Consider the following 45,263-nt stretch of genomic DNA (forward strand, 5'->3'; position numbering starts at 1 on the left):
GACGACGGCGCTCCCTCGACTCGGTCGCGCAGTCGTTGCTTGATCTCTTCGGGGGTGTAGGCGCGGCGGCGTCGTTCGGCCCGCGCGATCGCCACCCCGGTGGCCGCGACTCCCGCGACCCCGGCCAATCCGAGTACCTTCCACCAGCGCATGTGCCTAGGCTAGCGGTGTGCTGACTCTCGACGAGGCCGTGAGCCTGACCAGGACCGGTGATCTGTGGGTCTTCCGCGGACGCTCGGTGCCGGACCGCGCCATCCAGACGATGACCAACAGCCCGATCAACCACGTCGGCATGGCGATCGTCGTCGAGGACCTGCCGCCCATGATGTGGCACGCCGAGCTCGGCAGGTCGCTGCCCGACCTCTGGTCGGGCAGCCACCAGCGTGGGGTGCAGCTGCACGACCTGCGCGACGCGGTCACCGTCTGGGCCAACAGGTACGGCCAGCGCGCCTGGCTCCGCCAGCTCGAACCCGAGGCGACCCCGGAGATGGAGGACGCGGCCCTGCGCGCGGTGGCCCGGCTCGACGGCACCCCGTTTCCCTCCACCGCGAGATTGGCGGCCCGCTGGGCCAGGGGGCGGGTCCCGCAGCTGCGGCGCCGGCTGGGGGAGAGCACGCTGGAGAGCGCCTACTGCGCCGAGATCGTCGCGATCACATACGAGGAGATGGGGCTGCTGCCCGGCGGGCGCCGGCCCAACTGGTACGACCCGGGCAGGTTCTGGAGCGGCGACTCGCTCGACCTCGTGGGCGAGCACAAACTGGGCAACGAGATCACGGTGGGCGTCGAGCGGACCGGCTGACCCGCGTTTAGTGGTGAGTCCTGGCGCGGGTTTGGCGCAGCGCAGCGTTCAGCCCCGCGCCGCGGTGCAGTGTCCAGTCAGTAGGCGGGCGTTGTGGCGCGGGTGCGCCGCAGGGCCAGTGGCAGGGTGGCGGCGACCAGGGCCGCGGTCACGGCGAAGCCCACGGGGTAGCCCGTGTGACCGATGAACAGGCCGAACCCCATCGCGCCCACACCCATCCCCGCGTCATAGGCGAGGTTCCACAGGGCGCTGACCGGACCGGCGGGGCCGCGTTCGAGCATCAGGGCCAGCGTGGCGTTCTGCAGCACCCCGAACCCGATGCCGAACAGCGCCATCCCGGCCACCACCGCGACCGGCTCGGCGGACCAGACCTGGAGGGCGACGCCGACGGCGGTGACGAGGACACCGGGCACCAGCAGCCGCTCCGAGCCGTGCCCGTCCCCGACCTTGCCCGCCCACCAGCGGGCCAGCGGCGTGCCGAGCGACTGGGCGAGCAGCGCGCCCGAGGCCAGCTCCGGCGACCCGGCCAGCGGCAGGAACGTCACCAGCACGCCGACGGCCAGTGTGACGGCGGCGAAGATCAGCGTGGGCCGCACCTGGCTCCGCAGCTCGAACCTCCCGGCGGGCTTGGCACCAGGCCCGCTGGTGGGCTCCGCGTCGGGCCCGGTGGGCTTTGCATCGGGCCCGGTGAGCCCGGCGGCGGGCTCTGTGGCGGGCTTGAGGGCGGGCAGCCCGAGTACCGCGACCAGTCCGGCCAGCGGGATCAGCCCGCCCACGATGAGCACCGGGGTGAAGCCGAGCACTCCGGCCGCCCACAGGCCCAGCGGCAGCCCGATGACCGACGGGACACCCACCGCCACGCCGTACAAACCAAGTCCCTCGCCACGCCGTTCGGTGGGCACCAGTTCGGCGGCCAGCGCGGTGCCCGCGACGACCAGGATGCCGAGCCCGCCGCCGCGCAGCAGGGCCACCGCGATGATCAACGGCAACCCCGCCGAGAGGGGGAGCAGCAAGGAGGGCAGGCCGAGCAGCACCAGACCGAGCGACAGCACAGCGCGGTAGCCGTACCTCGACAGCAGCCACGGGACGGCCAGCTCCAGCAGGACCGTGGACAGCATCATGGCGCCGGTCGTGAACCCCACACCGGACTCGCCCGCGCCGCCTGACGCCGCGTAGAGCGGCATGGTCGCGAACAGCAGATAGAACCCGAGCAGCCCACCGGCCGCGGCGGCCATGGTCATGAGCAGTGGGCGGGTGAGCAGCGAGCCAGATGGGGCGGGGTGGGGCAACATGCCGTAAACGGTGCCGGAGGCACGTCCTAGGCACATCCGGCATGATGCGTAGCCGCCTCTTCATAATAATGAGAGGCGTGTTTGTCGGACGTCAGAAGCAGCTCGCCGCGCTGGGGGCCGCCCTGGAGCGCACGCCGGGCGCGGTGCTCGTCGTCGGAGAGGCGGGCATTGGCAAATCGGCCCTGGTACGCGAGTTCACACGCGGCGTCGACGCGCTGGTGGCCGAGGGCGGCGCCGACCCGGGGACGGCCCTTCAGACGGCGGCCGCGCACGGGGTTCACTCGCCCGCGCACAGCGTTCAGGCGGCCGTGCACGGTGTACAGGGCGGTGTGCCGTATGCGGTGTTCGTGCCGGTGCTGCGCCGCCTGGTCCGGGAGTACGGTGCCGAGCTCGTTCCCCGCGGCGGCCGGAACGGGCTGGCTCGGCTGCTGCCCGAGCTCGGCGAGCTGGAGGAACACCCGGAGCTGGGGCGGGCCCGGCTGTTCGAGGAGGTGCTGTTGCTGGTCGAGCGGGCGGCCGAGCGGCGGCCCGTCGTCCTCGTACTGGAAGATCTGCACTGGGCCGACCAGGCCAGCCGCGACCTGCTGGTGTTCCTGCTGCGCAACCTGACGCGGCCCGGTGTGCTGGTGATCGCGACCTCGCGCGAGCCGCTACGCCTGCCCATGGCCGAGGTACTCAAGGTCCCGCCGCTGGGCCGTGACGAGGTGGCGCGCATGCTCGGCGGCAGCGATGGCGAGCAGGTCGCGTCGCTCGGGCGTACTGATGGCGAGCAGGTCGCGTCGCTCGGGCGTACCGACAGTGAGCGGGTCGCGCCGCTTGGACGTGCCGACATCGACCGGATCGTGGCGCGTAGTGAGGGCAACCCGCTGTTCGTGGAGGCGCTGGCCGACGCGGGTACCGCCACCACGCCCGCGTCGCTGCGCGAGCTGCTGCTCGCCGGAGCCGAGCGGCTCGGCCGGGCCAGTCTGGACGTGCTGCGGATCGCCGCTGTGTCATCGTCGGTGTCGCCCTCGTACGGGGGGAGCCGGACGCCGCACGAGGTGCTGCGGTCCGTGGCGGGACTGGACGACTTGGCGCTCGACGAGGCGTTGCGGCCGGTCGTCCGGGCTCGGTTGCTGCTGGTGGACGGGGACGGCTATGCGTTCAGGCACACGTTGATCCGGGACGCCGTCTACGACGACCTGCTGCCGGGGGAGCGCATCCGGCTGCACACCCGCTGCGCCGAGGCGCGGCCCGAGCTGGCCGCCGACCACTGGTACGCGGCGGGCGACCGGCGCCGCGCCTTCGAAGCGGCCTGGCGGGCGGGCCGATGGGAGCGCGTACTGGAGCTGTGGGATCAGTCCGACCTGCCCGACGGCGGTGTGGAAGCGTGGGATCGGTCCGACTCGCCCGATGGCGGTGTGGGTCGGTTCGACCCGTCCCACGGCGGTATGGATCATGCGGCGGTTCTGGAGCTGGCCGCCAAGGACGCGCTGCACGTGGGTGACGCCGAGCGGGCCGAGGAGCTCGCGAGCCGGGCGCTGGACGAGGTACGCGACCCGCTGCGGGCCGCCCACCTGCTGGAGCTGCGGGTGGCGATCCGCGACCTGCTCGGCGAGGAGGGGCTGGCGGACCTGCGGGAGGCGATCCGGCTGGCGCCGCGCGAGGCCCGGCTGATCGGCGCCCTGGCCAACACGCTGGCCTGGAACGGCCAGGACGCCGAGGCCCGTGCCCACGCCGAGGACGCGCTCGCGCTCGGCGACTCCAGGTCCCTGGTCACGCTGGCCGCGCTCACCGCGCTCGAAGGCGACCTGGCGACCGCGTCGCGACTGCACGCCGAGGCGCGGGCCGCCGCGCCCGACGACGACACGGTGCTGGCCGCGTACGCGGGCGAGGCCGACGTGCTGGAGGCGGCGGGTGAGCACGCCAAGGCGGAGGCGGTCGCGCGCCGGGGCATGGCGCAGGCCAAGCGCCTGGGCATGGCCCGCTCGCGCGGCGCCCACATCGCCGCGAACCTGGCCGAACCCCTGGCCTCCCTCGGCCGCTGGAAGGAGGCGCGCGAGGTCATCGACGCGGCCCTGGCGCTCGACCCGCCGCCGATTCACCGGGCCTGGCTGCTGATGGTGCTCGGTACGGTCGCGGTGTGGGAGGGCTCGCTGGGGGAGGCAGCCGACGTTCTGGATCGGGCCAGGCCGCTGATGCGCGGGCGCTCGCGCGGCTACGACTCGTGCCTGGAGCCCGACCTGCTCGAAGGCAGGCTCGCCGTCGCCGCCGGTGACGTGGAGCGGGCCGGGCGGCTGGCCGACCACGTGCTGTCCGCGCACGACCTGACGCTCAGCCGCCGCTACGCCTGGCCGCTGCTCGTGATCGCCGCGCGTACGGGCCGGGTGCGCGAGGCGCCGGCGGGCATGGAGACGACGGGGCGGGTCCAGGAGGCGTACCGGGCGACGTTCGAGGCCGAGTGCGGGGGCTCGTGGGCGGCCGCCGTGGCCGCCTGGCGGACGGTCGGCCAGCCGTACGCGCTGGGACAGGCCCTGGTCAGGGCGGCCGAGCAGGATCCGGAGTCGGCACGCGAGCTGCTGCGCGAGGCCGCCGCCATCGCCGAGCGGCTGGGCTCGGCGCCGTTGCGGCAGGAGGTCGAGGCGGCCGCGGCCAGCGGCCGGGTGCGCCTGACGGCCGAGCCGGGGCTGTCGGCGCGGGAGCTGGAGGTGCTGGAGCTGGTGGCCGAGGGGATGAGCAACAGGCAGATCGCCGAGCGGCTGTTCATCTCGGCCAGGACCTCGGGCGTGCATGTGTCCAACATCATGGCCAAACTCGGCGTGGCCTCCCGGGTCGAGGCGGCGGCACTGGCCCGCCGTACCGGACTCCTGTAGGGCACTGTCGTTAACGTCCGATCCTGGCTAGCCGCCGCGCTCCGGGCCACGTCACAGTGGGTCGGGTGATGGATGCGGACAATCTGTACGCGGTGCTCAGGAGCCGCGACCGGCGCTTCGACGGGCGGTTCTTCGTCGGGGTCGTCACCACGGGCGTTTACTGCCGGCCGAGCTGCCCGGCGGCCATGCCCAAGCCGGAGAACCTGCGGCTCTACCCCACGGCCGCGGCCGCTCAGCAGGAGGGCCACCGGGCCTGCAAGCGCTGCCGACCCGACGCGGCGCCCGGCTCGCCCGACTGGAACCTGCGGGCCGACGTGGCCGGCCGGGCGATGCGGCTGATCGCCGACGGGCTGGTGGACCGGGAGGGCGTCTCGGGGCTGGCCGCCCGGCTCGGCTACAGCGAACGGCAGCTGCACCGGCTCCTGCTGGCCGAGCTGGGCGCCGGGCCGCAGGCGCTGGCCAGGGCGCAGCGGGCGCAGACCGCGCGGGTCCTGCTGGAGTCGACGGGGTTGGGGGCGGGGGAGGTGGCGTTCGCGGCGGGGTTCGCGAGCATCAGGCAGTTCAACCAGACGATCAGGCAGCTGTACGGGCTGACGCCGACCGAGCTGCGGTCCCGCACTTCCGCACATCACGGAAACCGGCCGGGCTCCGCAGCAGTGACCGGTGCGGGGACCGCGGCCGGATCGGCGGTTGGCTCAGGCTCGCGGGCTGTCCGGGTCGAGGTGCGGCTGGCCTACCGGCCGCCGCTGGACGCGGAGGCGCTGTTCACCTACCTGGCAGCGCGGGCCGTGCCCGGTGTCGAGGAGGGCGGGGCCGGGTTCTACCGAAGATCGCTGCGCCTGCCGTACGGGACAGCAGTGGTGAGCGTGACGGACGGCGGCGATCACATGCGGTGCGAGCTGCTGCTGGCGGACGTCAGGGATCTCGCCGTCGCCGTGCGGCGGTGCAGGGTGCTGCTCGACCTCGACGCCGACCCGCGCGAGATCGAGGAGGTGCTCGGGGCGGATCCGGTGCTCGCCCCGCTGGTCACGGCCCGTCCGGGGCTGCGCGCGCCGGGCCACGTGGACCCGGCCGAGCTGGCCGTACGCGCCGTGTGCGGCCCGGGGGAGAAGCTGGCGGAACTGGTCGAGCGCTTCGGCGAGCCGCTCGGCAGCCCGGCCGGAGCGGTGACCCACCTGTTCCCGCCGATGGCGGCGCTGGCCGAGGTCGTCCCGATCGCCGACGCGCTGGTCACCGGGCGGCTCACGCTCGATCCGGGCGCCGATCGGGACGAGGCCGAGCGGCAGCTGCGCGCCGTACCCGGCGTGGACGAGCGGACCGCCGCCTACATTCGCATGCGCGCGCTCGCCGACCCCGACGTCTTCCTGCCCACCCAGCTGGTACGGCGGGCGCCCGCGAGCTGGCGCCCCTGGCGCTCCTACGCCCTGCACCACCTGTGGGCCGCGGCATGACGTTCATCGTTCTGGCCGCGCGGGACTTCCGCAGGCTGTGGATCGGCTCGTCCATCTCGCTGGTCGGCGACGGCATGACGCTCGTGGCCCTGTCCTGGATGGTGCTCAACGGGCCGGGCGGCGTCGGCGCGCTCAGCTTGCTGGCCGCCTGCTACACCGCTCCGGTGCTGGCCGGCGGGCTTGCGGTGGGCCCGTTGCTCGACCGCTTCGACAAGCGGCACATACTGGCCGCCGACAGCCTGATCAGGGGTGTCGCGGTGGCCACCGTGCCGCTGACGGCCGTGCTGGGCGGTGTGCCGGGGTGGCTACCGTTCGTCGTGGCGGCCCTGCACGGCCTGCTCAAGATGGTGCCCATGGCCGGTGTGCCCGCAGCCATCCCGGACCTCGTTGAGCCGGACGCGCTCGACAAGGCCAACGCGCTGGAGTCCCTGGCGTACGCCGTGTCCGGAATCGTGGGCTACGCCCTGGCCGGGACGTTGATCGACGCCATCGGCGCGGTGAATGTCCTCGCCCTCGACGCGATGAGCTATCTGTGCTTCGCCATGGCCGTGCTGCTGGTCCGCACGCCGCTGCGGCCGCACGTGACGCCGGAGACGGGCCGGCCGCGCCTCGGCCACCTGCTGCGCGATCGGGCGCTGGTGCGCACGACGCTGGCGTTCATGGCGTTCAACATCGCCGAGGGCGCCCTGGTGCTGGTCGCCGGGCCGTGGCTGGCCAAGGATGGGTTGTCCGGCGGCCCGGCCACGCTGGCGCTGCTCCTGAGCGCCCTGTCGGTGGGGGAGCTGGCGGGCGGGTTCCTGGCCGGGTCGTGGAAGCCGAACGTCAGCCGGATGCGGGCGATCGGGCTGGCGCAGCTCGTGGCGGCGGCCGGATTCCTGGCGCTGCTGGCCGTACCCGATCGGTGGGTGCTCGCGGCCGGGTTCCTGCTGATCGGGGCGGCGGGCGTGGTGATGACCGTCTGGGCCCAGTCGCTGCGTATGGAGCTGATCCCGCCCGCCCTGCGCGGCCGCGCGTTCAGCGTGCTCCGTACGCTCATGCAGGCCACACCGCCGGTCGGTGCCGCGGCCGTCGCCCCGCTTCTGGCCGGCGGGAACCTCACGCTGACCGCAGCCCTCATGGCCGCTCTGGCCGGGCTGCCCGCTCTCCTCCTGCTCCTGCCGCGCTCGGGGACCGATGTGGTGTGACCTCAGAGCCTGACGTAAGCACTCTTAGCGGCGGCGGCGCAGGCCCCAGGCGGCCAGCACCGCGATGGCGGCGGCGGTCAGGCTCACCGCGCGGGTGAGGCGCACCGCGCGCCGGACGTCCGCGGGCTCGGGCTTGGGGCCGTCGCCCATGGTCGGCCGGTGCTCGGTTCTGCCGCCGTAGACGTTCGTGCCGCCCAGCGTGACGTCGAGCGCCCCGGCGAACGCGGCCTCGCACCTGCCCGCGTTGGGGCTGGGATGGCGGTGGCCGTCCCTTCGCAGTACGGCCAGCGCCCGCGCCCGGTTCGGCGCGACGAGTACGGTGATCAACCCCGTGAGCCGGGCCGGCAGATAGTTGGCCACGTCGTCGAGCCTGGCCGCCGCCCACCCGAAACGTTCGTAGCGGGGGGAATGGTGGCCGATCATCGCGTCCAGCGTGTTGATCGCCCGGTACGCCAGCAGCCCCGGCACGCCCGCCACGGCACCCCAGAAGAGCGGGGCCACGACGGCATCGGAGGCGTTCTCGGCCAGCGACTCGACGGTGGCCCTGGCGATCTCGGGCGCCTCCAGCGCGGCGGGGTCGCGGCCGCACAGGTGAGGAAGGCGGGCGCGGGCCCTGGTCAGGTCGTCGTCCTCCAGCGCCGCGGCCAGGTAGGCGCCCTCGCGGGCCAGCGTGGTGCCGCCGAGCACCGCCCAGGTGGCGACGGCCGTCAACGCCGCACGGGCGACGGGGTTCGCCACGCGTTCGGCGAGCACGCCCACTCCGGTGGCCGCGCCCGCGCAGAGGGCGACGTGGACGACGCCGTTCGGCCTGGCGTCGCCATACAAGGCCTGCTCCAGGCGGGTGGCGGCGCGGCCGAACAGCGCGACGGGGTGGGCCACGCGCGGGTCACCGATGACGGCGTCGAGCGCCACTCCCAACGCGATGCCCACTGGCCTGGAGACGTCTTTGGCGGGGTGGGACTTAGCTGACCAGTCGTCGGTACGGTGGGACTTGACCGACCAGTCGTCAGTGCGGTGGGACTTAGCTGACCAAATGCGCATGGAGCCTATCTTCGTGCTTGTCCAGCCAGGCGGCTGCCCGGCGGATGCGCTCGCCCGCGCCGCCCGCCCACATCCTGGCCCAGTTCCCGCCCGTCGCCGCCCGGTCGCGCATGACCGTGTACGAGCGCTGGAACCGGAGCCTGGCCAGCTCCAGCAGCCGTCGCCGATCGCGCGGCGGCACCCCGTACGCGTCGCAGAACAGGCGCAGCCGCGCCCCCACGTCCAGCCCGCGCTGGAGCGGCGCCAGGTCGACCGGGTCGCCGATGGGCGCCCAGTGCCTGAGCGTCGTGACGACGTCGAACAGCCGGGTCGTCGGCCGGGCCAGATCGAAGTCGATCAGCGCCTGGGGCCTTCCGTCGCGAAATATCACGTTTTGAAGGGTTAAATCGCAGTGGCCGATGACCTCGGGGGCGGCGTCGTCGTTCGAACCGCCCTTCCATCCGCCGCGCGTCAGCGGGAAGCCCCGCGTCGCGTCGTGGAAGTCGCGCAGCAGCTCGGCCAGCCGTACCAGCGCCTCATCGGTGACCGTCACCAGGCCGAGCCCGGTCGTACCCGGAATATAGGTGAGGACTTCGCGCCCGAGCCCGTCCATGCCCACGACGCGCGGCGCGCCCTCGAACCCGGCGGCTTCCAGGTGGCGGAGCAGGGCGTGCACGGCGGGCGTCGACGGGCTCGCCGGTCTGCGGACGGTGTCACCGACCCGGACCACCCCGTCCGTCACGTCCCCGCCCTGCAAGGGGATCTCGTGCAGGAGCGTCGCGACCATGCCCAGAGAGCTTAGACCCTTTTGCACCCCTCCCGCCTGGCGTTTTAGCGTGTCGCGACTCTGTGACGCGCACGCGCCCCCTAGCCTGGAGCCTCATGCCGATCATGCTGTCGTTCGCGGCATTCCTGATGACGCTGCTCGGCGGGCTGGTCGCGCATCGGGTCAAGGAACGCCGTCACCTCGTCCTCGGCGCCGCCGCCGGTGTCATGCTCGGCGTGGTGGCGTTCGACCTGCTGCCGGAGGCGCTTTCCCGCGACCCGGCTCAGCTTGGCGGGGTGCCGGTGCCGATGCTGATGTTCGCGCTGGCGTTCCTGGGCATCCACAGCGTCGAACGCTCCATGGGCATGCACGACGCCCACGAAGGCGACTACGCCTCACACCGCCACTCGCACGCGGGCGTCGGCCTCGTCGCGGGCGCCGCGCTCGTCGTCCACAGCTTCCTCGACGGCGCCGCGATCGGCGCCGCCTTCCAGACCGACACCACGCTCGCGGTCGCGGTCGCGATCGGGGTCATCGCGCACGACTTCACGGACGGGTTCAACACGTACACGATCACTTCCCTGTACGGGAACGCGCGCCGCCGGGCGCTGATCCTGCTGGGTCTGGATGCTCTGGCGCCGGTGACGGGGGCTACGTTGACGTCGCTGATCGCGATACCGGCGGGGGTGCTGGGGGCGTATCTGGGGATGTTCGCCGGGTTTCTGCTGTACTTGGCGACGTCGGACATCCTGCCGGAGGCCCACACCACCAGCCGCGCGGCGGGTTCGACGCTGCTGGCCACGGTGGCGGGGGCGGCGTTCATGTGGCTGGTGATCGCCCTGACGGACTGACTGACGTGCTGCTGTTCATGGTCCGCCACAGGCAGTCGGCACCGAGGTTCAGTGGCGTCCGGCGGCGCTGAGGTTCAGTGGCGCTCGGCGGAGGCGCTGAGGTATCGGCGTACCATCTCCACGCTCTTCCACCCGGTGATCCGCATCAGATCGAGCGGATCGCCGCCCTTCTCCAGATAATCGTCGGCCATCGTCTGCCGGAACCGGTGCGGATGCAGCCGCCCCGGGATTCCAGCCTCCCGACCCCGCCGTTCCAGCATCTGCTGTATGCCCGTCGCGGTCAGCCGCCGATCCCCACCCTCGGCCGTGATGCCGCGTACCGGAAGCCAGAGCCAGGGCGAGGCCGCGTGCGGATGCCGCGTACGGGCCCGCAGATACCGATCGATCGCCGCGGCGGCCTTCGGCCCGATCGGCACCAGATGCGCGTCGTCACCCTTACGGACGATCCGCAGCAGCCGCCGATCCAACCACACATCCCCGGTTTGAGCACTGCCCCGCTGATCACCGGCAGGACCGTGCCGGAGCCCGGCCAGCCAGGACAGCCGCATCCCGTTGTCCATGAGCACCCGCACGATCGCGGTATCCCGACGATCCACCCAAGACCCCCCGGAACACACCTCCAGCAGCGCCTCAAGCTCCCGATCGGCCAGCAACTCGACCGTCCGCCCGGCCCCCTTCGGCGGATCGATCCCGTCCATGGGCGTCCCCGAGATCCGCTCCTCTTCCGCGATCAGCCAGTTGAAGAACACCCGCAGGTTGCGAAAATGCTTGCGCGCGTTCCCGGAACTGGTCGCGGCAGTACTGGCATCGAGAAACGCGCGTACGTTCGCGGCGTCGACCGCCTCCACCTCCACGGGCAACCCGCGCTCGGAGAGAAACCGGGCCAGGACGCGTACGCTGTCGAGGTAGCTGCGGATCGTTCCGGGTGACTTGTCAGCCGCCTGAAGGGACAATTCCCAGGAGGGCACCATGTCGAGCAGGGGAGGCGAAGGGGGCATCTGTCTTCGGGATCGCGCCATGGCCCCTCCAAATCCGATACTGTTCGATCGGCGTATGATTATGCTACCGTCTCTCCTGGTCGGCTGACATGCTGGTCAGAGGCCGAATTCGAGCGCCCTTAGCTCAGCTGGATAGAGCATCGGACTTCTAATCCGACGGTCGCAGGTTCGAATCCTGCAGGGCGCGCTTTGTTCATGGCGCTGAGCTGCGGAAACATGCAATCGCACCCCTGGCTAGAACATAGTTCTGGCCTATCCGTGCTCTCACCGTGCTCGCCCGTACCAACCCTGTACACACCATGATCATCATGCTGTCCATCGCCGCGCTCGTCGCTTTCGTCACATGACGAACGGCTCCGTCCCGCCGCGATCCCAGCGGAACGAAGCCGCCCTCTCCCCGACCGTGTGCCGCTCGAATATTAAGTTACGTACGTTGAGCTGCAGTTAAGCAGCGTGGTGGTATTCGCTGATCATGCCTGCGACGATGGGTCTTCGGCGAATAGACCGCAGGTCGTTGAGGTGGGTCGCGTCGCGGGCGGGCTGCGTTGCGGTGTCCGGGGGTCGTTGGTGCCGGGACTGGTGCGGCCGGTGCCCGTTGTAATGGATCAGGTATTCGCGAAGCACCAGGCCAGACGGCATTCACTGAGGATCAGGATCCGGTCCAACAGTTCGCGGCGCAGTGTGCTGATGACCCGCTCGCAGATTGCGTTCATCCTCGGCGTCCGCGGCAGAGTGGTGATGATCCGAAGCCCTTCGGTTGTGAAGATCTCCCGAAAGGCGACAGTGAAGAGCGGGTCCCGATCGTGGATCAAGAACCGAAGCCCCGCGATGCGCTCCCGCAGGTCCATCGCCAGGTTGCGGGCCTGCTGCACCGTCCACGCCCCGGTCGGATACGCGGTCACCCCCCTGTGCAGGATCTCCCACACCGTGGAGGCCGCGATCGTGTACCCCAGGCAGGGCCAGCTCACCCTGGATTCGGCGATGCCCCCAGGTCGGATTCTCCCGCGCCATCCGCACAATCAGCGCCTTGACCGGCCGGCGGGTGCAAGGCCGACCCGGGCGCCGCCTGTCGGTGAAGGTCCACTTCCGCGCCACGAGGTTGCGGTGCCAGCGCAAGATCGTCAGGGGTTACCGGGAACACCTCGGCCCACCGGCGGCGCTGGATCAGTCGAGACAATGCCGCGAACCAGAGCCGGTCGGCACGACCCCATCGCGGCCGGACTTCGAGTTGACGCCGGAGCACCTGGTTCTCGTGTCGGAGCACCAGCAGCTCAGCCTCTCTGGACGCATCAGAGCGGACCAGCACCGCTACCAGCCCGCATAAGCACCGAACCACCCGGTAGATCAGCGACAACAGCACTCCGCGATGGTGGCAGCCGCCGAACTGATCGCGCAGCAGAATCCCAGTTCAGCGCCCGAAAGCGTGTTTTCGAGCGGGACACGGCGAGCCGGGCGCCTTCGGCGAGGGTGACGTCCACCCGTCAAACACCGCGGACGAGGTGCTGCGCGCGTGGTCGTCTCGTCAGGCATCGCCACACGGTGAGTCGTTGAAGTCACCGGCCCCGGCGGCATAGGGCCGATATACCTCGGACATACCGGCCCGACCTACAGTCGACCACGCGCGATGTCACATTCCGTTAGGCGAAAGGGGTATCGATGCCGCCCGACCAAACGCTCGACTTCGATGTGCACGACCTTCCGATGGACGTGTTCGACCTCACGGTCAGCGGGTTGGAGGTGCAAACCCTGACGCTGGGCCGCGGCATGGATGTGGTCGCGTCCTGTTGCGGCCCAACCCGCTGCATCGTCGGCTGCGGCGGCTGCTCGTGTTTGGACAAGCCGGAACCGATCGTCGGTCCCGACGAGGAAGAAGAAGAGTAGCGGATTGGCCTGCGGGCCGTCTCGCTTTGAAGACGGCCCGCAGGCATGGGCCCGATGTTCGTAAGTGAGGTGACAGTGATCGCTCCTCCGCTGATCCGGCTGGCCGGAATACCGTCGACCGTCCTTCAAGAGCTGCGCTTTCACAGGGTGGGACAGGCCGTGGAGGATCGGCTCGTGCTCCGGCGATGGGTCGAAACCGAAGGCGGAGCACTGAGTGACGCGCTTTACAAGGTGATCGCAGGCATGGCAGATGAGCCCGCGAAGCCACTCCTTGTCGGCCTGCGGCGGGCCCTCTACCAAGGGCGCAATCCCACGGCGCGCGAGTGGAACCCGCAGACGCGGGAGTTACTCGGCCGCGAACTCACCGACCGAGTGCACCACTGGCTGGCGGCCTGCGATCAGTGGCGCGAAGGTAGCCACGATCTTGAGGAGCTGATCAGATCGGAGACGGTTGCCAGAGAGTCCCGACTGCGGGACCTCGCGTCCGCCCCGTCCTTCCAGCGAGCGCTCGCGCAGGCCAGCCCAGCACTCTCCGCAGACCTGGACAAATGGCTGGCTGATCCGAGCCGCAGCACAAGGCGGCTCGCAACGGCCCTGGCCAAGTACCTGACTCGGGCCGCAGCGAAAACCAGCCCCTTCAGCACGTTCATGGTGGCGGGACGCGGCACGTGGGCGGAGGACGACATCGTGGTCCGCCAGTGTGCCGGGGGGTTACGAAGTGCTTGGGGCGTGCTCGAGCTCGGCCATGTCGCTCGATCAGACCTGCACGCCGCGCTTCTGGCGAGCGAACGGACACGGCGCGGCATGATCGTCCGCGTCAACCCCAGTGTGGTCGCCATCGATGATCGGCTGCGCTTTCTGGGGCATCTGCCGCAGGAGCCGATCGTCACGACCCATGAGACACCGACGATTCGTGCCTGTCTCAAACTGATCCCCGACGACGCCACAATGACCTTCGGTCATCTCGCGAACAAACTGGCGGCGACGGGCAATGCACAGGAGGCAGAGGTCAATGCCTTCCTCGAGCGCCTCGTCGAGATCGGCTTGCTGCAGATCGTGCCCCAGCCCAATGGACAGATCACGACGCCGGGCGAGGCAGGGCGCTGGCTGCGATCGCTTGGTGAGGAGTTCGCGGCGGCGAGTTCACTCCTTCAGGCAGTCAGCGAGCCCGTGCGCGCCACCGTACCGATCGAGGATGTTGATCGGCATCGGCTGCGACTGGGGACGGCCCGGCGCGCTCTGGCAAGGCTGTCCGACCACCTGGGGCAGCCGATCGCGCTGGACGAGAGGCTGACTTTCGACGCGGCCGTGAGCGCGCACCCCTTGGCCGAGTGCGGCCGCCGCGCATGGAGTCCGGTGCTGGCCGACCTACAGGTCATTCGCCGCTGGCTCGCATTGTTCAGCCCCGGCCAAGACTTGAAAATCGCGCTGGACACCTGGTGGGGCCAGCACCCCGGCGCCAGTCGCCGGGTTTCCTTCCTGGACTTCTACCACGAGGTCCTGCAGGAAGTCGGCGGCGGTTCTCCGGCAGGGAAGGAGATCGGCCGATTGTGGCACTCGACGGGAAGCCGGACGGAAAGTGTGTTCGGCCGCATCCCCGAGCTGCATGCCCTTCGCGATGCCGCGGCAAGCGTGCTGTGGCGGGACACCGATGCCCATGGGGTCGTCAGCATAGATCCGGGCGAGTTGACCGACGCAGTGGCAAGGTTCCCCCGATGGCTGGACGATCTGCACTCGCTGGGAGTGTATGGGCAACCGCTGGTGGAAGACGCGCAGCCTGTGTTCGTGGTCAACAACGTCTTCACTGGATACGGCAAGGGTCACCGTCGCCTGGACCATCTGGTGGGAGAGTCCACAGAGCCGTGGGCACAGCCCTCCGGCGACTATCCGGTGTTCGCCGCTCTCGGGGGGTCGCTGGGGACCTCCTTGAATGTCCGGGAGCCCTGCGTGCCGCACGAGATTGCCTATCCGTGGCACGGGGACGTGCGACCGGGTGTCCGCCGGATCGATCTGCGTGACCTGTGGGTGGAGCGAGACCATGGCCGCGAGCTGCTACGACTGCGGTCAGAAAGCCTCGACCAGCAGGTCTTGCCTCTACATCTCGGCATGAGCGCCCCATGGACCCTGCCACGTGCGGCGCAGTTACTCGTCAGAGCGTTCGGGGAAGAACCTCCCGTGCCGATCATGAACATCGCGCCGCGAGGGCACTGGGCAGCTCTGCCTGAGGTGTATGTGGTTCCGCGAGCGCGGGTGGGGCGCGTTGTGGTCCGCAGGGCGAGCCAGCAGATGGCGCCGGCGAGCATTCCCACGCAGCGGGTGGGCGAGCGAATGGCCGACTACCTCGTACGGCTGACCGCGTGGCGGAGGGAGTCGGAAGTTCCGGAAACGAGCTTCGTGAAAGGTTTCTCGAGAAGGCGTTCCTTCGCTCGGCCGAACGACCACAAGCCGCTCTACATGGATTTCGCGAACCCGTTTCACCTGCAGGTCTTCGCCGAGTTTCTGCGACTGTCGCACGATGTGGTCGTTTTCGAGGAGGCGCTGCCCGATCCGATGCTGGCTCAAGAGAATTACGGCCGCCCCCACGTCATGGAAATGGTGATCGATGTCGCGGCATGGGGCGATTGATATGGGCCACGGCGAGTGGATGAGCGCACACATTTTCTACCACGGCGATCATGATCGCGTCATCGTCGACCTGATAAGCCTCATCGTGGAGGAACTGGCGGGCGGTGGAGCACCTCCGGACTTCTTCTTTCTCCGCTACTGGGAGGGTGGACCTCATGTGCGCCTGCGCATACGGGCAGAGCCGCCCGACCACGACCGAGTCCGCCGCGTCATTGAGGCGAGGTGCCGTGCCTTCTTCCGTGCCCGTCCGTCCGCCGACGCAATTTGTCAGGGGGACTACGACAAGACCTCCGCCCGGCTGGCCCGCGCGGAGGGGATGACGGACTTCACGCGTGAATTGGCCGCGAACAACTCTGTCTCGTTCATCCCCTACCGCAGGGAGTACCGGCGCTATGGGCGAGCCGCGATGGCCGCGGTGGAAGAGCACTTTGTGGATTCCAGCAGGATCATCCTGTCCATGCTTTCACAAGGGGCCACTCCCAAGCAGCGGGTCACTGCCGCTGTGGCTATGTATCTCATCGTCTGGCTGCGGCTAGGCGGAGCGGCTGGGAGTGCACCGCCGGAAGCCGATTATGCCGACCACTTCGCGCGACAACGCGACGTCCTGCTTCCGCTTGGCCGGCGCATGCGCGCGCTCGTCGATAACGCGCATCGAATCTCGCGTGACGACAGCCTGGCGGGTTGGTCACGGACGACGGCGAGGCTGCAGGAGGCGCTGGAGGCAGACCGCCAGCGACTACCCAAGGTGATGACGCTGTGTGCGCACCTCGCGGCGAACCGGCTAGGCGTTGATCTGCTCTCCGAGCGGTATGCCTCTTCCTTGGCCTTGAGGACCGTCCTAGAACTGTGCGAGGAAGAGCAGCCGGCATGACGTTACAGATCGAGGAAAGCGTTCGGCTGCGACCGGGTGTGGCCGGGGCCGTGGCTCCCGACAACTCCTACCACCTGCTCAGCTGGCCATACAGCACGTCGCTTGGCCCCTTGAGCACGATGCAGCAGAATCTGCTGCAGAGGCTGAGTCAAGCGTCGATCCCCGTAGCCGAGCTGGCGGAGCAGGACTTCGAAACCCACCTGGGCCTGCTGCGGGTCGGCGGATGGCTGCACGTCACTGTGGCCGTCGATGGGCAGAGACTTTACACTGTGGAGCCAGAGGGGCCCGAGGACTACCGTGACGGCGAGACGCCTGAGGACTTGGCGTTGTCGCGTTTCGCGATCGCATGCAGGGACGGAGCCGAGGTAGTCCTGGAGTCGCCCCGCTCTTGGTGTCGAGTGCGGTTGCATGACTCCCGTGCCCTGGCCTGGCTTGGACCGTCGCGGGTGGCCGATGATGACGTTGTGCCCCTGCGCCGACTCCGTCGCGACCTGTGGGCATGCGGCTTGGCGGTCTCTCCGACCGACGACGAGAACGACCGCCTCTCGACATGCCAGTGGCAGCCACACGAGCTGTGGTTTCATCACCGCAGCCGCATCCACCAGCCCGGGGCCACACACGGCAAGAGCACGTGGGCGGCGGGGAGATTCGACCCGCCAGCCGCGCATCATGAGCCGTTCGGTGGCGAGGTCGTCGACCTCATCCAGCCCGACCTGAGCCGCCTGCGTGCCAGCGACCCGAGCCTGACCGCAGTGCTGGAGCAGCGGAGTTCGATCCGCGGGCACGACGACGCGCGCCCGCTGACCGCGGATGAACTCGGGGAGTTCCTCTACCGCTGTGCGCGTAACCGGGATGTCTATCGTGGCTACGGCGTCGACTACGTGAGCCGGCCCTATCCCGCCGGCGGAGCCATGCATGAACTGGAGATCTACCCGGTGATCCGGAAGGTCTCTGGCCTCGAGCAGGGGCTCTATCACTACGATCCGCAGCACCATCGACTGGAACGGGTCTGCGGGGCGACGCCACAGGTGCGGCGGCTCCTGCGCGCCGCGGCCGCGTCGGCGGCGACCGATCGGGATCCGCAGGTGCTCCTGGTGATCGCGGCGCGGTTCGGACGAGTCATGTGGAGCTACCAGTCGATGGCCTATTCGCTGATCTCAAAGCATGTCGGGGTCCTCTTCCAGACGATGTACCTGGTGGCCACCGCGATGGGGCTGGCGCCCTGTGCGCTTGGAGGAGGGGATGCCGCCGCATTCGCTGCGGCCACCGGTCTGGACGCAATGGAAGAAGGCACGGTGGGCGAATTCATGCTCGGCTCCGTCCCCGGAAAGGCGGGAAGATGAGGCTGCGGTTACGCGACGACGTCTACGTGGCCGCGACCGACGACGGCGTTCGCATTCTCACGCATCGGGGGCTAGCGCGAGTCGACGGGACATCCATCGCGGATTGGATTGATCGGCTCGCGCCGTTTCTCAATGGGGCGCACACCATCGAGGAACTGACCGCTCGGTTGCCGAGCGATCGTGTTGAAGCGGTAAAGCGGGTCGTCGACCTTTTGCGGGCATGCGACGCCGTGCAGGAGTTGCCGCAGCAGGATGACGATCGTGAAGTCCACTACCTTGAACGCGCCTCGGTAATCGCGGGCGTCGAGCCGATGCTGGAGCCTCTGGTACGGGCCGCGTTGGCTTCCGGCTTGCGAAACATCACGGTGATGGATCTGGATGCCACCCCGGGAATAGCCGAAGTGCCCGAGAGAACCGAAATGGTGTTCTACGCCGGCGACGGGCCATCGGCCCTGCCGCTGCAGCGTGCGTGCGCACAGGCCGCGATTCCTGTCGCCTTGATGGTGGACACCGGGGAGGCCACCTGGCTCCTTCCACCAGGGACGCCTGGGTGGGACGACGTCAGGCGCCGCATGGGCACGACAACCGCTCACGTCGGCACACCGGTGTTGGGAGCAGCCGCACGCCTGGTCCGCGCCGCCTCCCGTGCCCTGACGGGTGCCATGCCGCCCGCCGAACGTGGACGCCTCGTTCGAATCGAGCAAGGCACGTGGACTCACACGTGGCACTCATGCATTCCCCATCCCTTCGCCCGAACGGCGTCCGTAAGTTCGCGCGAGGAGTTCATTCAGCGGGTGCGGGACCTCTTAGCGGGCGAGCCGCTCGACCAGGAGTCGTTCCTGCGCAGGATCGCACCCTGTAACGACGAACACCTGGGAGTCTTCACCCTCAAGGAGGTCGCGGGTCCGCAGATCCCGCTGAACCTCTGCCGCTCCGTGCTGGCGGATGGGGATTCCGAGATCGGCGCCGGGTTCGGTTATGACGCGGCGCGCCGCGACGCCGCGCGTAAGGCGCTAGCCGCCTACGGAGCGCGTATGGTAGATCCCCGGCGGCTGACCGGAGCCGACGGGCGTCCACTGATGGATTCCCGGGCCGATCCCGACGTCCATCCGGAGCGGTCGCGGGCGGTCCTCCGGCACGGTTACGTCTGGGCATACGAGATCGACGATCCCGAGAAAGTGCGGCTGCTGCCGGCCGCCGACGTGTTCGTGAAGCGAGGCGCCGGGCTCGCGGCCGGTGATGACTGGGAGCGGGCGGTCGGCCGAGGGCTGGCCGATCAGTGCCTGCGAACCGCCATGGCCAGCCTCTCCTCTCAATCTGAGCCGTTTCCGCAGATCGACATCACAACGGTCGATCTGCACGAGGAGGGCCGGAGATGCCGAGACATCCTCACCCGGCTCGATGAGCTACCCCAGGTCTATGACCTCACCGGTCCACTCGGTGTCCCGATCTTCGCGTGCTGCTCCGGAGAGGCCACGATTGGCTACTTCGCCGACCTGGACCCGGCTGCGGCCCTGGGAGAGGGACTGAGGTGCGCTCTACAACGCCTGCAGTCCACAGGTTACGGCGAAGCAGAACCTCTCCCCTATCGGCTCCGTGGTCCATGGCAACAGACCTCCGCCCCGCCCGGTGACATGACAGCAGTGGCGTCGCGCCTGCACGCCCAGGGACGTGTGGCGTTAGCCGTACCGCTCGATCATGATCCGGAGGTGGCCGCGATCATGCCATATCTGACACGGGTTGTGATGTGTGATGCGTGAGGTGGCACTGATCGGGCGCGGGCTGATCCGCGACGCCATCGCCCAGGAACTCTCGAACGGCTGGCAGGTCAGCTGTCACGAAACGGCGTTGCCTTTACTCGGAAACCCGTGTCTGCTGATCGCGGCCGACGATGGTTGGAACACCGCTCGCACCGCGGAGATGCGAGCCGCCGCCACCACGCTGGCGGTGCCCTGGGTACGCGTCCGAGTGGAGCTGAATCACGTGGTGATCGGTCCAACGGAAACCCCGGGACAGGCGGGATGCGTGTCCTGCGCCGAGCGGCGGCGGCACCGCCTCCGTGCCGACCAGGAGGGACATCGGGCCATCTGGCGGCGGCACCGCCAGATCCTGCGTGAGCGCCCGTCCTCATGGCTCACTCGGCCGGGCGCCGCGCTGGTGGCGGAACTCCTCGCGGCGGAGGCGGCGGCCCTGCTGACCGAAGGCAGCTCTCCCCACTCCCACCGAGCCTTCTTCCGGGTGAACCTGGAACGACTCGACGTCCGCCTGCACCCGTTCCTGCCCGATTCATTCTGCAGCACCTGCGGCGACGCGCCGGCAGACACCGCCGAGTTGGCCGACCTGACTCTGGAGCCCAGGCCAATGCATCGCGAGGGCAGCTTTCGAACGCGAAACGTCGACGAAGACCTGGAAAAGCTGTACGTCGACCCCGAGTGCGGACTGATCGGCTCGATCTCGGAGTGGACGACGGGCGGATTGGCCGTAGCGTCGGCCACGGTGGGTGCGCGCGGCCTGGGCGAGGTGGTCGGCTATGGGCGGACTGGGACTCGCGCCGCCAGCAGGCGTATCGCCGTACTCGAGGGACTCGAGCGGTACGGCGGCGCCCCGGGCGCTCGGAGGCCGGCGGTGCGCGCAAGCTTCGCCGAGGTCGCCGATCACGCACTCGATCCGCGAACACTCGGCCTCTACCCGCCGGAACGCTACCGCTTGCCTGGCTTCCGGTTTCGGCCATTCGACGTGAACGAGACCCATACCTGGGTGTGGGGATACTCCTTCGCCCGGGAAGAGCCGATCCTAGTGCCGGAGACATGCGCCTACTACCAGCACAGACAAGGGCATGGGCACGAACAGGAGCTGATCTACGAGATCTCCAACGGCTGCGCGCTCGGCGGCTCACTTGAAGAGGCGATCTTGCACGGTGTTCTGGAGGTTGCGGAGCGAGATGCCTTCCTGCTGACCTGGTACTGTCGGCTGCCCGCTCCGCGCATTGAGCTGACCGCGGCCGCCGACCATCGGCTGCACCTGCTGCACGCGGCGCTGGAGGTGGAGACCGGATATCACATCTCGTTCCACGACATCAGTGTCGAGCAGCGGATCCCCTGTGTATGGGCCATGGCCGTAAACCCTCACGACGACGGCCGACCGGCAGCGATCTCCACAGCCGGATCCAGCCCCGACCCTGAACGTGCCATGGTTAACGCTCTGGCGGAGGTCGCCTCCAGCATCGCTCCCCTAGCAGACGTATACGCCCAGAATATGGATCGGGCGCGGCGGATGGTCACCGATCCCGGGCTCGTCAAGGATATGGACGACCATGCCTTGCTCTACGCGGATCCAGTTGCGGCGCGGCGGCTCAGTTTCCTGACTGAATCGTCCGGTGTACGCAAGCCGGCTGACATCGGAGCCCCAGAGGCCTTCACCGGCAACGATGTGACGGGTGTCCTCACCGAGACGGTCAGGCGTTACCTGGATACCGGGCTCGATGTGATCGTGATCGACCAGAGCGGCTCAGAGCACCGGGCGGGCGGGTTCGCCTGCGTGAAGGTGCTGATTCCCGGCACGCTGTCGATGACCTTCGGGCACGACAACCGTCGGGTGGACGGCCTGCCGCGGCTGCTGACTGTGCCGCGGCTGCTGGGCTACCGGGGCCGGGACCTGAGGCCCGGAGAGCTCAATCCCTACCCTCACCCCTTCCCGTGACCGCCGCATCGGTCGTCCGGCGCATGCTGGCATGGTTTCGTCCCCATCGGTGGCGTGTCGTGATCTCTCTGGCCATCGTGGTGATCTCCGTACCGTTGGGAGTCGTCAGTCCACTGCTGACACGCACGGTAATCGATCAAGGCCTGCTCCGTGGCGACGTTACGCTGCTGACGCTGCTGTGCGGGCTCATGGTCGTGCTGGGCGTCGCGAACAGCGCTTTGACCGTCGGCAATGTGGCTCTCACCAACAGCATCGGCCAGCGGGTCACGACCACCCTGCGCGCAACCGTGTACGGCAGGGCCCAAGCGCAGGAGCTGGCCTTCTACACCGAGGAAAGCACCTCCGAGGTGCAGGCTCGGCTCGTCAGCGACATCGACGGCGTGGACCGGTTCGTCACCAACACCGTGCAGCAGGCGCTGGCCGCGGCGACCGCACTGGCCGCCTCAGGCATCGCGATGCTGGTGCTGAGCTGGCCGCTGGCCCTCCTCTCCTTCGCCATGGCGTACGTGCTGGCGTTGTTCAACCACCGCTTCGCCAAGAAGCGCCAGGACCTGGCCCGGCAGCGACAGCGGCACATCACCTCGGTGCTGCGCTTCTCCGCTGAGGACCTCAGCCTGGGCGGTGTCATCCTGGGCCGGACGCTACACCGGACGAGGTGGCAGCTCGAACGGTTCGTCGATGTGTGCAGGCAGCTGAGCGAGATCACGGTTCGCCAGCGGGTGGTAGGCGCCACCGCCTACGTGATCATCGGGGCATCGTTCGCCTGCGTGCCACCCCTAGTGTTCTGGCTGTCCGGCACGGCGGTCACCGGGCTGAGCGTGGGAACGGTGATCGTCATGGTGATGCTGCAGATGCAGCTGTCCGATCCCATCCAGTCACTTCTGCAACTGTCCAGCAGTCTCCATGTCTCGCTGGCCAAGTTCGAGCGCGTCATCGAATATCTGGACATGCCGACGACCGTGGCAGTCGACGAAGATCCGGCCCCGGTTCCGAGGACCGAGATCAGCGTGACCCTGCGCGATGTGAGCCACCGGTACGGCGAGGGTGGGCGGACCGTGCTCAGCGGAATCGATCTGGACTTGCCCCCGGGGTCGGTAACGATCGTGCGCGGACGCACGGGGTCGGGCAAGAGCACGCTGGGGTTGATCCTGGCGGGCCTCCTGCGCCCGGCCGTGGGGACAGTCCATGTCTCAGGCGCCAGCGGTGCGACCCTGCGTGAGGTAGCCACGATCGTTCCGCAGCACACCACCCTGTTCGATGCGTCGATCCGGGAGAATTTGATGTTCGCCCGCGACGACGTGACCGAGGAGGACATCGTCCGGGCGATCGCCGCCGTTCGGCTGGACGATCTGGTGGCGAAGCTGCCACGAGGCCTCGACACTCCCATCGGCCAGGAGGGGCATCAGTTGTCGGGCGGAGAGCGTCAACGCCTGGCAGTGGCAAGGGCATTGCTTGCCGAATGGCAGGTGCTCATCGTCGATGAGGTCACCAGCGCCCTCGACGGCATAACCTCGGACGAGGTCTACGACAGCCTTCGCCTGTACTGCCAGGGAAGAACTCTGGTGATCATCGCGCACCGGCTTCCGCGTATCCAGCCCACGGACTGCGTGGTGGTGATGGCACACGGACGCATCGTGGAGAGCTGCCAGGCATGCTGATCAGCACCCAACGGCTATTGCGGGCGTCCGCTGCAGCAGACCTGCCCGCATCCCAACGCGTGCCTGACGTGCGACGACTTTCTGACCGACGGTCAATTCCTGGACCAGCACCGCGACCAGCTGAACCGCACCCGCAACCTCATCGCCACCGGCCAGGCTTGCGGCAACCAGCGCCTGGTCGAGATGAATCAGCGTGTCGAGATCAGCCTCACCCGCGTGATCGACACCATCGAGAAGCTGGAGTCGCCGTGATGCCCGATAACATCCGCTACCTTCGAGCCGCCGAACAGCAGCGCCGGGCACAGCTCGTGGATCAGGCCCGCGCGGCGATCCGCCACCTCGACGCTGCCGGAGAAGTCATCACCGTCGCCGCGGTTGTCCGGGCCTCGGGTACCTCTCGCGCGTTCCTTTACCGCGTCCCCGAGTTGATCGAGGACATTCAACGGTTGCGGTCCCGACAACAGCAGACCGGGCAACGTCAGCCCGTCCGCCAGCGGATGACCGATCCCTCCAAGGAAGCCCGCATTCGTCAACTCACCAGCGCCAACCGTGAGCTTCGCTCGGAGGTCTCCCGGCTGCGTGAGCAGAACGCTCTCCTGCTCGGCCGACTTCGTGAGACCGCCGCCACAACACCTATTGACTGAGACCGTCCCCCCCGGTGCAGGAGAGCTGAGATGCCTTCCCTCCGGCGCGGGCGCCGATATCCGTCGAGGCCTGCGCCGGAGGGCGTGACACCGACCCGAGCGCCGGGCCCTGGACCGGGTGGAGATCAGTGACCGCAAGGCCGGAGCGATCAAGCTGACGCCGACCGAGGCCGCCCCTCGTTCTTAATCCGGCGCAGGTTGCGCGGCCATGCGGCGATCGTCGGGACCGCGGGACTGACGTTGTCGATCGTCGGCGCCGGCGGCGCTTCCGCCTCTGCGTCGGCTGACAAGACTCTCAGCGGCAGTTGCTCGTCGGACCCCAAGGGTTACAGCGGCTCGGCGCGCTACTACTACAACAGCGCAGGGAGTGACGTCTTCACCAAGTTCACGTACACGATTGGCGGTCGCGCTGGATCGAAGACCGACGTGGCCATCGATGTCTATTCGGACAAGAACAACGCGGTCGACAAGTGGCACGGCGGTTGGGGCACCGACAGCGCCAAGGTGGGCACGAAGAGCACGACCGTCCACATCATCAGCCCGGCGAAGGACAAGGTCTACGTGAAATTCTGGGTGCGCTGGGACCTTCCGGGCCTCGACCCCACGTGCAGCTTCCAGACCAAGCGGATCTAGCGGCCGATGATCCGCCGCGCACTTGTCGCGTCCCTGCTGGCGCTGGTGGCGGTCACGTCGTGTTCCACCGGCGGTGAGCAGGAAATTCCGCCGGTCTTCGTCGCCGCCTCCTCGACGGGGGCGATCGTGTACGACCCGCAAACCGAATCGCACCTCGGGTACGCCTCGGACGGGCGGCACGTGTGGACGGACAAGCAGGCTGCCGTCTGCGCGGCCCGGTGCCCTGAAGCGGCCTTCTCCACCGCTACCCGGAAGGCGCTGAGCCGGCGGGGCGATGCGGACACGGTCGTCGCCGAGGGAGGCACGCTCCAGATCCAGCGTTCGGACGGCAAGAAGGAGAGCTATCAGGTCGTCGACATGGAGAGCGTCCTCTGGCGGGAGAGCCCCGACCGGACGACGGCTCTGCTGCTCTACGCCGACCCCACGCTGCCCGGCGGTGAGATCCTGCGCTTCCAGCGCGACGCTCACGGATGGCGGGCTACAGGGGAGCGCGTGCCCGCTGGGGGGTTCTGGGGTGGCTGCGTCGGCGGAGACTGGGCGGTCCTGACCGGCGAGCGTGGAGGGATACTCAAGGACGGGACCGTCGTTCCCCTTCAGGTCAATCTCGACCAGCCCGGGGAATGCGTGGCCGGTACGCGAGGGGGCGCGGTGGTGTCCCGCTACGTCGACCAGCGCGGAACCCATCACACCGAGGTTCGCGGCATCGACCCGAGCGGGCGGCAGACGTGGTCGCGCGATGTCGCCGCTCGGGCCGGTGTGATCGCCGATCCGTCCGGTACGGCGGTCGGCCTGGTCCACGATGGTGAGCTGGAGTTGCTCGACGTCAAGGGCGCGAGCGGCGCGAGGGCGGCCTCATCGAGACCGCCTCCGGCCAGGCGTCCCCATTCGGGGGCGCGTCTTTCGGCATTACCGCTCCTCAGTCCTTCTCGAAACCGCTGCCGCCCTTCGCCATGTGACCGGCTCTCCCGGACCCGGACTACTACGGCGGCTCCGCCCCACTCGGCCCGTTCAGCGGCCGGTGCGCCTATCCACGCCCACAGACCGGACGTCTGCCGGCGGGGAGCCGTTACCGAGTGGTTCCCATGTTCACTGTGTGTCGCTCGACGAAGGAGGAGCCCGACTGTGTCCCAGCAGCATTGCCACGAGTACGCCGCAGCCCTTCCCCGTGGCCGTCCCGTTCGCCGGGCCCGCAGCATCTGGCAGTGCTGACACGTCCCGGCTTTGTCAGGGCTGCTCCCACCGGCACCACCCGGATCAGGGTGCCCTCAACTTCATCGACCTGCTGCGACAGGCCGAAGGCAGAGGTCTCTCACCTCCACTCGAAGCACAGCGCCTCATGGCGCAACCGCGCAACTTCGAAGACCCGACATACCGGCGCCATACCAGCAGTAAACCGGCTCAACGTAGCGTAGTCCGCGCCAGTCTTGCGGCACCGGCGGCCGGGTGTACATGTATCCCGCGTTCCTGGCCACTTACGCGTCGACCAGGTACGGCTGCGCCGTCCCTTACTTGCTCGAAACGCTTGGAGGCGAATGGATGTTCTCGTTGCTGGGGCCGTTGCGGGTGGTGGACTCCGCGAGAGAGATCCCTGTTCAGGCTGCCAAGCAGCGGGCCATCTTGGCCATGCTCCTGCTGAGATCGAACCAGGTGGTCACCTTCGACCTTCTCACCTCGGAATTGTGGCCAGCCGGTCCACCGGCCACGGCGAAGACGAGCCTGCAGACATATGTCTATCGCCTACGGCGGGCGATCGCCCCGCTCGCCGCGCGAGGCGTCGGGCTCCGAACCCAAGGTTCCGGATACCTGTTGGCCGTGCCGGACGGCATCGTTGACCTTGGGATATTCGAGAAACTGACCACCACCGGCACCGAAGCCTTGAACACGGGAGACCCCTGCCGAGCAGCCGAGTGCCTGCGAGATGCGCTCGGGATGTGGCGCGGGCCGTTGCTGGCCGATGTGGATGTCGAGGTCGTCCGCCAGGAACGCCGCCGAATGGAAGAAATTCGCCTGAACGCCTATGAGATGCGCCTTGAGGCGGAGCTGCGGCTCGGCCTCAACATCCACGTCGTCCCCGAACTGGAGCATTTCATCGCCGCCCAGCCGTTCAGGGAGACGTTGTGGGCCACGTTGATGCGGGCCCTGAACGCCGGAGGCCGTCGTATGGAAGCCCTCGCCGCGTATCGGAGGCTTTACCGGGTCCTCGACCAGGAACTCGGCATTCAGCCGAACGCCGAAGTGCAGCGACTTTACCAGGACATCCTTCACGGGCACCCTGACAGCCTGATCCTCTCGGGTGGCCGGCGTTAGAGCTGATCCGCTGTTTGAGAAGATGCACATGCCGCAGTTGCGCAGACTGGTTGGCCGTTCCGGCAGCTGCCGTCTCAGGCCTGGCCGGCGCAGGGGTCGGGCATTTCCCGCGCTGCGGCGAATTGCCCGACCCGTTGCTGGCCGCTACGCGGCTAGCAACACCGGCGGTCGAGAATTTGCAACGTGCCATAGGTGCTTCCCGGCCCCCAGTTGCACGCGTACTTCGTCTGCTGTGACTTGCTGCTGCAACCGGGGTTGTAATAGCACCGTCCCCACCAATAGCCGCCGATGGGTCTGTTGTAGCACTTGGTGACGGCATCGGCAGAGTCCTCGGGAAGGATCCATGCCACGGTGCGGTCTGCGAGTCTGGTTATGATCTTCACGATCCAAAGCCATTTCTTCGTTGCGGTCTCAGCCTGAATCCACGGCTTGACATCTTGTGATCATTTCTTGGGTCAATGTCTCGACGAGGACTGCTTCTCCTGGTGGAGCGCTGCTGTCGGGGTGTGGGAGGGGCGCCGTGCGCGGCCCGCCGCCCCTCCCACATTCAGAGCATTCGCGTCCAATATCGACCCGTGGATCGCGGCCTAGTTTCTGATTAGCACGAGGTAGCCCTTGGAGCGGGCGAATGGAAGGCGCGCACGTCGCCAGGTGCTCCAAGAGCCCAGCCGGCGGCGATCAGATGTAGCAGCAATAAATTGTATTCCGCCACGGCTGTGTACCGGACACCCGGCAGACAGTTCTGACCTGCTTCCTGACCTTGTGATCCATGTTTTTGGTACAGGCGTACGGGCCGCAGCGATATTGGGTTTCGCACTCGTCCGCCGCGGCGCGGTGTTCTGGAACGACCAGCGCGAGAAGACGATCGCCGATATTTTCGATGAGCCGTATCATTTCGTTTGTTCCATTTCCTTGTTGCCGATTCGATTTCTGGGCCCAAATTCTCTTACTGGCTCGCTCTCCGTTCTGCTGGGGTCTCTGGCAGAGGTTAGCTTTCGAATGGTGATGGCATGAATATCGGCGATAGGAAAATAACCGTGATCGCGAGAGTCGAAGCTGGCGTCGGTGTTGTCGCCGATCAGAATGAGTTGTCCGTCGGGTACACGGGCATCGGGGACGAGTGGCCGCACCGGTTGGGGGATAGGCTCGCCGGGTAGCGCGGCGATGCGCTTGATGAGGAACGGGCCGCCCATCGGCAGCGGGCTGCGCACCACGGCGATATGGCCGCTTCGCAGGGCCGCCGGGGCCACTCGCCGGGCCAGGAGTCGGTCGCCGTCGATCAGTGTGGGGGCCATGCTGTCGCCGTCGACACGGATCACGGAATACGTCGCGCGCAGCCGCAAGATCAACAAGACCGAAGTCGCGATCGCGCAGATCACGACGAGGAGCACCCACATCACAGGGCCACCGCCTCCTCCGGCTCCCGGTATCCGCTCGCCTGGAGGTTGAAGAGCCGCGCGTAGGGGCCGCGGGCAGACATGAGGGCGTCGTGCGTTCCGGCTTCCCGGATGGTGCCGTGCTCCAGAACGATGATGAGGTCGGCGTCGCGCACGGTGTTGAGCCGGTGAGAAATGAGCAGGCTGGTAGCGCCGTGGCGCCGACGTCGGGTCCGAGCGTGCACGTCGGCCTCGGCCTCCGGGTCCAGCCCGGCGGAGGGCTCGTCGAGAATCACGAGGTCGCGGTGGCCGCGGAACATGGCGCGGGCCAGGGCCGTGCGCTGCCACTGCCCGCCGCTGAGCACGACGCCCGTGTCGGGGTCGTCCTTGTCCTCCTCACTGAAGAACGTCCGCGTGAGCAGGGTGTCGTACCCGCGAGGAAGGGAGGAGAGCTTGTCGTCGATCCCAGCCTCGCGAGCAGCCACACGGATTCGGGTTTCGTCCTCACGGGCGGGGACGAAGCCGATGGAGACGTTGTCGGCTGCGGACATGTCGTAGGCCATATGGTCCTGGAACACCCCGGTGATGCGGTGCCGCAGATCATCGGGGTGCACGTCACGGATGTCGACGCCATCCCACGTGATGCTTCCGTGCTGCGGGTCGTAGAACCGGCACAGGAGCTTGACGAGCGTGGACTTGCCGGCACCGTTCAGACCGACGACGGCGACTGCCGCGGCGGCCGGGATGAACAGGTTCAGGCCACGCAAGATCCACGGGTGATCCTCGCTGTAGCGGAACCACACGTTGGTCAGCTGGATACCGTGCCTCAGCCGGGGCAGTGGCGCAGGCTCGGCGGGAATGGGGAGGTCCGGCTCGGCCGAGGTCACAGCCACGTAATGGCCGAACATGAGCAGATCCTGGTGGAGAGCGGCGATGCCGACGATCAGGCCGGTGAGGGCGGCCTGGACCGCGCCGATGGCGGCGATCAGCAGGGACACGTCGCCGACGCTCAACGCACCGGAGCCGGCGGAGCTAACGGCCCAGATCAGCCCACCGCCCGCGACCACCGCGCCCAGCAGCGTCAGCAGGCTCTCGACGGACAGTTCCTTGATGTCCATCCGGCGGCGTGCGGCGTTGGACGTGCGCAACTCGGTCATCATGCGGCCTCGCAGGAAACGGCCGCTGTTGAACAGACGGATCTCCTTCGCCGCCGCAACCGTGGTGAGCAGATCGCCGTAGAACATCTGGCGTCGTTCGGCCGGGCCGATGTCCCACATCATCGCGGCGCGACGATGCGACAGGCGCAACTGCGCCACCAGCGCAGGAACCCCGGTTGCCAGGACGATCCCGGTGAGAACTGGACTGATCACCAGAAGGGAGCCGACCATCCCGGTCAGCGTGATCACCGCACTCGCCGCTCCAAGGGATCCGGTGACGACTTCCTGCCCCGTCGACAGGCTGTTCTTCGCCATGCGCAGCCGGTCGTGGAAGTTGGGGTCCTCGAACCGTCGTAACCCGGCGAACCGCAGGGTCGCGGAGAACAGTTGTGCGGTGGTCTGAGCGGTGAACAACCTGCCCATCTCGCTGTTGAGGTACTGCACGAGCTGGGGCAGTGTCGTCATCAGGACGCCCGCGGCGGCCAGACCCACCGCGAGGGTACTCAGCTCGGCCGCCGATCCCTGTTCCGCCAGGGAGTCGACCACCAGTTTGGTCAGCCACGCCACCGCAATCGGCGCGATCGCCTCAGCGAGTATCACCAGGACGTAGACCGCCATCAATCCCGGGGCCGCGCGAAGGGCGACCCCCGCGGCCACCTTTGCCGTTCGGATCATGCGCTGACCGTGGCGGGCAACGTGGGATCGTTGTCGGTGACCCTGCCGTCCGCACCGATCACGAAGAGGGTCGGATAGCCGGCGACCTTGAAGGCGCTCTGAATGGCGTCCTGAGGCGCCTCGACCACTACACGTGCCACCTCAGCGAGGCGTTCGACGTCGTCGGCGGCCTCCTCGCCGCTGCCGGCGACGACGACGGCGAGCACCGCGGCCGAGGATTGGCGGGCATGGTCGATAAAGCGCGGCATCAGTTCCCTGCAGGGCTGGCAGGACGGAGAGAAGAAACCGATGAGAGCGGGCCCATCGAGCAGCTCATCGGAAATCGGCTCGCCATCGGTCGTGGTGGCGGCGAACTCCGGCAGCTTCTCCCCGATGGCGAGCCCTTCCGCCATGGGCGGCAAGAATGCCGCTGACGCGGCCTGCTTCCGCAGTCGGCGGATCACTCCCACCGTCAGCAAGAGATTCAGCATGCACAGCATGCCGACCACGACGACGGCCACGATCAGATACGGCATCATGAACTCCCCGAGACTTCCATGAACAGATCGGCGATATCGTCGAAGACGATCAAGAGGATGGCGCCGACCAGCCCGACCGGCACTGCCAGGGCGAGACCGGCCACGGTGATCGGGCCGCCGGGGAACATCAGCGTCACCCAACCCAGCGCGACAACGAGCAGCAGAAGCCCGTTGCGGATCAGATGCACTGGACCGAGCGGGGTCGCGGACACGCCGAAGCACCGGCATGGCTCGCGCTGCCCCCAGCGAAGGGAAACGGCGATCCACATGGAGAACGCGATCAACAGCATCCCGCTGGCGGCCAGCCCCGTGTGTGGAAGCACGATCAAGGTGGCCGCAGCAACAACTTCCATAGCCACCGTTGCCATGGCAGCCGCGAACCGGGCCGGGCCGGGCAGCAATCGCAGGGTGGCGGCGAAAGACTGTAGTGCGGTACGGCTGCGCAGCTTCGAGTACGCGGAGACAACGAAGACCGTGGTGAGCAGGACTTGACTCGCCACCAGCACGTGCGACATGACCTAAATGCTCTTTCGGCCCGCTAGCCCGGTGCTAGCGCGCCGATAGCGCGGTTGGTGGCGTCTGGCGATGAGACGAGCGCTGGGCACAGGTCCCAGGTCCACGGGCGTGCCGAGAACCGGTGCAACCCCCGGCACGCCCCGAGGTCAGTCAGCGAGGCGGAACTGCAGGTCGGTGTCCCAGTTGTTCATGTCGGGCTCTTCGACGGGGTTGGTGTTGTAGAGCTCCAGGCGAGAGCCCCAACGTTGTGGGCCGTCATCGACGAAACTGTTCTGTGGCGGCCGGTCGGCGGCGACCTCGACATCGGTGAAAGCGGTCGAGGGTCTTCCCCCACGGAAGTGGACACGCGTTGGGGTGTGTCATGCAGCCAGTGTCAGGCTACTCGATCTTTGCTGGTGTAGGTGCTCGTAGGCGACGGGGCTGAGGTGCTCGTTGGCTGAATGCCTTGTGCGGGTGTTGTAGCGGGTCAGCCATCGAAAGACCGTGCGTCGGCAGGTGGCGGCGTCGCCGTAGTGGGGTGCGCCTTGGAGCGTCTCGCGTTTGAGGGAGGCGTGGAAACTTTCGCAGGCGGCGTTGTCGGCGCTGGTCCCGACGGCTCCCATGGATTGGGTGACGCCCAGCTCGCGGCACAGGGCGGCGTAGTCCTTGGAGGTGTATTGCGCCCCGTGATCGCTGTGAAAGACGGAGCCGGCCAGGCCGCCCCGGGTCGCCGCGGCCATCGTCAGCGCGTCGGCGACCAGGGCGGTGCGCATGTGGCCGGCGATCGACCAGCCCACCAGCCGGCGGCTGAAACAGTCCAGCACGGTCGCAGGTAGAGGAAGTTCCCGTCGCCGAGCGGGAGATAGGTGATGTCGCCCATGTACTTCCTGCCCGGTTCTCCGGCGGTGAAGTCCCGCGCGAACAGGTCCGGCACCGGTGTGACGGCCGGCTCGGGGACGGTGGTGCGGACGCGTCGGCGCAGGCGGCTGCCGGTGATGGAGAACTTGCGCATCACGCGGGCCACCCGCTTGGCGTTGATCTTTCGGCCGTCGGCACGCAGCTCGGCGGTCACCCGAGGCGAGCCGTAGGCGCCGTCGGAGTCGGCGTGGACGGTACGGATCTCCTCGGCCAGCGCCTGGTCGGCTGCCTCACCCTGGATCCGCTCGGCAGCCGCGCCGCCCCCGGTCGGCAACGGGTCCCGCGCAGCAGACCGAGAAGCCGCCCGGGCCGCCGTCGGCGGGACGTCGTTGCGCTCACGCGCCCGCAGCACCCACGCGCGCAGGCTGCCCCGGCTCACCAGGTCGGCGGCGATGCCCTTGTAAGTCGCCCCTTCAGTGGACTCGTACAAGGCCACAGCATCGGCCCTGAACTCATCCGAGTAGTCCTTCAACGCCATCGGCGGTATCTCGCTTCCTCTGGATCAAGCAAGATCCAGTATCAGCGTGTCCACCAAGCGGGGGGAGGCACCCTTCCCGGCCTGCGCGGCAAGAGCAGCGGCCCCGTCTCACCGCGAACAGGCGGCGAGCGCAGACGAACCAGTCCCGAAGTCCTCGCCAGCCTTGATCTCCAATCCCATTGCACCACCCTCCGTGGGCAGGGATTGGAGCTCATCGGTGATGACCATTCGCACTGGAAGACCTGCGGATGACGAACATCCCCCTCACGTCATTTCAGGCCGTCGAGGAAGGACTTGGCCACCTTCGTCAGGGCAGGTTGCGCGACTGCCGACTCGAAGAACGGTGCCCGGTAGCCGGCGGCGTCGGCGAGACCGCCTCCAGTCGTTGTCCCCCGGAACGTGACCTCGACCGTCCGGTCGCCCACCAGGACTTTGATGAGGATCTCCGTCGTGGGGGGCGCGCTCTTGTCGTAAAGCTTGGTGGTGCTGGAGACCACGACGAATGCCTTCTCGCCGAGCCCGGAGAGCTCCTGGCGGGGTTCGTAGTTTGTGTGGAGGCGATCACTGGTGAGGCCGCCCCTGTCGTGGTACCGGTCGTACTTCTTGGCATCGCGATCGAACTGGAACGTCGATCCGGTGTCGCCGCCACCCCAGTCGACCACGTGAATGTCGAGTTCACCGCCGCGAGCGGTGAACTCCTGCCCAGGCTGGTGCTTGATGACCTCCTTGACCGACCAGGTGCAGGTGGTCTGCTTGATCCTGCTGTCATTGGTGCTGACGGACGGTCCGCCGACAGCGGGGAAGAACACTGCCTCGATCTGTTCGGCGGTGACGATGCCGCAGGGCCCGGCGAGTTTCACCTTGTCGGCACTCTTGGCCATTTCCGCGGCGATGAGCTTGGCGACTTTTCCGGCCGAGCCCCGCGTCTCGTCGCCGGAGGGGTACTTGGCGCCGGTCCGGTTGTCACCGCCGTAGGTGACCTTGACCAGCCAGGGTCCCTGCCGGACGAACACCTCCGCTTTGAGGCCGCTCCTCCCTATCGAGGTCTGGCTGTAGGAGGCGTCGCCATACTCCAGTGTCTTGAGCTCGCCGAATGCCGAGCCTGAGGTCCTGCCATCGATCCGCTTGCCGTTCCGGACGTTGACTCGCCGCGCGTGCGTTTGCTTGTCCTGGTCGAAGCGGTCCGTGGCGTATTCGACAGCGCTGCGTGTCTCTGCGCTCTTGGCTTCCACGGAGATGCTCAGCGCGCGATATCCGAGGACGCCGTTGCCGACGTCCATCTTGCTGTTCGTCCAGCTGCAGGCCGCCCGCTTCTCGGTGTCGGTGGCGGCCCCAGTGGATGCGTCCTTCCCGCCGTATTCGGCGTCGGCTACCAGGCTCTTACGGAGATCGCCCGGTACGGCGGCGCAGAGCTGGTCGCCGGTGATCGCCCGGAGTTTCACCGGATCGGTGGCCTTCGCCTCCTCGGCCGTGGGCGACCGGGTCGGATTGCCCCGGCCGGAGGTCGGGCTCGCGGGCGGGCCGGCTTCGTCACGGCTCAGGAGCAGCCAGCCCCCTGCCAGACCGCCGAGCACGACGACGCCGAGCACGACGACGACGGCGATCAGCGGCCCCTTCCCTCCCTTTCCGTTGCCGTTTGGTAGGGGAGGAGGCCACTGCCCTCCGGATCCGCCTTGCGGGTGGCGCGGCTGCCCGCCGGGACCGGGAGGCCACCGTACGCCCGGTCCCGGCCGTTCGCCCTGTGCGGGGGGTGGAAAGCTGCCCGGAGGCCAGGCCTGCCCGCGGTGCTGGCCGCCCGGATATCCGGGCGCGCTGGATCCGTGGGATGGCGGGTAAGGGGTGGACATCGGCGAACCTCCAGAGCGGGCCAGCCTGCCGCCCCTGATGTGGCAGGCATACGGGAGGAAGGCGTGCTTCGCCCCTTACGCCCGGGATGCGAGCCTACGGATGGCGGGAACGCAGGTGTGTCAGGTATACGCCCCTCACCGTGATTACGGTTCGGTCAATCGTTAGGCTTTCGTCCGAACGAAATCGGCGGGAGCGAGGTGGCGAGATGGCGCAGGAGGCGGCGCGGCTGCTGGTCCGCTTCGGTCGCCGGTACGCGGCCGTCGTGCGCCTGGTGACGCTGCTTCCGATCTGCATGATCGCGCTGTTCCGCTCCGCTCCCGAGAATCTGGCGCCCACTGTCGTCGTCGTCGCCGTCGCGGCGGTTTGGATCTGCGGCTATGCGTGGTGGCTCGACAAAGGCAAGGGGAACGTCCCGGTCGTCCTTGACGTCCTCGTCCTGCTGGGGCTGTCCGCGTGCGTCGGGTGGACAAGCGCGGTTGAGGACACCAACACCGGCTGGCTGCGCCTGCTGGTCCTCTTCATGTGCGTCACCTGCCAGTGGCATACGCCGGTGCTGGTGGGTGCCGCCGCGGCGCTGACAGCCGGGGGTGGATTGGTGGTCGCCGTCGCCGAGGCAGGCGCGGACGCCAGCGTGATCCGAGGGCTGCTGTGGGCGCCGGTGGCGGCCGCGCTTTCCCGGGTGGCCTGGATACTCCTGCGTCGGGCCGCCCACCAGGCTGATCTGACGGCCGCCGAGGCCGCGCGGGCGCGCGGCCAATCGCTCCTGGCCGCTGCCGCCCGCGCCGAGGAACGCGAGTTCGCCAACGCCCTGCACGACACAGCGGCGACGACCCTGCTGATGGTCGGCATCGGACAGGTGCGCTCCGACGCCGGCTGGCTGGCCGCTCAGGCCCGCCGGGATCTCGACAGACTCGGCTCGGGCCACAGCCCGGCCCTCCCGCACGCCGATGTCGTGGGCCTGCTGCGCGCCGACCTCGACGCGGTGCCGCTGACCGTGGAGTTCGACGCCCCCAAGGAGTTGCGCCTGCCGTACGACGTCGCGCGCGCGATCGCCGATGCGGCTGGAGAGGCGCTCACCAACGTGCGCCGGCACGCGGATACGACCCGGGCGACCATACGACTGTGTGGCGACTCGCGAGCGCTGCGACTCGACATCGCCGACCAGGGAAGGGGATTCTCCCCGGCGGAGGTGCCGGCCACCAGGTACGGCTTGCGCGAGTCCGTACATGGCAGGATGACCCGCATCGGTGGCACGGCCACGATCACCTCCGCTTCCGGCAAGGGTGCCCTGGTACGGCTGGAATGGCGGGCCGGTGATGGCTGACATATTCGAGGCCGCGTTACGGCACAGCCTGCGGATCGCGACACTGCTCGCCGCCTCGGTGATCGTGTTCGGGCTCGGGATGGCGAACCTGCTGCGCCACCTGGACCGCTACGAGCCCGCGCTCGCACAGTTCGGCGCCATGGCCGCCCTCGGGGCCGTACTCGCGGGTGAGGCGGCCCTGCTCGTCCGGGGAAGATCGTGGCACCGGCTCCGTTGGGTCGCTATCGCCGTCGTGCTCGGCGCGTCGGCCCTGTCATACGTGGCTCTGCCGGACAGACGCACCTCGACCGAGGTCGACTGGGTGTTCGGCGCCGCCAACTGGGTGGGCGTCGTCGTCCTGCTCGATCGGCCGCTGCGCGCCTGCGTGGCGTTCCTGCTGGCCCACGAGCTCACTGCCGTGCTGCATCTGCTCGTGTTCGATCAGCCCACCCAGCGGGCGCTGGCTCGGTTCGCCACCGGTTCGGTGAGCGTGGTGGGCTTCCCGTTGTGCGTGGCGGTGATGGCGGCGATCCTGCACCGTCTCGGGGCGATAGCGGCGGCCGCGCACCTGGAGATCGAGCGGGTACGGGTCTCCGAGGCCGGTACGGCAGAGGCGCACCGGCGCAGGCTGCAGCGGTACGGCGAGCTGTCGGTGGCCACGATTCCGCTGCTGGAAGGGCTCGCCGACGGATCGCTCGGGCCCGAGGATCCGCAGGTTCAGCGGCGCTGCGCGATTGAGGCGGCCCGGATGCGGCGGCTGTTCGCCGAGGCCGACTCCGTCGCCGACCCCCTGCTGCACGAGCTGCGTCACTGCGCCGACGTGGCCGACCGCAAGGGTGTCGTGGTGGAACTGGACGCCCGAGGCCAGTGGCCGGTGCCGCCCGTGGCCGTACGGCGCGATCTGACCGATGCGGTCCTGACCGTGCTCGCCACAGCCGCCTCACGGGCACGGGTCACCGTCGTGGGCGACGTGGACCTGGTGTCGGTGAGCGTCGTCGCAGACTGCGACGAGGTGACAGCGCCGAATCCGGTCTCAACCGGTGTCCGGGTTGAGGCGTTGCACCACGACGACATGGTCTGGATGGAGGCCCGATGGCAGCCGACGAACTGATCACTGCCGTGATCGTCGACGATCACGCGGCCATCGCCGCCGGAGTCGGAAGCTGGTGTGCCCGCGCCGTACCGCCCATCGACCTCATCGACGCCGGAGACCGGCTCGCCAACGTCTGGACCGGGCCGGGCGCCGACGCCGACGTTGTGATCTTCGATCTGGAGCTGGTGCCCGGCCTGCCGAACTTCGGGGAGCTGCGCAGACTGGTCGACAGCGGCAGGCGCGTGATCGTGTATTCCCAGCACACAGAAGACGCCATCGCCATCAAGTGCGTCGATATCGGCGCGCTCGCCTACCTGACCAAGCGGGAGGGGCCGGAGCACTTGGTCCCCGCCATCCAGGCGGCCGCGCAGGGCGAGCCGTACACCACGCCGTCACTGTCCGGGGCGTTCATCGCGGACACCGCCGCCGACCGGCCGCGGCTGTCCCGGCGCGAGGTCGAGGTGCTGCGGGCATGGTTCGTCTCCTCCTCGAAGGAGCTTGTCGCGGCCAAGCTCAACATCGCCGTCAAGACCGTCGACACCTACATCGCACGTGTACGGGTCAAGTACGCCAATGTGGGACGGGCTGCCCGTACCAAGAGCGAGCTCGTCGGCCGCGCCCTCGACGACGGACTCATCACGCTCGCCGAGCTCAACCAGACGGAAACCTCGTTGTAGGGCATTCGCCGGACATCGCTATGCCCGATGTCTCCCTAATGTGGTGATCGGCCGCGCCAAGCCGCGGATACCCACTGCACAGGCAGCGGGTATCCCCTTGTGCTCGGGGACGAACGTGAGAGCCATGGGGAAGGTTGTGGTGTCGGTCTGTACGACGGGTGCGTTCTCGATTGCTCGTGGATTCGGTGAGGACCCGTGCGTGAGGTGATCGACTGGTTCTGGCCCATGTAGCTCAGGCCGATGCCGCGGAGTCGCCGCCGGGCGGTGACGACGCTTGAGGCGTACGCGCTCCGCGCCGGCTCACCATCGAAACGGCTGTCCGGGCTGGCTGCCCCAACGAGCGGACGTCTCCTTTCCCGCTCCCGGCACAGAGATTCGCGTCAGCCATCCGAAATGACAGGGGGAGCTCTGATGGGACTGGAGATCAAAATCCTGGGGCCGTGGGAGATCACGGCGAACGGAGAGCCGGCCGTGCTGGCCGGTCAGCGACGAGTGGGGGTCCTGACCAGGTTGGCATTGAGCGCCGGGCAGCCGGTTCCCGCGGAACAACTGCTCGCCCAGGTATGGGGCGAGAGCACGGCGACGACGGCGGCTAAGCAGCTGCACATCGTGGTGTCGAAACTTCGCGGCTTGCTCTCACGGCACCAGGACGACGAAATCATCGCGACCGTCTCCGGCGGGTACCAGTTGAATCTCCCCCGCGAGCGCATCGACGCCCACCTGTTCTCGCTCCTGGCCCGACGGGCACGTACCGCGAGGGCACAGGGCCAGATCGCGACGGCGGACGGGCTGTTCCACCAGGCTCTGGACCTGTGGCGGGGCGACGCGCTGGCCGGCATGACCGCCTCGTGGGCCCAGGTCGAGTCCGATCGCCTGGAAGAGGAGCGCCTCACCACACTGGAGGACCACGTTGACCTGCGCCTGGCAGCCGGTGACCATCACGGGGTCGTTCCGGTGCTCACCGCCCACGTCAAGGCCAATCCGCTGCGAGAACGTCCGCGCGCCCAGCTGATGCTGGCGCTGTACCGGGCCTCGCGCCCCTCGGAAGCGCTCGAGGTGTACCGGGAGACGCGCCGCATCATGGCCGATGAGCTGGGTATCGAACCAGGAGCGGCACTGCGCCGGCTGCAGCAGGCGGTGCTCCGGCGAGATCCCGCACTCGACCTCGGCCCTCCGGCACAGCGTGCCACGCTCACCAAGCCCGTCATTCCCACCGAACTCCCCGCCGATATCCAGGCGTTCACCGCGCGTACCACGGAGATCGCTTGGCTGCACAGGACGCTCACCGATACCCGGCCTGGGCTGCCCGCCGTCGCCGCGGTGCACGGTCCCGGCGGGGTGGGCAAATCCGCACTTGCCATACATGTCGCGCACACCGTCGCCGATCGCTTCGCCGACGGCGTCCTCTACGTCGACCTGCGCGCCGCCACCGCCGGGCGCCAGCCACTCCCGCCGTTCGAGGCCCTCGCCCGGCTGTTGCGCTCACTCGGGCTTGACGGCGCCGCCATACCGCCCACCCTGGACGAGGCCGCTGCCCGCTACCGCTCGCTGACCTCGACGCGCAACCTGCTGATCGTCCTCGACGACGCGCTCGACGCTGGCCAGGTCCGGCCACTCATCCCCGCCGGGCCGTCATGCGCGGTCATCATCACCAGCCGCCGGATCATGGCCTCGCTCGACAGCACGAGCCATCTGCGACTGACCGGGCTTGACCGCGCCGACGCCACCGCACTGTTCCTCCGCATCGCGGATTCCGGCCGGGTCCATGGCGAGCCGGAAGCGGTGCGGCAAATCGTCCAGCAGTGCGGCGCGCTCCCCCTGGCGCTCCGCATCTCGGCGGCACGCCTGGCCGCCCGGCCCGATCGGGCGCTGTCCTTTCTGGCCGACCAGCTCACCGACCCCGACTATCGCCTCGACGCCCTCGAACACGCCGATCTGGCCATCCGCGACAGCATCGCGGTCAGCCTCCAGCACCTCCTGAGCGAACCCGCGGGTCATGACGCCTGCCACGCGTTTCTCATGCTCGGAATGCTGGAAACCTCCATCCACACGGTGGCCGGCACGTCCGCTCTGACCGGCTGGCCGGAACACAGGGCGGAAGTCGCACTCAATCACCTCCTGGATGCTGGCCTCCTCGAGCCCGCCGGGCCCGACCGCTATCGGATGCACGACCTCATCCGCCTCCACGCCCGCGAGCAGGCCGCCCGCCATTTACCTGGACCCGTGCACGCCGCCACGGCGTGTTCCACCACTACCTGGAGCGGGTGACTTGGCTGAATACCGGCCGGCGCTCGTTGCTACGCTGGTCCGCGGTCCGCCCCTGGCAGCGCGGCCCAGCTGCGGGGTGGTGGTCGGCGGCCAGTGTCGTGCCGTCCGTCTCGCCCAGCACGGTGGACGCCACGGCGGGCGGCCCCATGCTGGTCCTACAGCATGTTCCTGATCGGCCGCGGCATGTCGGGAACGGGTTGCTCGAGCAGTTCGTCGACCTCCGCGCGGGTCAGGAGGCGTGTCTCCAGCAGGGTCGTGAAGCATTCGGCCCAGTTTCTCCGCGCTTCGCCGTGCCGTCCCAGAGTGTGCAGGGTTTGGCCGGACCACCAGGCGGTCACGGCGTAGCCGATGCGGTATCCAGCCTCGCGCAGGAGCGCCAGCGCCACCTGGTAGGTGTCGGCCGCCTCGGTGAGACGTCCGGCATGCAGGTAGGCGCGGCTCAGGGTCGCGCGGGACAACCCCTCCCCGTACAAGCTGCCGGTCCACTCCACGACGGCCGTCCTCGCCTGTGCGATGGCCTCCTCGAATAGACCCTGCCGGTAGAGCACATGCACGCGATTGTTGAGGATGGCGCCCCGCGCGTAGCGGTCGTCGATCTCCTCGGCGATGTTCAGGGCCTGTGCCAGGTTGGTGCGGGCGAGGTCGAGCTGCCCCAGCATGGTGTAGATGATGCCGAGGTTGTTGAAGGAGCCAATTCTCCGGTGCGGCAGGGCGGCCTTGTCCCAGCACGCCACTGCCCGTTCCAGGTGGTCGATCGCCTGCTCGTAGCGCCCCTGGTCGCGGTAGACCCAGCCCAGGTAGCTCTCCGCCTGAGCTTGGCCGGCCCAATCTCCGCGCCGCGCGGCCACCTCGACCGCGTTCCGGTGGACGTCGGCCAGGTGCGTGACCCAACCGCGGTAGTTGAACGGCATGTGCAGCCCCAATGCCAGTCCGATGGCGGTGTCCGGGTCGGCGGACTCGGCCGCCTGATGGGCCACGGCGAGCAGGTTGTCACGCTCGGTCTCGGTCCATTCGCTGACCTCCCGCGTGCTGGCAAACACGACACCAAGCTGCTCGGCCTGGTATGAGGGCTCCTGGACCTGGGGGTGCACGCGCTGTGTGGCGGTGTTGACCGTGGCCAGGTAATGGTGAAGGCCGCGGCGGAGCGCGGCCGCGCGTTCCGGCTCGGACAGCTCGCGGGTGGCCTGCTCCCTGGCATACAGGCGGATGAGGTCGTGGAAGCGGTACCGGCCGCGCCCCGCGGCCTCCAGGAGCCGGGCACCGCGGAGCCGTTCGAGGGCCGCCTCCGCCTGTGCCTCGGGCCAGTGGGCCAGGGCGGCCGTGGCGGCCGGGGTGTGGGTCGGCGTGTCGAGCAGGCCGAGGAGTAGCAGGGCGTGGGCGGCGTCGTGGCCGTTGGGCTCCTCGCGCAGGTGCCGGTGGCTCACGGCGATGCTGGTGCGTACGGCCAGATCGGCGTACTGCAGGGTGTCCAGGCGCCGGGCGGCGTCGGCCAGGCGGTCGGCGAGGTCGGCCAGCCGCCAGTCGGGCCGCGCCGCCAGCCGGGCGCCGGCTACCCGGATGGCCAGGGGGAAGCCACCGCACAGCTCGGCGATCTTCGCGGCCGACTCCGGCTCGCGCTGGACACGCTCGGGGGCGGCGATCCTGGCCAGCAGCGTGACGGCATCGCGGTCGCCGAGCCCGGCCAGGTGCAGGCGATGGGCGTCGTCGAGGGAGGTCAGAGCCTTGCGGCTCGTGATGACGGCGCGGCAGCCCGCGCCCGCCGGAATGAGCGGCCGCACCTGGTGGGCGTCGAGCGCGTTGTCGAGGATGACGAGCAGCTCGCTCGCCGCGGTGAGCGACCGGTAGCGGGCGATCGCGCTCTCCAGGTCGGCCGGTACGGCGGAGCCATCCAGACCCAGCGAACGCAGCAGGTGGCCCAGGGCGTCGACCACGGGCAGGGGCGGCAGTCCAGGGGTAGCACCGTTCAAGTTGACGTAGATGACGCCGTCGCGGAACCGCCCGGCCATCGCGTGCGCGACATGGACGGCGAGCGCCGACTTGCCCACGCCGCCGGGCCCGTCGACGACGGCCACGCCCGCACGCAGCAACGCCTCCCTCAACCAGTCCACCTCCTCATGCCGGGCGGTGAACGAGCGGGTGTCGGCCGGCAGTTCGGCGGGGACGAGCGTGCTGGACTGCGCCGGTGTGGCGCGCTCGAGCACGGGGTCCCTGGTGAGGATGTCGTGCTGCAGCCGGCGCAGTCGCGGGCCTGGCTCGAGGCCGAGCTCCTCCACCATGGCGGTGTGGCCATCCTGGTAGACCGCGAGCGCTTCGGACGGCCGGCCCGCCCGGTATAGCGCCAGCATCAGCTGAGCGCGCGGCTCCTCTCGCAGCGGGTGGGCCTGGACGTATGGGGCGAGGTCGGCCACCACCGCGTGGTGGTCCCCTGCGGCCAGCCGCAGGTCGATGTGGTCCTCGAAGACGGCCAGGCGCTCCTCCTCCAGGCGCCGGGACTCGATCTGCGCCCACGGGTCGTCCAGCTCGGCCAAGGCGCGACCCCGCCACAAGGCCAGTGCCCGCCGGAACAACCCGTCGGCCGTGTCCGGCTCGCGCCGGCCGCGCGCCAGCCGCGCCTGGCCGGCCAGCAGCGTGAAGTTGTGCGCGTCGACCTGGTCGCGGGGCAGGTCCAGCAGGTAGCCGCCGGGCACGGTCGCGATGATCTCGGGAGTGAGCACCTCACGCAACTTCGACACCACGATGTGGAGCTGCTTGCCGGCCGTAGTCGTCGAGGTCTGCCCCCAGACGTCGGCGAGGAGTTGCCGCGAGGTGACCGGCTGCCCGGCGGCCAGCGCCAGCCGCGTCAGGACCGTGACGCGGCGACGGCCCGCCAGCCGTACCGGTTGCCCGCCCACCTTGATCTCCCAGGGTCCGAGGAACCTTATTTCCGGTGCCGCCAGGGAGAGGAATGTACGGCCATGATGCGGCTCCAGCATGTCTGCATCACCTCGCTTGCGACCGCCTTTTGTCCGTCCCGCAGCCCTCGCAGAGCACAAAAGACGAACCTGTTGCCGCCCTTGCCGTTCCAGATGGTCAGCGTCCCGGTAGCGGCCGAGAAGAGGTCCGCCACGCCGTCGGCGTTGAAGTTCGGCCCGGCCGATCCGGTCATCGCGGCGTGGTGCGACCGGAGCTCCGCCCCGGAGAGCGCGCGGTCGTAGATCGCGAACTTTCCGACCGCCCCCTTGAAATACGACTTCCCGTCACGGGTGCCGACCCGGACCGGCGCGGATCCCGGCCTGGGCTTGACGATGACCTCAACCGCCGTACCGGGGCGGTAGGCCAGGTTGTCCGTGCCCGCCGGCACGCCGTTGCGATAGATGCGCACCTTCCCGTACGTGCCTTCGCTGGTGTCGAACGTGACCGCGTAGTGGATCCACTCGCTGACCTTCACCGGCATCTGGAAGTACCTGGAAGTACGCCCCGGCGCCGTAGCCGCCGTCGAGGTTCCAGGCGTATCCGGAGATGCGGTTGGGGCGGTCCTCGTCGTTGTCCTTGGAGTACATCCGCCCCGCCCACTCGCGGTCGCCGCCGCTGCCCGACTTCGTGCCCTTGTCCATGAAGTAGACGTAGCCGGTCTGTTCCTCGTCGGGGAACTGGAGGGTGTGCGGCCTGATCCACGCTTCCACGGTGAGCTTGCCCGTGGTGGAGATGTGGAACTGCTTGGCGGTGAAAATTTCCCGATGAGCTGTTGAAGACGGATGCACCGTCCTGGTTGGGCAGCCGGACTGTGCTGGTGACACCGTGGAAGGTCCCCGTGTGGTTGTTGCCGGTGCGGTCGACCTCCCTGTGCCGAATCGCATCCGCCTCATGAATTCATCACTTTTCCTCCCATCCAGGGGCTCTGCACGGCGGAACACTAGGGGACGGCGGTATATCGCCGGTATGTCGCCACAGGCGCTGGTGATTCGCCGCGCCCAGCATCGCGAAGGCATTCCCCGGTCAGGCCCGGCCGTGCCAGTGATCAGTATCCCCTTGCCCAGGATGGGGCCTGGAGTGTTCGGGCCCCAGCGGTTGAGGACCGCGGTCGTGGAGAACCGGACCTCCCGCCCCAGGAGTAACCACTTGATGTCAAGCCAGGCAATCACGGGTCGGCCGCGTGCGTCGACGGTGAGCTCGATTGCGCCGGAGTCGTGCTCGACTGTCCGACGGCACTGGCCGAGCAGGTGCTTTCCACGCAGGTGACGAGCAGTAGTCGCCGATTCTGCATGTCCCAGACAGCCAGGCGGGCGGGTCCCGCCGGGTCCACCGCGAGCGCCGGCGCCGGGTGGCGCTCGTGGTGTCCACGTGGTGGAACGCCGGGCCGGGTGCGCTCATGACAGTTCTGCGAGAACTTCGCGTTGCGGGCCACCCAGTCCTGGTACGCACTCTCGGTGGCGGGGTAGGTGAGCGGCACCCGCTCCACCACGTTCAGGCCACACTGGAACGCGTTGCTCCGGGCGATGCCCTGCGGATCCACGCTGACCAGGTCAAAGTACTGGCACAGCACGCCATCTGCGGGGGCGGGATGTTCGACGCCTGACCGCCGACCGCGAGCGGCAGGTCGGCTGGTTCGTTCCCCGGAGTGGACGAGGCGGACGTCTACAGTACTCCTATTTGAGCGGTACGCGACGACCCGATGAACATACCCGCGTCATACCGTCGCCTCCTATGGTCGATCCCGCGTACGAGAAGTCAGCGGGAAGGCGAGCAACGCCTTAACAAGCGTTACGGAAAATCGCCTTCCCTGTTCATTTCCCATCCAGCCGGAATCCTCCTGGAGGAATCTCATGCCTCGATCCGCTTTATTACGCGGATTCATCGCCACGCTGTTCGCCGCCGCGCTCGGGATCGTCGGGCTGGCGAGCCCCGCGCTGGCCGTACCAGACTTCCAGCTTCCCTTCCTGTGTGGTCAGAAGTGGCAGCTGAACAGCTGGGGGCACGCGCCCGCTCTCGACATGGTGAAGGAGCCCGACCAGCAGGGGACCGAAGGCGCCACCCTGCTCGCAGCCGCCGGCGGGACCGTGGACAGGTCCTTCTGGCACGACAACGGTGGCAACGTCGTGCAGATCGATCACGGTGGCGGCTACTTCACCACCTACATCCACCTGCAGTCCCGTGCCGTCTCAGCCGGGGACAGGGTGGAGCGCGGCACGGTGATCGGCAAGGTCGGCAAGACCGGGGCGTTGTCCAACGACCACCCCCACCTGCACTTCGAGCTCGCCTACGACTCCAACGGCGACGGCCACGCCTCGTGGGGTTACGCCGGCTCCGAGCGGATCAAGCCGACCTTCAACGGCGTTACCTACGGCCAGGCCAACGGCATGGAGTGGAACAACGTCGAAAGCCACAACTGCGGCACGGTTTCCCCCAAGGGCACGGCCTCGGTGTACGGCGTGCTGTCCGACGGCCGGTTGACGTATACGGGGATCGATGCGGCGACTGGGAAGCGGACGGCGGGTGCTGAGTTGTCGACGGTATCGCTGGGGTTCAAGGCCAAGGCGTTGGCGGCGTTGAATTACAACACGTTGCTGGTGACCGAGGATGGTAGGGATGGTCGCCTGTATCGGG

At 68.6% G+C, this 45,263-nt stretch carries 34 protein-coding genes, 1 tRNA gene and 1 pseudogene; 22 read left to right on the top strand and 14 right to left on the bottom strand.

The genetic code is table 11. From position 1 onward, the window contains the following. Positions 1-172: 172 nt before the first annotated feature. Positions 173-799 (top strand): hypothetical protein, encoded by a 627-nt coding sequence (locus tag AB0J16_RS27335; protein ID WP_358544876.1) that lies wholly within the window; start codon positions 173-175, stop codon positions 797-799. Positions 800-876: 77 nt separating this feature from the next. On the opposite strand, the gene AB0J16_RS27340 is transcribed toward AB0J16_RS27335, so the two are convergent. Further along, positions 877-2,091, bottom strand: coding sequence for an MFS transporter (locus tag AB0J16_RS27340; RefSeq protein ID WP_358544541.1), 1,215 nt, complete (start codon positions 2,089-2,091; stop codon positions 877-879). A 77-nt stretch (positions 2,092-2,168) separates the two neighbouring features. Here AB0J16_RS27340 and AB0J16_RS27345 point away from each other — a divergent pair, with 77 nt between their 5' ends. The 3 genes from AB0J16_RS27345 to AB0J16_RS27355 all read left to right on the top strand — a co-directional run bounded on the left by AB0J16_RS27345 (position 2,169) and on the right by AB0J16_RS27355 (position 7,578). After that, positions 2,169-4,943, top strand: coding sequence for an AAA family ATPase (locus AB0J16_RS27345; protein WP_358544543.1), 2,775 nt, complete (start codon positions 2,169-2,171; stop codon positions 4,941-4,943). Positions 4,944-5,011: 68 nt separating this feature from the next. Beyond that, positions 5,012-6,394 (top strand): AlkA N-terminal domain-containing protein, encoded by a 1,383-nt coding sequence (locus AB0J16_RS27350; protein ID WP_358544545.1) that lies wholly within the window; start codon positions 5,012-5,014, stop codon positions 6,392-6,394. Next, positions 6,391-7,578: an MFS transporter gene (locus AB0J16_RS27355; RefSeq protein ID WP_358544547.1), complete on the top strand. Its 1,188-nt coding sequence runs from the start codon at positions 6,391-6,393 to the stop codon at positions 7,576-7,578. The genes AB0J16_RS27350 and AB0J16_RS27355 overlap by 4 nt, the downstream gene beginning before the upstream one ends. A gap of 24 nt (positions 7,579-7,602) precedes the next feature. On the opposite strand, the gene AB0J16_RS27360 is transcribed toward AB0J16_RS27355, so the two are convergent. Both AB0J16_RS27360 and AB0J16_RS27365 read right to left on the bottom strand, forming a co-directional pair. Next, positions 7,603-8,508, bottom strand: a complete 906-nt coding sequence (locus tag AB0J16_RS27360) for a cobalamin biosynthesis protein (protein ID WP_358544877.1) — start codon at positions 8,506-8,508, stop codon at positions 7,603-7,605. Positions 8,509-8,599: 91 nt separating this feature from the next. Next, complete coding sequence (locus tag AB0J16_RS27365; RefSeq protein WP_358544549.1) at positions 8,600-9,385, bottom strand: aminoglycoside phosphotransferase family protein; 786 nt, start codon at positions 9,383-9,385, stop codon at positions 8,600-8,602. 95 nt (positions 9,386-9,480) lie between these two features. Here AB0J16_RS27365 and AB0J16_RS27370 point away from each other — a divergent pair, with 95 nt between their 5' ends. Further along, a complete protein-coding gene (locus tag AB0J16_RS27370) occupies positions 9,481-10,215 on the top strand; it encodes a ZIP family metal transporter (protein ID WP_358544551.1) in 735 nt (244 codons plus the stop codon). Between the two features lie 74 nt (positions 10,216-10,289). On the opposite strand, the gene AB0J16_RS27375 is transcribed toward AB0J16_RS27370, so the two are convergent. After that, on the bottom strand, positions 10,290-11,234 hold the full coding sequence (locus AB0J16_RS27375; RefSeq protein WP_358544553.1) for a tyrosine-type recombinase/integrase: 945 nt from the start codon (positions 11,232-11,234) through the stop codon (positions 10,290-10,292). 92 nt (positions 11,235-11,326) lie between these two features. Here AB0J16_RS27375 and AB0J16_RS27380 point away from each other — a divergent pair. Beyond that, positions 11,327-11,400 (top strand) — tRNA-Arg (locus tag AB0J16_RS27380). A 418-nt stretch (positions 11,401-11,818) separates the two neighbouring features. Here AB0J16_RS27380 and AB0J16_RS27385 read toward each other — a convergent pair. Continuing rightward, complete coding sequence (locus tag AB0J16_RS27385) at positions 11,819-12,139, bottom strand: hypothetical protein (protein ID WP_358544555.1); 321 nt, start codon at positions 12,137-12,139, stop codon at positions 11,819-11,821. 730 nt (positions 12,140-12,869) lie between these two features. On the opposite strand from AB0J16_RS27385, the gene AB0J16_RS27390 reads away from it, so the two are divergent. From AB0J16_RS27390 to AB0J16_RS27440, 11 genes are all read left to right on the top strand, one after another. After that, positions 12,870-13,094 (top strand): thiomuracin/GE37468 family thiazolyl RiPP peptide, encoded by a 225-nt coding sequence (locus tag AB0J16_RS27390; RefSeq protein ID WP_358544557.1) that lies wholly within the window; start codon positions 12,870-12,872, stop codon positions 13,092-13,094. A 54-nt stretch (positions 13,095-13,148) separates the two neighbouring features. Continuing rightward, positions 13,149-15,719, top strand: coding sequence for a lantibiotic dehydratase (locus AB0J16_RS27395; RefSeq protein WP_358544559.1), 2,571 nt, complete (start codon positions 13,149-13,151; stop codon positions 15,717-15,719). 19 nt (positions 15,720-15,738) lie between these two features. After that, on the top strand, positions 15,739-16,590 hold the full coding sequence (locus AB0J16_RS27400; protein WP_358544561.1) for a thiopeptide-type bacteriocin biosynthesis protein: 852 nt from the start codon (positions 15,739-15,741) through the stop codon (positions 16,588-16,590). Next, the gene (locus AB0J16_RS27405) at positions 16,587-17,933 is read left to right on the top strand and encodes a SagB family peptide dehydrogenase (protein ID WP_358544563.1); all 1,347 of its coding nucleotides are present in this window, start codon (positions 16,587-16,589) and stop codon (positions 17,931-17,933) included. Before AB0J16_RS27400 ends, AB0J16_RS27405 begins: the two co-directional genes overlap by 4 nt. After that, positions 17,930-19,693: a YcaO-like family protein gene (locus AB0J16_RS27410; protein ID WP_358544565.1), complete on the top strand. Its 1,764-nt coding sequence runs from the start codon at positions 17,930-17,932 to the stop codon at positions 19,691-19,693. Before AB0J16_RS27405 ends, AB0J16_RS27410 begins: the two co-directional genes overlap by 4 nt. A 1-nt stretch (position 19,694) precedes the next feature. Continuing rightward, the gene (locus tag AB0J16_RS27415) at positions 19,695-21,632 is read left to right on the top strand and encodes a TOMM precursor leader peptide-binding protein (RefSeq protein WP_358544567.1); all 1,938 of its coding nucleotides are present in this window, start codon (positions 19,695-19,697) and stop codon (positions 21,630-21,632) included. After that, positions 21,629-23,290, top strand: a complete 1,662-nt coding sequence (locus AB0J16_RS27420) for an ABC transporter ATP-binding protein (RefSeq protein WP_358544569.1) — start codon at positions 21,629-21,631, stop codon at positions 23,288-23,290. Before AB0J16_RS27415 ends, AB0J16_RS27420 begins: the two co-directional genes overlap by 4 nt. Before the next feature lie 251 nt (positions 23,291-23,541). Beyond that, positions 23,542-23,934: a DUF6262 family protein gene (locus AB0J16_RS27425; RefSeq protein WP_358544571.1), complete on the top strand. Its 393-nt coding sequence runs from the start codon at positions 23,542-23,544 to the stop codon at positions 23,932-23,934. 240 nt (positions 23,935-24,174) lie between these two features. Further along, positions 24,175-24,567, top strand: a complete 393-nt coding sequence (locus AB0J16_RS27430; RefSeq protein ID WP_358544572.1) for a hypothetical protein — start codon at positions 24,175-24,177, stop codon at positions 24,565-24,567. A gap of 6 nt (positions 24,568-24,573) precedes the next feature. Then, positions 24,574-25,776: a hypothetical protein gene (locus AB0J16_RS27435; RefSeq protein WP_358544573.1), complete on the top strand. Its 1,203-nt coding sequence runs from the start codon at positions 24,574-24,576 to the stop codon at positions 25,774-25,776. 327 nt (positions 25,777-26,103) lie between these two features. Continuing rightward, complete coding sequence (locus tag AB0J16_RS27440) at positions 26,104-26,874, top strand: BTAD domain-containing putative transcriptional regulator (protein WP_358544575.1); 771 nt, start codon at positions 26,104-26,106, stop codon at positions 26,872-26,874. Positions 26,875-27,764: 890 nt separating this feature from the next. Here the strand turns inward: AB0J16_RS27440 and AB0J16_RS27445 are convergent. The 6 genes and pseudogenes from AB0J16_RS27445 to AB0J16_RS27470 form a co-directional block, all read right to left on the bottom strand. Continuing rightward, on the bottom strand, positions 27,765-28,271 hold the full coding sequence (locus AB0J16_RS27445; protein WP_358544576.1) for a S26 family signal peptidase: 507 nt from the start codon (positions 28,269-28,271) through the stop codon (positions 27,765-27,767). Continuing rightward, complete coding sequence (locus AB0J16_RS27450; protein ID WP_358544577.1) at positions 28,271-30,082, bottom strand: ABC transporter ATP-binding protein; 1,812 nt, start codon at positions 30,080-30,082, stop codon at positions 28,271-28,273. Before AB0J16_RS27450 ends, AB0J16_RS27445 begins: the two co-directional genes overlap by 1 nt. Further along, positions 30,079-30,600, bottom strand: coding sequence for a TlpA disulfide reductase family protein (locus AB0J16_RS27455; RefSeq protein WP_358544578.1), 522 nt, complete (start codon positions 30,598-30,600; stop codon positions 30,079-30,081). The genes AB0J16_RS27450 and AB0J16_RS27455 overlap by 4 nt, the downstream gene beginning before the upstream one ends. Continuing rightward, positions 30,597-31,115: a MauE/DoxX family redox-associated membrane protein gene (locus AB0J16_RS27460; RefSeq protein WP_358544579.1), complete on the bottom strand. Its 519-nt coding sequence runs from the start codon at positions 31,113-31,115 to the stop codon at positions 30,597-30,599. The genes AB0J16_RS27455 and AB0J16_RS27460 overlap by 4 nt, the downstream gene beginning before the upstream one ends. A 360-nt stretch (positions 31,116-31,475) precedes the next feature. Further along, positions 31,476-32,491 (bottom strand): annotated as a pseudogene (locus tag AB0J16_RS27465) (IS3 family transposase). A gap of 269 nt (positions 32,492-32,760) precedes the next feature. Next, a complete protein-coding gene (locus AB0J16_RS27470) occupies positions 32,761-34,080 on the bottom strand; it encodes a hypothetical protein (RefSeq protein WP_358544580.1) in 1,320 nt (439 codons plus the stop codon). Between the two features lie 464 nt (positions 34,081-34,544). Between AB0J16_RS27470 and AB0J16_RS27475 the strand changes: the two genes are divergently transcribed. From AB0J16_RS27475 to AB0J16_RS27490, 4 genes are all read left to right on the top strand, one after another. Then, positions 34,545-35,663 (top strand): ATP-binding protein, encoded by a 1,119-nt coding sequence (locus tag AB0J16_RS27475; protein WP_358544581.1) that lies wholly within the window; start codon positions 34,545-34,547, stop codon positions 35,661-35,663. Further along, positions 35,656-36,753, top strand: a complete 1,098-nt coding sequence (locus AB0J16_RS27480; RefSeq protein ID WP_358544583.1) for a hypothetical protein — start codon at positions 35,656-35,658, stop codon at positions 36,751-36,753. Before AB0J16_RS27475 ends, AB0J16_RS27480 begins: the two co-directional genes overlap by 8 nt. Next, positions 36,735-37,412 carry a response regulator transcription factor gene (locus AB0J16_RS27485; protein ID WP_358544584.1) on the top strand — a complete coding sequence of 226 codons (678 nt, stop codon included), beginning with the start codon at positions 36,735-36,737 and terminating at the stop codon, positions 37,410-37,412. The genes AB0J16_RS27480 and AB0J16_RS27485 overlap by 19 nt, the downstream gene beginning before the upstream one ends. Positions 37,413-37,823: 411 nt before the next feature. Continuing rightward, positions 37,824-39,680, top strand: coding sequence for a BTAD domain-containing putative transcriptional regulator (locus AB0J16_RS27490; RefSeq protein ID WP_358544585.1), 1,857 nt, complete (start codon positions 37,824-37,826; stop codon positions 39,678-39,680). 155 nt (positions 39,681-39,835) lie between these two features. Here the strand turns inward: AB0J16_RS27490 and AB0J16_RS27495 are convergent, their stop codons facing one another. The 3 genes from AB0J16_RS27495 to AB0J16_RS27505 all read right to left on the bottom strand — a co-directional run bounded on the left by AB0J16_RS27495 (position 39,836) and on the right by AB0J16_RS27505 (position 44,172). Next, positions 39,836-42,652: a BTAD domain-containing putative transcriptional regulator gene (locus AB0J16_RS27495; RefSeq protein WP_358544586.1), complete on the bottom strand. Its 2,817-nt coding sequence runs from the start codon at positions 42,650-42,652 to the stop codon at positions 39,836-39,838. Next, complete coding sequence (locus AB0J16_RS27500; RefSeq protein WP_358544878.1) at positions 42,598-43,416, bottom strand: LamG-like jellyroll fold domain-containing protein; 819 nt, start codon at positions 43,414-43,416, stop codon at positions 42,598-42,600. Before AB0J16_RS27500 ends, AB0J16_RS27495 begins: the two co-directional genes overlap by 55 nt. Positions 43,417-43,797: 381 nt before the next feature. Beyond that, positions 43,798-44,172: a hypothetical protein gene (locus tag AB0J16_RS27505; protein WP_358544587.1), complete on the bottom strand. Its 375-nt coding sequence runs from the start codon at positions 44,170-44,172 to the stop codon at positions 43,798-43,800. A 310-nt stretch (positions 44,173-44,482) separates the two neighbouring features. On the opposite strand from AB0J16_RS27505, the gene AB0J16_RS27510 reads away from it, so the two are divergent. Continuing rightward, positions 44,483-45,263: M23 family metallopeptidase (locus AB0J16_RS27510; protein WP_358544588.1), on the top strand; the 781-nt coding region annotated here is incomplete at its 3' end.

The sequence above is a fragment of the Nonomuraea sp. NPDC049750 genome (assembly GCF_040659625.1).
Lineage (GTDB): Bacteria > Actinomycetota > Actinomycetes > Streptosporangiales > Streptosporangiaceae > Nonomuraea.

Bases quoted from the DNA above. Each gene is read 5' to 3' on its own strand.
- AB0J16_RS27350 (WP_358544545.1), top strand. From the start codon at position 5,012: ATGGATGCGGACAATCTGTACGCGGTGCTCAGGAGCCGCGACCGGCGC.
- AB0J16_RS27425 (WP_358544571.1), top strand. From the start codon at position 23,542: ATGCCCGATAACATCCGCTACCTTCGAGCCGCCGAACAGCAGCGCCGG.
- AB0J16_RS27375 (WP_358544553.1), bottom strand. From the start codon at position 11,234: ATGGCGCGATCCCGAAGACAGATGCCCCCTTCGCCTCCCCTGCTCGAC.
- AB0J16_RS27495 (WP_358544586.1), bottom strand. From the start codon at position 42,652: ATGCTGGAGCCGCATCATGGCCGTACATTCCTCTCCCTGGCGGCACCG.
- AB0J16_RS27460 (WP_358544579.1), bottom strand. From the start codon at position 31,115: ATGTCGCACGTGCTGGTGGCGAGTCAAGTCCTGCTCACCACGGTCTTC.
- AB0J16_RS27490 (WP_358544585.1), top strand. From the start codon at position 37,824: ATGGGACTGGAGATCAAAATCCTGGGGCCGTGGGAGATCACGGCGAAC.
- AB0J16_RS27440 (WP_358544575.1), top strand. From the start codon at position 26,104: ATGTTCTCGTTGCTGGGGCCGTTGCGGGTGGTGGACTCCGCGAGAGAG.
- AB0J16_RS27340 (WP_358544541.1), bottom strand. From the start codon at position 2,091: ATGTTGCCCCACCCCGCCCCATCTGGCTCGCTGCTCACCCGCCCACTG.
- AB0J16_RS27370 (WP_358544551.1), top strand. From the start codon at position 9,481: ATGCCGATCATGCTGTCGTTCGCGGCATTCCTGATGACGCTGCTCGGC.
- AB0J16_RS27480 (WP_358544583.1), top strand. From the start codon at position 35,656: ATGGCTGACATATTCGAGGCCGCGTTACGGCACAGCCTGCGGATCGCG.
- AB0J16_RS27450 (WP_358544577.1), bottom strand. From the start codon at position 30,082: ATGATCCGAACGGCAAAGGTGGCCGCGGGGGTCGCCCTTCGCGCGGCC.
- AB0J16_RS27475 (WP_358544581.1), top strand. From the start codon at position 34,545: ATGGCGCAGGAGGCGGCGCGGCTGCTGGTCCGCTTCGGTCGCCGGTAC.
- AB0J16_RS27410 (WP_358544565.1), top strand. From the start codon at position 17,930: ATGAGGCTGCGGTTACGCGACGACGTCTACGTGGCCGCGACCGACGAC.
- AB0J16_RS27400 (WP_358544561.1), top strand. From the start codon at position 15,739: ATGAGCGCACACATTTTCTACCACGGCGATCATGATCGCGTCATCGTC.
- AB0J16_RS27435 (WP_358544573.1), top strand. From the start codon at position 24,574: ATGATCCGCCGCGCACTTGTCGCGTCCCTGCTGGCGCTGGTGGCGGTC.
- AB0J16_RS27405 (WP_358544563.1), top strand. From the start codon at position 16,587: ATGACGTTACAGATCGAGGAAAGCGTTCGGCTGCGACCGGGTGTGGCC.
- AB0J16_RS27390 (WP_358544557.1), top strand. From the start codon at position 12,870: ATGCCGCCCGACCAAACGCTCGACTTCGATGTGCACGACCTTCCGATG.
- AB0J16_RS27445 (WP_358544576.1), bottom strand. From the start codon at position 28,271: ATGTGGGTGCTCCTCGTCGTGATCTGCGCGATCGCGACTTCGGTCTTG.
- AB0J16_RS27355 (WP_358544547.1), top strand. From the start codon at position 6,391: ATGACGTTCATCGTTCTGGCCGCGCGGGACTTCCGCAGGCTGTGGATC.
- AB0J16_RS27455 (WP_358544578.1), bottom strand. From the start codon at position 30,600: ATGATGCCGTATCTGATCGTGGCCGTCGTCGTGGTCGGCATGCTGTGC.
- AB0J16_RS27365 (WP_358544549.1), bottom strand. From the start codon at position 9,385: ATGGTCGCGACGCTCCTGCACGAGATCCCCTTGCAGGGCGGGGACGTG.
- AB0J16_RS27485 (WP_358544584.1), top strand. From the start codon at position 36,735: ATGGCAGCCGACGAACTGATCACTGCCGTGATCGTCGACGATCACGCG.
- AB0J16_RS27395 (WP_358544559.1), top strand. From the start codon at position 13,149: ATGTTCGTAAGTGAGGTGACAGTGATCGCTCCTCCGCTGATCCGGCTG.